At 62.5% G+C, this 49018-nt stretch carries 69 protein-coding genes, 1 tRNA gene and 1 other RNA gene (1 of these 71 running past the window's edge); 42 read left to right on the top strand and 29 right to left on the bottom strand.

Annotated elements, in window-relative coordinates:
• The 4 genes in view from ACVOLR_RS04665 to ACVOLR_RS04680 are tightly spaced (at most 34 nt apart) and all read left to right on the top strand, a layout consistent with a single transcriptional unit that may run on beyond the window.
• Positions 1-354: the final stretch of a protein adenylyltransferase SelO gene (locus tag ACVOLR_RS04665; protein ID WP_481535391.1), read on the top strand. The gene continues 1209 nt to the left of window position 1, outside the view; 354 of the gene's 1563 nt are visible here — the last part of the coding sequence; the start codon falls outside the window, past its left edge; the stop codon is at positions 352-354.
• 14 nt (positions 355-368) lie between these two features.
• Positions 369-911, top strand: a complete 543-nt coding sequence (locus ACVOLR_RS04670; RefSeq protein ID WP_481535392.1) for an adenine phosphoribosyltransferase — start codon at positions 369-371, stop codon at positions 909-911.
• Between the two features lie 34 nt (positions 912-945).
• A complete protein-coding gene (locus ACVOLR_RS04675) occupies positions 946-1728 on the top strand; it encodes a thioesterase family protein (protein WP_481535393.1) in 783 nt (260 codons plus the stop codon).
• On the top strand, positions 1728-2060 hold the full coding sequence (locus ACVOLR_RS04680; RefSeq protein WP_481535394.1) for a hypothetical protein: 333 nt from the start codon (positions 1728-1730) through the stop codon (positions 2058-2060). Before ACVOLR_RS04675 ends, ACVOLR_RS04680 begins: the two co-directional genes overlap by 1 nt.
• Positions 2061-2067: 7 nt before the next feature.
• On the opposite strand, the gene ACVOLR_RS04685 is transcribed toward ACVOLR_RS04680, so the two are convergent.
• The 8 genes from ACVOLR_RS04685 to ssrA all read right to left on the bottom strand — a co-directional run bounded on the left by ACVOLR_RS04685 (position 2068) and on the right by ssrA (position 10639).
• Entirely contained in the window at positions 2068-3465 is a 1398-nt protein-coding gene (locus ACVOLR_RS04685; protein ID WP_481535395.1) for an acyl-CoA thioesterase/bile acid-CoA:amino acid N-acyltransferase family protein, read from the bottom strand.
• A 54-nt stretch (positions 3466-3519) separates the two neighbouring features.
• Positions 3520-4227 (bottom strand): LytR/AlgR family response regulator transcription factor, encoded by a 708-nt coding sequence (locus ACVOLR_RS04690; RefSeq protein WP_481535396.1) that lies wholly within the window; start codon positions 4225-4227, stop codon positions 3520-3522.
• A complete protein-coding gene (locus ACVOLR_RS04695; protein ID WP_481535397.1) occupies positions 4224-5315 on the bottom strand; it encodes a sensor histidine kinase in 1092 nt (363 codons plus the stop codon). Before ACVOLR_RS04695 ends, ACVOLR_RS04690 begins: the two co-directional genes overlap by 4 nt.
• A 36-nt stretch (positions 5316-5351) precedes the next feature.
• Entirely contained in the window at positions 5352-6728 is a 1377-nt protein-coding gene (gene dbpA / locus ACVOLR_RS04700; RefSeq protein ID WP_481535398.1) for an ATP-dependent RNA helicase DbpA, read from the bottom strand.
• 87 nt (positions 6729-6815) lie between these two features.
• Positions 6816-7811 carry a C13 family peptidase gene (locus ACVOLR_RS04705; protein ID WP_481535399.1) on the bottom strand — a complete coding sequence of 332 codons (996 nt, stop codon included), beginning with the start codon at positions 7809-7811 and terminating at the stop codon, positions 6816-6818.
• Positions 7812-8011: 200 nt separating this feature from the next.
• A complete protein-coding gene (locus tag ACVOLR_RS04710) occupies positions 8012-8299 on the bottom strand; it encodes a hypothetical protein (protein ID WP_481535400.1) in 288 nt (95 codons plus the stop codon).
• Between the two features lie 248 nt (positions 8300-8547).
• A complete protein-coding gene (locus ACVOLR_RS04715; RefSeq protein ID WP_481535401.1) occupies positions 8548-8997 on the bottom strand; it encodes an N-acetyltransferase family protein in 450 nt (149 codons plus the stop codon).
• A 1288-nt stretch (positions 8998-10285) separates the two neighbouring features.
• Positions 10286-10639: a transfer-messenger RNA gene (gene ssrA, locus ACVOLR_RS04720) on the bottom strand.
• Positions 10640-10799: 160 nt separating this feature from the next.
• Here ssrA and ACVOLR_RS04725 point away from each other — a divergent pair.
• Positions 10800-12104 carry a hypothetical protein gene (locus ACVOLR_RS04725; RefSeq protein WP_481535402.1) on the top strand — a complete coding sequence of 435 codons (1305 nt, stop codon included), beginning with the start codon at positions 10800-10802 and terminating at the stop codon, positions 12102-12104.
• A gap of 22 nt (positions 12105-12126) precedes the next feature.
• Here ACVOLR_RS04725 and ACVOLR_RS04730 read toward each other — a convergent pair whose 3' ends face one another.
• The 19 genes from ACVOLR_RS04730 to ACVOLR_RS04820 all read right to left on the bottom strand — a co-directional run bounded on the left by ACVOLR_RS04730 (position 12127) and on the right by ACVOLR_RS04820 (position 21557).
• Positions 12127-13287 (bottom strand): Arm DNA-binding domain-containing protein, encoded by a 1161-nt coding sequence (locus ACVOLR_RS04730; RefSeq protein ID WP_481535403.1) that lies wholly within the window; start codon positions 13285-13287, stop codon positions 12127-12129.
• Positions 13227-13493: an excisionase gene (locus tag ACVOLR_RS04735; protein WP_481535404.1), complete on the bottom strand. Its 267-nt coding sequence runs from the start codon at positions 13491-13493 to the stop codon at positions 13227-13229. The genes ACVOLR_RS04730 and ACVOLR_RS04735 overlap by 61 nt, the downstream gene beginning before the upstream one ends.
• On the bottom strand, positions 13490-14173 hold the full coding sequence (locus ACVOLR_RS04740; RefSeq protein ID WP_481535405.1) for a phiTE_072 family protein: 684 nt from the start codon (positions 14171-14173) through the stop codon (positions 13490-13492). Before ACVOLR_RS04740 ends, ACVOLR_RS04735 begins: the two co-directional genes overlap by 4 nt.
• Positions 14166-14375 carry a hypothetical protein gene (locus ACVOLR_RS04745; protein WP_481535406.1) on the bottom strand — a complete coding sequence of 70 codons (210 nt, stop codon included), beginning with the start codon at positions 14373-14375 and terminating at the stop codon, positions 14166-14168. Before ACVOLR_RS04745 ends, ACVOLR_RS04740 begins: the two co-directional genes overlap by 8 nt.
• Positions 14372-15070, bottom strand: a complete 699-nt coding sequence (locus tag ACVOLR_RS04750) for a hypothetical protein (RefSeq protein WP_481535407.1) — start codon at positions 15068-15070, stop codon at positions 14372-14374. The genes ACVOLR_RS04745 and ACVOLR_RS04750 overlap by 4 nt, the downstream gene beginning before the upstream one ends.
• A complete protein-coding gene (locus ACVOLR_RS04755) occupies positions 15067-16098 on the bottom strand; it encodes an early set domain-containing protein (RefSeq protein WP_481535408.1) in 1032 nt (343 codons plus the stop codon). Before ACVOLR_RS04755 ends, ACVOLR_RS04750 begins: the two co-directional genes overlap by 4 nt.
• Entirely contained in the window at positions 16098-16349 is a 252-nt protein-coding gene (locus ACVOLR_RS04760; protein WP_481535409.1) for a hypothetical protein, read from the bottom strand. The genes ACVOLR_RS04755 and ACVOLR_RS04760 overlap by 1 nt, the downstream gene beginning before the upstream one ends.
• Positions 16330-17034, bottom strand: a complete 705-nt coding sequence (locus ACVOLR_RS04765; protein ID WP_481535410.1) for an HNH endonuclease family protein — start codon at positions 17032-17034, stop codon at positions 16330-16332. Before ACVOLR_RS04765 ends, ACVOLR_RS04760 begins: the two co-directional genes overlap by 20 nt.
• Positions 17009-17332: a DUF7694 domain-containing protein gene (locus ACVOLR_RS04770; protein ID WP_481535411.1), complete on the bottom strand. Its 324-nt coding sequence runs from the start codon at positions 17330-17332 to the stop codon at positions 17009-17011. Before ACVOLR_RS04770 ends, ACVOLR_RS04765 begins: the two co-directional genes overlap by 26 nt.
• A 104-nt stretch (positions 17333-17436) precedes the next feature.
• Positions 17437-17625 (bottom strand): carbon storage regulator CsrA, encoded by a 189-nt coding sequence (gene csrA, locus ACVOLR_RS04775; protein WP_481535412.1) that lies wholly within the window; start codon positions 17623-17625, stop codon positions 17437-17439.
• Between the two features lie 56 nt (positions 17626-17681).
• Positions 17682-17975, bottom strand: a complete 294-nt coding sequence (locus ACVOLR_RS04780; RefSeq protein ID WP_481535413.1) for a hypothetical protein — start codon at positions 17973-17975, stop codon at positions 17682-17684.
• Positions 17976-17986: 11 nt separating this feature from the next.
• Positions 17987-18568: a hypothetical protein gene (locus ACVOLR_RS04785; RefSeq protein ID WP_481535414.1), complete on the bottom strand. Its 582-nt coding sequence runs from the start codon at positions 18566-18568 to the stop codon at positions 17987-17989.
• A gap of 17 nt (positions 18569-18585) precedes the next feature.
• The gene (locus ACVOLR_RS04790; RefSeq protein ID WP_481535415.1) at positions 18586-19494 is read right to left on the bottom strand and encodes a recombination-associated protein RdgC; all 909 of its coding nucleotides are present in this window, start codon (positions 19492-19494) and stop codon (positions 18586-18588) included.
• Complete coding sequence (locus tag ACVOLR_RS04795; protein ID WP_481535416.1) at positions 19476-19652, bottom strand: hypothetical protein; 177 nt, start codon at positions 19650-19652, stop codon at positions 19476-19478. Before ACVOLR_RS04795 ends, ACVOLR_RS04790 begins: the two co-directional genes overlap by 19 nt.
• Positions 19649-19855, bottom strand: a complete 207-nt coding sequence (locus ACVOLR_RS04800) for a hypothetical protein (protein WP_481535417.1) — start codon at positions 19853-19855, stop codon at positions 19649-19651. Before ACVOLR_RS04800 ends, ACVOLR_RS04795 begins: the two co-directional genes overlap by 4 nt.
• 129 nt (positions 19856-19984) lie before the next feature.
• Positions 19985-20203, bottom strand: coding sequence for a hypothetical protein (locus ACVOLR_RS04805; protein ID WP_481535418.1), 219 nt, complete (start codon positions 20201-20203; stop codon positions 19985-19987).
• Entirely contained in the window at positions 20200-20511 is a 312-nt protein-coding gene (locus ACVOLR_RS04810; RefSeq protein WP_481535419.1) for a helix-turn-helix domain-containing protein, read from the bottom strand. The genes ACVOLR_RS04805 and ACVOLR_RS04810 overlap by 4 nt, the downstream gene beginning before the upstream one ends.
• A complete protein-coding gene (locus tag ACVOLR_RS04815; protein WP_481535420.1) occupies positions 20508-21035 on the bottom strand; it encodes a hypothetical protein in 528 nt (175 codons plus the stop codon). Before ACVOLR_RS04815 ends, ACVOLR_RS04810 begins: the two co-directional genes overlap by 4 nt.
• Before the next feature lie 69 nt (positions 21036-21104).
• Positions 21105-21557 (bottom strand): hypothetical protein, encoded by a 453-nt coding sequence (locus ACVOLR_RS04820; protein ID WP_481535421.1) that lies wholly within the window; start codon positions 21555-21557, stop codon positions 21105-21107.
• A gap of 461 nt (positions 21558-22018) precedes the next feature.
• Between ACVOLR_RS04820 and ACVOLR_RS04825 the strand changes: the two genes are divergently transcribed.
• Positions 22019-22306 (top strand): hypothetical protein, encoded by a 288-nt coding sequence (locus tag ACVOLR_RS04825; RefSeq protein WP_481535422.1) that lies wholly within the window; start codon positions 22019-22021, stop codon positions 22304-22306.
• Between the two features lie 87 nt (positions 22307-22393).
• Here the strand turns inward: ACVOLR_RS04825 and ACVOLR_RS04830 are convergent, their stop codons facing one another.
• Positions 22394-22723 (bottom strand): hypothetical protein, encoded by a 330-nt coding sequence (locus ACVOLR_RS04830; protein ID WP_481535423.1) that lies wholly within the window; start codon positions 22721-22723, stop codon positions 22394-22396.
• A 1375-nt stretch (positions 22724-24098) separates the two neighbouring features.
• On the opposite strand from ACVOLR_RS04830, the gene ACVOLR_RS04835 reads away from it, so the two are divergent.
• The 8 genes from ACVOLR_RS04835 to ACVOLR_RS04870 are packed head-to-tail and all read left to right on the top strand — an operon-like array spanning position 24099 to position 28049.
• Entirely contained in the window at positions 24099-24620 is a 522-nt protein-coding gene (locus tag ACVOLR_RS04835) for a phage regulatory CII family protein (RefSeq protein ID WP_481535424.1), read from the top strand.
• Positions 24621-24622: 2 nt separating this feature from the next.
• On the top strand, positions 24623-25561 hold the full coding sequence (locus ACVOLR_RS04840; RefSeq protein ID WP_481535425.1) for a helix-turn-helix domain-containing protein: 939 nt from the start codon (positions 24623-24625) through the stop codon (positions 25559-25561).
• The gene (locus ACVOLR_RS04845) at positions 25554-26159 is read left to right on the top strand and encodes a hypothetical protein (protein ID WP_481535426.1); all 606 of its coding nucleotides are present in this window, start codon (positions 25554-25556) and stop codon (positions 26157-26159) included. The genes ACVOLR_RS04840 and ACVOLR_RS04845 overlap by 8 nt, the downstream gene beginning before the upstream one ends.
• A complete protein-coding gene (locus ACVOLR_RS04850; protein ID WP_481535427.1) occupies positions 26156-26356 on the top strand; it encodes a hypothetical protein in 201 nt (66 codons plus the stop codon). The genes ACVOLR_RS04845 and ACVOLR_RS04850 overlap by 4 nt, the downstream gene beginning before the upstream one ends.
• Positions 26353-26847 carry a hypothetical protein gene (locus ACVOLR_RS04855; protein WP_481535428.1) on the top strand — a complete coding sequence of 165 codons (495 nt, stop codon included), beginning with the start codon at positions 26353-26355 and terminating at the stop codon, positions 26845-26847. The genes ACVOLR_RS04850 and ACVOLR_RS04855 overlap by 4 nt, the downstream gene beginning before the upstream one ends.
• Complete coding sequence (locus ACVOLR_RS04860) at positions 26844-27266, top strand: DUF1064 domain-containing protein (RefSeq protein ID WP_481535429.1); 423 nt, start codon at positions 26844-26846, stop codon at positions 27264-27266. Before ACVOLR_RS04855 ends, ACVOLR_RS04860 begins: the two co-directional genes overlap by 4 nt.
• A complete protein-coding gene (locus tag ACVOLR_RS04865) occupies positions 27263-27520 on the top strand; it encodes a hypothetical protein (protein WP_481535430.1) in 258 nt (85 codons plus the stop codon). The genes ACVOLR_RS04860 and ACVOLR_RS04865 overlap by 4 nt, the downstream gene beginning before the upstream one ends.
• Position 27521: 1 nt before the next feature.
• Positions 27522-28049: a hypothetical protein gene (locus ACVOLR_RS04870; RefSeq protein ID WP_481535431.1), complete on the top strand. Its 528-nt coding sequence runs from the start codon at positions 27522-27524 to the stop codon at positions 28047-28049.
• On the opposite strand, the gene ACVOLR_RS04875 is transcribed toward ACVOLR_RS04870, so the two are convergent.
• Positions 28043-28540, bottom strand: a complete 498-nt coding sequence (locus ACVOLR_RS04875; protein WP_481535432.1) for a hypothetical protein — start codon at positions 28538-28540, stop codon at positions 28043-28045. The genes ACVOLR_RS04870 and ACVOLR_RS04875 overlap by 7 nt on opposite strands.
• A 282-nt stretch (positions 28541-28822) precedes the next feature.
• Here ACVOLR_RS04875 and ACVOLR_RS04880 point away from each other — a divergent pair.
• From ACVOLR_RS04880 to ACVOLR_RS05015, 28 genes are all read left to right on the top strand, one after another.
• Positions 28823-28899 (top strand) — tRNA-Met (locus ACVOLR_RS04880).
• A gap of 147 nt (positions 28900-29046) precedes the next feature.
• Positions 29047-29433, top strand: a complete 387-nt coding sequence (locus ACVOLR_RS04885) for a M15 family metallopeptidase (RefSeq protein ID WP_481535433.1) — start codon at positions 29047-29049, stop codon at positions 29431-29433.
• A 13-nt stretch (positions 29434-29446) separates the two neighbouring features.
• Complete coding sequence (locus tag ACVOLR_RS04890; RefSeq protein ID WP_481535434.1) at positions 29447-29815, top strand: hypothetical protein; 369 nt, start codon at positions 29447-29449, stop codon at positions 29813-29815.
• Between the two features lie 2 nt (positions 29816-29817).
• Positions 29818-30102, top strand: a complete 285-nt coding sequence (locus ACVOLR_RS04895; RefSeq protein ID WP_481535435.1) for a hypothetical protein — start codon at positions 29818-29820, stop codon at positions 30100-30102.
• Positions 30103-30149: 47 nt separating this feature from the next.
• Positions 30150-30473, top strand: coding sequence for a hypothetical protein (locus tag ACVOLR_RS04900; RefSeq protein WP_481535436.1), 324 nt, complete (start codon positions 30150-30152; stop codon positions 30471-30473).
• Positions 30470-30616, top strand: a complete 147-nt coding sequence (locus ACVOLR_RS04905) for a hypothetical protein (RefSeq protein ID WP_481535437.1) — start codon at positions 30470-30472, stop codon at positions 30614-30616. The genes ACVOLR_RS04900 and ACVOLR_RS04905 overlap by 4 nt, the downstream gene beginning before the upstream one ends.
• Positions 30613-30948, top strand: a complete 336-nt coding sequence (locus ACVOLR_RS04910; RefSeq protein WP_481535438.1) for a Gp49 family protein — start codon at positions 30613-30615, stop codon at positions 30946-30948. Before ACVOLR_RS04905 ends, ACVOLR_RS04910 begins: the two co-directional genes overlap by 4 nt.
• Entirely contained in the window at positions 30945-31274 is a 330-nt protein-coding gene (locus ACVOLR_RS04915; protein ID WP_481535439.1) for a hypothetical protein, read from the top strand. The genes ACVOLR_RS04910 and ACVOLR_RS04915 overlap by 4 nt, the downstream gene beginning before the upstream one ends.
• 1 nt (position 31275) lies before the next feature.
• On the top strand, positions 31276-31575 hold the full coding sequence (locus ACVOLR_RS04920) for a hypothetical protein (RefSeq protein ID WP_481535440.1): 300 nt from the start codon (positions 31276-31278) through the stop codon (positions 31573-31575).
• Positions 31576-31607: 32 nt separating this feature from the next.
• Positions 31608-31898, top strand: a complete 291-nt coding sequence (locus ACVOLR_RS04925; RefSeq protein ID WP_481535441.1) for a hypothetical protein — start codon at positions 31608-31610, stop codon at positions 31896-31898.
• Between the two features lie 4 nt (positions 31899-31902).
• Positions 31903-32307 (top strand): hypothetical protein, encoded by a 405-nt coding sequence (locus ACVOLR_RS04930; RefSeq protein ID WP_481535442.1) that lies wholly within the window; start codon positions 31903-31905, stop codon positions 32305-32307.
• Positions 32307-32873: a hypothetical protein gene (locus tag ACVOLR_RS04935; protein WP_481535443.1), complete on the top strand. Its 567-nt coding sequence runs from the start codon at positions 32307-32309 to the stop codon at positions 32871-32873. The genes ACVOLR_RS04930 and ACVOLR_RS04935 overlap by 1 nt, the downstream gene beginning before the upstream one ends.
• 3 nt (positions 32874-32876) lie before the next feature.
• Entirely contained in the window at positions 32877-33470 is a 594-nt protein-coding gene (locus ACVOLR_RS04940; protein ID WP_481535444.1) for a hypothetical protein, read from the top strand.
• A gap of 1 nt (position 33471) precedes the next feature.
• Positions 33472-35526, top strand: a complete 2055-nt coding sequence (locus ACVOLR_RS04945; protein WP_481535445.1) for a tail fiber domain-containing protein — start codon at positions 33472-33474, stop codon at positions 35524-35526.
• Positions 35527-35528: 2 nt separating this feature from the next.
• Complete coding sequence (locus tag ACVOLR_RS04950; protein ID WP_481535446.1) at positions 35529-36131, top strand: terminase small subunit; 603 nt, start codon at positions 35529-35531, stop codon at positions 36129-36131.
• 3 nt (positions 36132-36134) lie between these two features.
• Positions 36135-37688: a DNA packaging protein gene (locus ACVOLR_RS04955; RefSeq protein ID WP_481535447.1), complete on the top strand. Its 1554-nt coding sequence runs from the start codon at positions 36135-36137 to the stop codon at positions 37686-37688.
• A complete protein-coding gene (locus ACVOLR_RS04960; protein ID WP_481535448.1) occupies positions 37685-37963 on the top strand; it encodes a hypothetical protein in 279 nt (92 codons plus the stop codon). Before ACVOLR_RS04955 ends, ACVOLR_RS04960 begins: the two co-directional genes overlap by 4 nt.
• On the top strand, positions 37963-38142 hold the full coding sequence (locus ACVOLR_RS04965; RefSeq protein WP_481535449.1) for a hypothetical protein: 180 nt from the start codon (positions 37963-37965) through the stop codon (positions 38140-38142). Before ACVOLR_RS04960 ends, ACVOLR_RS04965 begins: the two co-directional genes overlap by 1 nt.
• Positions 38139-38606: a hypothetical protein gene (locus ACVOLR_RS04970; RefSeq protein ID WP_481535450.1), complete on the top strand. Its 468-nt coding sequence runs from the start codon at positions 38139-38141 to the stop codon at positions 38604-38606. Before ACVOLR_RS04965 ends, ACVOLR_RS04970 begins: the two co-directional genes overlap by 4 nt.
• Positions 38606-40774, top strand: coding sequence for a portal protein (locus tag ACVOLR_RS04975; RefSeq protein WP_481535451.1), 2169 nt, complete (start codon positions 38606-38608; stop codon positions 40772-40774). Before ACVOLR_RS04970 ends, ACVOLR_RS04975 begins: the two co-directional genes overlap by 1 nt.
• The gene (locus ACVOLR_RS04980) at positions 40761-41750 is read left to right on the top strand and encodes a hypothetical protein (protein ID WP_481535452.1); all 990 of its coding nucleotides are present in this window, start codon (positions 40761-40763) and stop codon (positions 41748-41750) included. Before ACVOLR_RS04975 ends, ACVOLR_RS04980 begins: the two co-directional genes overlap by 14 nt.
• Positions 41751-42051: 301 nt before the next feature.
• On the top strand, positions 42052-43161 hold the full coding sequence (locus ACVOLR_RS04985; RefSeq protein WP_481535453.1) for a N4-gp56 family major capsid protein: 1110 nt from the start codon (positions 42052-42054) through the stop codon (positions 43159-43161).
• A gap of 65 nt (positions 43162-43226) precedes the next feature.
• Entirely contained in the window at positions 43227-43673 is a 447-nt protein-coding gene (locus tag ACVOLR_RS04990) for a hypothetical protein (RefSeq protein WP_481535454.1), read from the top strand.
• Positions 43674-43740: 67 nt separating this feature from the next.
• Positions 43741-44265: a hypothetical protein gene (locus tag ACVOLR_RS04995; protein ID WP_481535455.1), complete on the top strand. Its 525-nt coding sequence runs from the start codon at positions 43741-43743 to the stop codon at positions 44263-44265.
• A gap of 1 nt (position 44266) precedes the next feature.
• Complete coding sequence (locus ACVOLR_RS05000) at positions 44267-44950, top strand: phage adaptor protein (protein ID WP_481535456.1); 684 nt, start codon at positions 44267-44269, stop codon at positions 44948-44950.
• A 198-nt stretch (positions 44951-45148) separates the two neighbouring features.
• Positions 45149-46252, top strand: a complete 1104-nt coding sequence (locus ACVOLR_RS05005) for a hypothetical protein (RefSeq protein ID WP_481535457.1) — start codon at positions 45149-45151, stop codon at positions 46250-46252.
• A 173-nt stretch (positions 46253-46425) separates the two neighbouring features.
• Positions 46426-47040, top strand: a complete 615-nt coding sequence (locus ACVOLR_RS05010) for a hypothetical protein (RefSeq protein WP_481535458.1) — start codon at positions 46426-46428, stop codon at positions 47038-47040.
• Positions 47040-48923: a hypothetical protein gene (locus ACVOLR_RS05015; protein WP_481535459.1), complete on the top strand. Its 1884-nt coding sequence runs from the start codon at positions 47040-47042 to the stop codon at positions 48921-48923. Before ACVOLR_RS05010 ends, ACVOLR_RS05015 begins: the two co-directional genes overlap by 1 nt.
• The last annotated feature ends 95 nt before the right edge of the window (positions 48924-49018 follow it).

Below are 49018 nucleotides of genomic sequence, written 5' to 3' on the forward strand. Positions count from 1 at the left end.
GAGATCACGCCGCTGGAGGAGGCGTTCTACTCGCCGACCGCCCGCGAACAGGTGTTGCCGACGCTGACCGAGTGGCTGCAGCGCTACGCGGCACGCGTGCGTGCCGCAGGGCAGCCGCCGCAGCAGCGCTGTGATGTCATGCAGGCCGCAAATCCCAAGTACGTGCTGCGCAACTGGCTGGCCCAGCAGGCCATCGACCGTGCCGAACAAGGCGATCTGGCCGGAATCACGGACTTGCTGGACGTGATGCGGCATCCTTACGACGAACAACCCGGGCGCGAGGCATTTGCCGACAAGCGTCCGGAATGGGCGCGCAACCGCGCCGGCTGCTCGATGCTGTCGTGCAGCTCCTGAGCACCTCTCCACGAATGACTGATATGACTTCCTCTGCCTACCCCGAATGGTCGCGCCCGATCCGCGACATCGCCGACTTCCCCAAGCCCGGCATCCTGTTCAAGGACATCATCCCGCTGCTGGGTGATGGCACCTGCTTCCGTGCCGCTGTCCAGGCCATGGCCGAGCCGTGGCGTGACGCCGGCTTGCATGCGGTGCTGGGCGTGGAGGCACGCGGCTTCATTCTTGGTACCGCGCTGGCCTTGGAGCTGGGTGTGGGTTTCGTGCCGGTGCGCAAGCCGGGCAAGTTGCCGGGCGCGACGCTGAAGCAGGAATATGCGCTGGAGTACGGCACCGATCGCATCGAAGTCAGCGTCGGCGCAACCCCGCCGGGCGCGCGGGTGCTGCTGGTCGATGACGTACTGGCTACGGGCGGCACCTTGCTTGCTGCCCTGCAGCTGGCTGCGCAGCTTGAGGCGCAGGTTGTCGGCGGCGCGGTACTGGTCGAGCTGGATGGCTTGGGTGGCCGTGAGCGCTGGCCGGATGGTTTGCCGCTGACCGCTACACTGGTTTACTGAGTACCTGATCCACCCCCAATCTGCGGAGTTCCGAATGCCGACGTTGAGTGAGCTGCTGTCTTCCTTCGATGGTGAACAAGGGCTGCTGCTCCCTGACAGTTGGCGCCAGGGGCGTACTGCTTACGGCGGCGTGCTCAGTGCGCTGGGTGTGGCTGCGGCGATGCAGAGCCATGCAGAACAACTGCCGCCACTGCGCTCGATGCAGGTGACCTTCATCGGCCCTGCGGCTGGCCTGCTGCGCTTCGTGCCGGCGGTGCTGCGTGAGGGCAAGTCGGTGGTGAACGTCGGTGTGGATGTGTACTCCGACGACGCCTTGGCGGCGCGCTTGTCGCTGGTGTTCGGCCGCGCCCGCGAAAGCGCGATCGCGCATGATTTCGCGGGCGAGATGCCGGCCAAGGGGCCCGCCGCGTACCGTGATTTCGATATGGCGGCGATGCCTTTCGCACCGGCCTTTACCCAGAACTTCCAGATGCGTCCTGCCGGTGGTGCGATGCCGGTGTCCGCTGCGGAAGTGCCGGAGCTGCTGACCTGGATCCGCCATCGCGATGCCGGCCAGGTTGATCCGGCAGTGGCCTTGATCGCGATGGGCGATGCGATGCCGCCGGCAGCATTCACCAGCTTCAGTGCGCCTGCGCCGATCAGCTCCATCACCTGGAACGTAGAGCTGCTTGAGTCTGTACCGCAGGGCGAATGGTTCCTGCTGCGTTCCTTCAGCCAACACGCGCGTGATGGCTATTCGTCGCAGGACATGCAGGTCTGGGATGAGCAGGGTCGGGTGGTGATGCGCGGCCGCCAGAGCGTGGCGGTGTTTGCCTGATGCGCGCCGCGCGGTGGCTGGGTGGATTGGCGTTGCTGCTGGCGATGCTCGGCTGGAGCGCCTGGTTCGTCATCTGTAATGTGTATGAATTCTCGCCGGCCTTGGACCCGGTGGCGTTTGCCTGTGGCTGGCTGTTGAGTGTGGTGTTGCACTGGCGCGTATTTCGACGTGTTGCCTGGCCGTTGTTTGCTATGGCGATCTGCATTGGCGTGTACCTGCTGCTGATCCATCGCGGCATGGGCGAGACCGCCGCACTGGCGCTGTTTGTTGCGGCCAGCGTAGCGGTTGTTGCTGCGGCATTCCGGGCGACGCTGCGCGCTCGCGCTGCCTGAAGCAGGCTCAGCGGGTCAGCCGGATTTCCCCTTCGCTCAGCGCCTGCCGCAGGAATGCCAGCACTGCGGGGCCGCTTTCTCGGTCGGCGCGTGCATAGCCTTCGGCGGTGCCGCCGACCGGGATGTAAGGGCCGGTGTCGCTGCGGGAGGTGGTGGGTTGCAGGAAGGGTGTGATCAGGTGGCCGGCGTCCGAGTAATAGAGCAGTACGTCGGGCTGCGGTTCGCTGCGCTTCTGCAGGCGCTGCATCGCCAGCGCCGCCATCTCGCCGGAGACACCGAGCTGATCGTCACCGCCTGCGACCAGTAACAGTGGACCGTTGATGCGTTCGATCGGCAGCATCGCCTGCTCCAGTGCCGCTGCATGCGGACCGGGCTGATTCCAGTTCAGTTGTTCCACATAGGGCAGGAAGGGCAGGTCGCGGCCGCCAACACTCAAAGCGGGCTCATCAACCGCGCGGAAATCCGCAGGCGGCACATCACGGCGGATGCCACGGAACGGCGCGGGACTGCCCACCCACGACACCGCCGCCTGCAGGCGTGGATCATGCGCCGCAGCTGCCATTGCTACGATGCCGCCCCAAGACCCGCCCATCGCGCCGACCTTGCCGGCAAAGGGCTGGGTGCGCAGCCAATCGACCGTGCTGCTGACCGGATCGATCGGTACGCGGATCAGATCCTTGGGCAGTCCGGGCATCCGGTAATAGGCAACAGCCACGGCGACGAAACCGTTGGACGCTAACCAGGCGGCATACAGATTCGCGGTATCGATGCCGCCTTCGGCGCCGCCCAGGGTGATCACGACAGGATGTCGGCGGCCATCGTCCAGGGCTCCTGCAGGGTGATAGAGATTTCCCACCACGCCGTGCAGTTGCAATGGCGTGGCAATGACGTCCGCCGCGTTGATCCGCCGTAGCAATGTCTGTTCACCGATCCGTTTGCCATCGACGAAGGCCTCCAATTGCATCGTTGCTGGCGCATGGCGCAGGCCGTCGGCTTCATTGCGCATGGGCAGTGGCGTGGGTCGGCCCTTGCCCGATTCCGGCCGCATCGACCAGAACAATCCCATCGCATCGACACCCGCGTAGCTGCCGGCCTCGGCGCCAGCAGTGGCGGTATCGGCGATGCCGTTGTGATCGGCACGGTAGTTGGCGTGTGCAAGCCAGCGGTTGCCGCTGCTGTCCTGCATGGAGAGCTGCAGTTTCACCGCTTGGCTTGGCAGCAGGCCGGCAACACTGATCTGCACTGGTTGATCGGCTGGACCGTCCACGGGATGTACGCGTAGTTCGGCGGCAAGGGCGAGGGAGCTGCAGCCGAGCAGCAGCGGAAGCAGGAGATGCTTGAGCATGGGTGTGGTGAGCGAGGAGCGGCCTGCGATGTTGCCGCTGCCGCGACTGCGCCGGAACATGTTGATGCCGCCAATGGCGCAGGCCGTGCCGGGCTTGGCATGAACCGTGCGCGATCAGTTGCGCTGATGCATCTTTGCTTCAAATGCCTCGCGATGAATCCGGCTCAGCGGCAGCTGGGTGCCATCGAGCAATTCCAGCGTCGCATCACCATTGCGGCGTGGGAGCAGGCTGCGAACCCTTGCGCAATTGACGATAACCGCGCGCTGCACCTGCACGAAGCCGGCCGGCGCCAGCTGCTCGGCGAGGCGGCCGATGCTCTCACGCAACAGGTGCACCTGCTTGCCGACATGCAGGCAGGCATAGTGGCCGGCGCTATCGATGTAGTCGATGTCGGTCGGTGATACGTAGTCACTGCGGCTGCCATTGCGGATGCACAACGGTGCCAAAGGGTTGATGACGTCGCGCGCGAGGTGTCGCCGCAGGCGATCCAACGCCACTGCGAGCCGGTTGCCATCCAGTGGCTTGGGAAGATAGTCGATTGCGCCAAGCTCGTAGGAAGCCAGCGCGTGCTCGGCGTGGGCGGTGGTGAAGATGACGGCTGGCGCAGGCGTCGGTAGGCTGCGCGCCAGTTGCAGGCCATCTTCATCGGGCAGCTGGATGTCCAGCAGCAACAGCTCGACCGGTTCCTTAGCCAGTAGCAAACGAGCTTGGGCGATGCTGGGTGCTTCACCGACTATCTGGATATCCGCATGCGCGCCCAGCAGGTGGCGCAGCTTTTCGCGGGCCAGTGCGACGTCGTCGATCAGCAGGGTGCGGATCATGCGGTGGGCTCGCTGCTGGCAAGCGGTAGCCGGATGCTGACCTGGAAGTGCGCACCGTCGCGTTGCGCGTGCAGCGTGGCATGCTCGCCGTAGATTGCCTGCAGGCGTTCGCGGCTGGCTTGTAGGCCAATCCCCATGCCGGCGGCCGCGTCGCCAAGCGGGTTGCGGATCTGCAGCTGAAGCAGATCATCGCGCGATTCGAACTGCAGGCTGATCGTGGCGTCGTCCGTGTCCGAGGTGCTGGCGAAGCGCACGGCGTTCTCGATCAATGGCTGCAACAGCAGGCTGGGCACGCGCGCATCCCATGCATCGGCGCTGGCCTGCAGTTGCACCTGCACCGGCTGTTGCTGCAGGAGTCGCTGCAGTTCGATGAAGGTCATCGCCTGCGCCACTTCCTCGCGCAGGGCGACGAAGGGTTCGCTCTGCAGCAGGTTGCGTAACAACTCACCCAGCTGCGCCAAGGCAGCGTCAGCGCGCTCGGCATCGCGATAGCCAAGTGCGCCGATGGCGTTGAGTGCGTTGAACAGGAAATGGTGATTCAGGCGTGCTCGCAACGCTTGCTCGCGCGCCTGCGCCAGCAGCTCGCCACGGCGGCGATAGCGTCGGATATAGGTCAACGCTTGGCCGATGCCGATGACAGCAACATAGGTTGGGAGCGCGAACAGGCTGGTGGCGATAACCGCATGCAGCCAGTTGTCGGGCAGCGTGCGTGGCAGCGCCAGTTGCGAGAGGCAGTACCCAAACAGCCAGCCAATCAGCGACAGCGCAGGAATGATGCAGATGCCGGCGGCCAGCAGCTTGCCCGCCGCTTTGACGTCGCTGCCCATGCCTAGCGGCCAGCGCGCGCACAGCTGCCATAGCCACGGTGTCGCCAGCAGCCACAGGCTGTGGATGCCAAGCAGGAACAGCAGGGAACGCATCAGCTCGACAGGAGCCAGACTACCGGCTGCGGGTCCGGTCAGTTGCACCGCTGGCAAGGTGACCAAGGTCAGCAGCAGCCAACCCGAACACACCGCACGCCACGGAAATTCCGTGGCATGCGTATCACCCGCAATGCTGGACGAGCTGGAGTCGGGCAGGGATGACATGTGCGTGTTCAAGCGCCGGGCTGGGCCGGCGCCCGCTTACATCTTGCGAACGCGGAAACGCTTGCCCTTGATCTTGCCGGCTTCCAGGCGTGCCAATGCCTTGCCAACCTGCTCACGGGCGATGGCTACGTAGGAGCGGGTGGGAAAGATGTCGATCTTGCCGATCGCCTTGGCCGACAGCCCGGCATCGCCAGTCAGTGCACCGAGGATGTCGCCAGCACGCAGCTTGTCGGTCTTTCCGCCATCGATGCGCAGGGTGGTCATCGCCGCCTGCGGCAGCTCTGCCGGACGCGCGGTTGCCAGCGGGGTCTTCTGCCAGTTCAGCGGCTTGCCCTGCTGCGCTTCCAGTGCATCGGCACGGCTGCGCTCGCGGCCTGCAACCAGGCTCAGCGACAGACCATTGCGCCCGGCACGGCCAGTACGGCCAACGCGGTGCTGATAGGTGTCGATGTCGGTCGGCAGCTCGTAGTTGACCACCGCAGCCAGGTCTTCCACGTCCAGACCGCGCGCAGCCACGTCACTGGCGACCAGCACGTTGCAGCTGCGGTTGGAGAACTGCATCAACACTTCATCGCGGTCGCGCTGTTCCATGTCACCGTGCAGGGCCAGCGCCGAGAAGCCGAACTGACGCAGCGAGTTGGCGACTTCGTCGACGTCCTTGCGGGTGTTACAGAAGACCACGGCCGATTCCGGCGTGTACTTCAGCAGCAAGCCACCGAGTGCCTTCTGACGGTTGGCCGGCTCGGTTTCGAAGAACAGCTGCTGGATGGCCGGTGCTTCGGCCTGGCCATCGATGGTCACTTCGACCGGCTCGTTGAGCAGGGCGCGCGCCAGTTCGCGGATCGCCTCCGGGAAGGTGGCCGAGAACAGCAGGCTCTGGCGTTCCTTGTGGGTGCGGCCGGCGATCTCGCGGATCGGCTCTTCGAAACCCATGTCGAGCATGCGGTCGGCTTCGTCCAGCACGAAGGTGCGGACCTGGCCCAGGTTTAGCGCGCGCTTGCGCGCCAGTTCCTGCACGCGGCCGGGAGTGCCGACCACGACCTGCGGGTCATGCGCTTCCAATGAGACCAGCTGCGGGCCCAGCGGCATGCCGCCGGTGAGGATTAGCAGTTTCAGGTTGGGGATGCCGGTAGCCAGCTTGCGCAGCTGTTTGCCGACCTGGTCGGCCAGTTCGCGGGTAGGGCACAGCACCAGCGCCTGGGTGCGGCTGATCGACAGGTCGAGCCGGTTAAGCAGGCCCAGGCCGAAGGCGGCGGTCTTGCCGCTGCCGGTCGGGGCCTGCGCGATTACGTCGCGGCCTTCCAGGATCGGCGGCAGGGCCAGCGCCTGTACCGGCGTCATCGAGGTATAGCCCAGCGCGTCGATGCCAGGAGCGAGTGCCGGCGACAGCGGCAGGGTAGAGAAGTCAGTCATGCCATATTTTCGCAGAAGCCGGGCGACGGCGCTTGCCATCCTGAATGGGTAACACCGCCTGCTTCATCTAGCGCCTGCGGGACAGGCTCAACCCTTGCGATTGTTGGTGACGGGCTTGCTCTTGGGCGTGACGGTCTTGGCCCCGGATGGGCGCTGGTAAACGAAGGGATAGGGCACGGCAGGTGTTTCCGGCAAGCCCGCGCGCCATTGGTCGAGCGCTGCAGCTACGGTCTTGCCGTTCTTGAACTGCGGTTCGGAGGGGAGCTCACCTTGCTCCTTCTCGCGGCGCCGCACACTGCCTGCGGCCAGTGTGTAGGCGTGGGCGAAGTCATTGGTGGCGTTCAAGGCCTCAACCAGGAAGGCGCGGCCAAACCAGGTGGCGCTATCGGTATTGCCGCAGCCAAAGGATGGACGGTCCTTGCGCGCGGCGGTGATCACCATGCGCTGCGGAGACATCAGTGCCGGTACGAAGGCGCCCGAGAAACAGGCCGAGACCACGATCACCGCATTGCCGATCTGGGCTTGATCCAGCATCCGCGCGAGCTGTGCCGGTGCCAGATAGTCTTCCTGGTCGCGGCCGGTGTGCAGGTAGACGCTGTTGTCATGCAGGCCGTGGCTGGTCAGGTAGAGGAACAGCACATCTTCATTCGGGTCCAGCTTCTGCCCGAGTCCGTTCAGCGCGTGACGGATGCTGTCGGCGGTAGCAAGCACCTGCTGTACGCCGCCATTGCCTAGCGCCGGACGATTGACCAGGCTGATCATGCGGCCTTCGGCACCCCAGCGTTTGGCCGATAGCTCCCGCAAGTAGGCCACCTCATTGGAGAACACATCTTCATCGACATCGCCAGCCACGCCCAGTACGTAGACATCGGGCACGCCGGGGCGCTGGGCGGGTAGGCCTGCCAATGCAGCGTCCAGCATGGTGAGCTGGCTGCCTTCAAGCTTGGGCGTGGTTGCCTGTCGCTCTGTTTTTTCCGCCGCACCAGCGAATGCAGGCCAAGCCACACAGGCCGCCAGCAATACGCTTGCGATGGCTTTGATCAGCCGAGGAGGGGAATGCTGCGAGCTGCGTTGGGCTGCCATTGCCGTTATCCATGACGGTGGTTATGGCGGCAAGGTCATACCGACCGAGCTGCATCCAGTGGCTGCCTGCAGGCCGCCTTGATGGCTATGGTGCCGGAGTTGAAGCCTGGATGCGTAGTAGTCGGCTTGCGGATGTCTGCAGCGCGCGCTGCGACAGGGTAAATGCCGTCAGGGCAATTCCCTGTCGTTCGGATTGATGCTCAGTCCTCCTGCAATGACCAGCCATAGGCCAGTGCGGACTTCTTCCTGAGGTTTTCAAGCTGCTCGGCAGCATTGATTGCGCTGTTGGCGCGGTAGACAAGGTCTTCCAGCCTGCACAGGATGCTGGCCTGCTCATCATCGTCCGGCACCACTTCGACGATCCTGTCGACAAGCTGATGCATCTCCAGCAGCTTCTGTTTGCGCTCGTATTCGCCAAGCGAGGTTGCGTCCTGCACGACTTGCTGCGCCAGAACATCGAAGTGATCCCGCAATTTCTCGTAGTCCATACAGCACCTGCTGCGATGGCGGACAGCCAAGAGTCTGTAATGGTGCTGTCGGGAACGCCCTTACATCAATGAGGGATACACCTTACTGAGGCTAGGATTTATCTGACAAGGCCGTATGTCGAAGAGGGCTGGAAGGTTGTTCTGGGGCGCTTGAATCGCCAACCAGGCGTGCGCCGATATCGACGTGAGGGTCGCGTGGATGGGCTGATCTTGGGCGGCTTGTCTGATCGACCAAGATCGATGCTGTCTTACGGTGTGATCGCGTAGATGTAGAAGTCGTTGTCCCGCGCCCACCCGAGACCCTCATAGAGTCTTTGCGCTGGAACGTTGTCCTTTGCGGTCTGCAGCTCAATGCGTCCAGCGCCAAGTTCCTTTGCAACAGAAACGGCAGCAACCATCAGTTTTCTGGCTACACCCAGGCGGCGAGCGTCTGGAGATACAAACAGGTCGTAGAGAACGTAGCTCTTCGTAGCTCCAACGGAATCGAACAGCGGATAGAGTTGGGTGAAACCGAGAAGATGGCCTTCGGAACCAGCGGCAACCAGGATCAGGGAAGATCCCTCCCGCAGGCGGGCACCAATGAACTCGCGGGCCAGACCGGGATCGAAAGGTTGGTCATAGAACTGTCGGTATTGATCAAAGAGCGAGGCGACGGGCTCAATGTCAGCAGCAGTGGCTGGGCGAACGGAAATTCCCATTTTCTATTTCCTTGCGATTGATCCCAGGGGCTTCGAGCAGGGCTGATGTGGTTGGACTGGGTTGGTGACACAGCTGCTGCATAGCAATCGGACGATCATCAACATGAAGCAAGATCACTTCATGACGCGGCGCAATCCAGATTCCACCGGACTGTAGGTGTTGTAGACCATCGTCGATGGAGAGGGGCATTGGCTATGCCTGGTCATGGAGTGCCTGAGGTAACATCCCCATTCCACACCATAGGGGGTGACCAATGAAGTATGTGATTGCGGCACTATTGGCTGTTCTGCTTTGCACGGGAGCTTCACGTCTAGACAGGCTGCTTCTGCGAAACAAGGAGCCTGCGCTTGTCATGGACTCAAACAGGACGCCGGATGATTTCATTGGCTGCTTCAACCCCAAGTTGTACGAACTTCTTCCTTCCATCCAGACGGTTAGGGATGGTGATTCAACAATTCTCGTCGCTTCGACACTAGGAAATCCAACTGTCGCGGTAGAGATTTCGCCCAATGGCACGGGATCAAGGGTTACCTATCGACCTAGATTCAATATGGTGGGCTACGGAAAGTACAAAGAAGCCGTTGAATCTTGCCGCTAGTTAACAGCGCACAATAATGTCTGCCCCGCCTAGTGCGGGGCTCTTTACTGGGCGGGGCGTGACGCTTAAAGCGGGTCAGGACGCGCAGGTCACCATTGCGACGGACGTGAGTAGGCACGTCAGCGGCATGTACAGCGACAAAGACCGAACGCTAAGCAGCTTCTCCTTTCTTGCCACTGCCTTCCGGGTCATCTCAGGCTTTACGGGCATGGAGTGGCAGGATGGCTACCTTCGGATTTGGAAGTCCGCGGCACAGCTGGTCCTCTGCCACACCTGCGGTTTTGGAGATACGGTGATGTGGTGGGGCGCCAACGTGGGGGCCGCCAACTCGACCTAGGCCTGGGCGAGGGCGCGCGGTGCTACATCCTGGTAGACGCCCAAGGTCAACCGCTTTTCCTTGCCGTCGATCCGGTACTTCAGGACCAGTACCGGCTGTCCTTAGGGGAAGTCTCCATGTCCACCGCCGTCGAACTACTGCTGCGTGCGACTGGTGGGCTTGGCCTTCCGGATGGCCATATCGGTCAGTGGGGGCATGTGATTCGTCACTGGGGGCAGATGCCCCAAAATATGCCCCGACCGTCTCATGGCCTGCAGCGCAACGGCGCGGACTGCGACGGAAACAAAAAAGGCCGGAAACCCGTGTTGCTATTGGGTTTCCGGCCTGATCGGGACCTTGACGGCCCAACTAATGGTGGAGGTGGGCGGAATTGAACCGCCGTCCGAAGGCACTCCATCCCCGGCACTACATGCTTAGCTCACCGTTGGGTCTCGTCCTGTGGCAGTACGGTGTGCAAAGCGCACCCCAGGACCAGCCTGTTTTGGTTAAGCCATGACTGACAGGCAGCCGTCACAGCCGGTTCCGTGATAATGACCCTACATCCACGAGCACGGGCACAAGTGGGTTCGGGGCTTACGCCTTAAGCGGCGAGAGCGTAGTTGTCGTCGTTGGCAACTAGAGTTTTGCAGCTGGATTTACGAGGAAAGCTACCCCCTCGGCATGCGCCAAGCGACTTCACAACCCCCGTCGAAACCAGTGCACCCCCGGTTTAACGTTGATTTGTAACGACTTTTGGGTGAAACGTGACGAAAAGCTGCCAAAAGTCTCGCTGACGGGGTGGATGCTACACCGAAAAGCCTGAACAGTCACTTGCGGCGGCGCTACCTTGTCGAATCTCCTTCCTCAGGCGCGCGTAGTTCCTTAGCATGAACAGGGACAAGGACAAGGACAAGGACAAGGGACCCATGGAAATATCTCAGCAAGCTAAGGCCAGAATGGTAGACCTGCTACGGCCAATGCTGGCGAAGGCAATGGTTGATACCGATGGAGATCTTGACTTTGATTTCTATGAAGAATGCCAAGCCCTAGAGCGCATCCCGCCAGGGAAAGTTCAGAACCAGCTCAACGCTATGGCTGGTGAGCAACCCATCTCGCAGATTCTTTTTGACCAGATCGAACGCGAAATTGGAGAACGTTCGAGTGCAGAAGAGGAGGTGCCGCTTACCTCGCTCCCCGGTTTTGAAGATCCTGAGGCTGCAGCTGTTCGCTTGATTGAATCGCTAGCCAGTCTTCCGCGCTCGTACACGCTGACGGTGAGAATGCCAACGCAGCTGGGGATCCTTTTTGAAGACGACTCTGATGTCCTGGAATTGGCAGAGGGAGTTGTTCTTCGCCAGCTCGCTGGCACTAAGGATCACATTCGAGAGAGCGAACGTCGATTTGACCCGGAAGGCCCAGTTCTGGTGCAAGAAGTAGTAAAGGCGGCAAGACGACCGTCAAGGGATGTAGTGCTGGACATCGAACTCACGGGGTACGCCACGAGGTTCAATATGACTCCCGTAGTTGCAGATGCCCTAGAGGAGGCTCAAGCATTTGTTGGTAGCTTGGTGGCGCATCGACTTCTTCATGTCTCACCATTGGGGCAATTGTTTGAGACTGAGAGAGATCATAGTTTTCTTGTGACAGAGCGAAATGCTGGGGTGGAGCGTCTCGTGATGAAGGGCCGTCAAAGCATCGATTTCGCTCGACGATTTGCGGGTGGGGCGCGGTTGGCCAATCTGCGGCGAACGGATCGCTCTGATGATCGAGCGGAGGTGCGCGCTGACGCAGTTCGCCTAGCGAAGATGTTGGACAAGGAAAATGGTCATAGGCGACACGCGGGTTTAGTCCTTGGGGCGAAATGGCTCTTAGACAGCTACTTAGGGAATGATCGGATTCTCAGCTATGTTCAGGCCACGGTAGCGTTGGAGACGCTTTTAGGAGATAAGGCTGAAAGCGATGTAGTCGGTATCGGAGCTCTTCTGGCCAATCGTTGCGCCTATATGCTTGCAACCTCGGTTGTGGAGCGGCGTGAATTGCTGAGTTCAATCAAGGAGATCTACGACGTGCGATCAAAAATCGTGCATCAGGGTCAGAGCCGACTTGCAGCGTCTCAGCAGTATCGACTTAACCAGCTCCGAAGAATATGTGGTCGTGTAATTGAGCATGAGACAAAACTGATCGGGCCGTGATACGTCTGGGCTGAGTTTAGTATCAGCGCGCATTTTCCCAGACCGCGTTAAGCCTATGACCTGCGTCAGGGACTATAGAAGGAATCCATCGGGCGTACTTTTTCGCTGTTATCGTCCAGTCTCGGTGACCCATCTGCTTGGCCACCCACATCACGTTCTCGCCGGCACTCAATGCCTGGCTCGCGAAGGTGTGGCGCATCTGGTACGGGTAGCGGTACCGAATCCCGGCCTTCTTCAATGTCCGCTGCCAGCTGCCGGCACGAATGGTCTGGTCCGAGCCCCAGCGTGCGTTGGTCTTGGGGTCGTGGAAAACGAACTCGCCGGCCAACAGTGTATGCGCGCGCTGCGCCTTGAGGGCAGCCAACGCCGGCGCGACCAGGGAAACCTCACGTACGCCCGAGTCGGTCTTCGGCGCCTTCATCTTGCCCATGACCCAGGCGCGCCGGATTTTCACCGTGCCGCGGTTCCAATCGATGTCAGACCAGCAGAGGCCGATCATTTCCGATGTGCGCAAGCCGCTGGCAAAGTTGAACTGGCAGTAGTTGCGTACCTGCGGCTCGTCGCAGGCCGCCAAGATAGCCAGGACTTCCGAGGGGCTGAACGGATCCACCTCTTCGGGGGCATTGACCTTCGCTCTGCGGCGGACCTTGAAGCTGTCCATAGGGTTGGACTTGATCAGGTCGTCGTCGACGGCGTCATCAAGGGCCCCCCGAAGCGGCCCAAGCACGTTGTTGATCCGCTTGGCTGTCACCTCAGCCCCAAAGCTGGCAACCAGGTCACGGAGCTGGGCCCGGTCGAAGTCTCGCAGGGCGATGGTGCCGATGCGCGGAATCAGGATGTTCTTCACGATCCGGCTGTAGCCGATGATGGTGCTGTGCTCGAGCTCGTTTTGCTTGCTCGCCAGCCACCGATCCAGGACTGTTTTCAAGTCGTCCAGCGTCGCCGGCTTCTCGATGACCTGCCGGGCGCGCTTGCTTGTGGGGAAGTGCGCCGCATAGTCGAAAATGCCTTTTTCGATCTCGATCCGGATCTGGCCCAGCAGGTTCTCACAGAACCGAATATTGCGGGGGTTGGGCGGGAGCTTGATCCGCTCACGGCACCTGGCGCCGCGATAAGTAAAATCTATTTGGATGCTGCTCGGCGAAATTGCGCGGACACCGCTGCCCCGTTTTGGACCCACCATTCGTAACCCTCAATATCGATCAAAACACGGCCGTCAGGGGCCTTGATGTAGACAGCGCCCTCCAGCCAGTCGCCGCGCTTGATCTTGGATCTGGTCGCGTCGGGGGTGTAGCCGGTGAGCTCTTCGAATTTTTCGATGGTCACGAAGCGCAGCGGCCTCAGCAGTCCTCTTATCGAGGATTGTGAAAAAACCGGATTGGCGTTCATGGCTGTCCTGTCTTCCGTACGTCAAGGACCGGGTGGGTGGCGTTTAGTTGGGCGAGGAAGGCCGGCCACAGGGCTTCCCAGAATCCCTGCGCCTGCGGATTCGTTACGCTGCCAAATGGGCCGCCGCACTCCGTGAGGTGCCGGTGTAGCCAATCGCAGTCCAGCACCATTTGATGCCACTCGAACTCCGTGTTGACGTTCCAGAAGGCGTCAAACGCCTCGCGCGCATCCTCCTTCGACAGGTCCCGGTCGCGGCGCTCTCGGAGCAGTGCTGCTTTGGCCTGTTCCACAGCGTTATCGCCGCAGAACACGGTTGCCTCTGAACCCCACAGCTTGCCAATCAGGTATCCACGGTTGAGCTTGGCCAAGAAGCGCGCGGCTGGGCCACCCATACTCGACCAGTAGTGGCCGACGGTCCCGAAAGAGGTGTTGCACGTCAGCTCGCACCAATAATGCCGGCGGTCGCCTTCGCCCTCGACGCCCTCGCGCAGGTAGAACGAACCGAACTCGCCGTTGTTGCGCACTTGGATATGCAGCACCTCCGGCGCGGCGCGCAGTGCGGCGGTGATTGTTTCCACTGCGACGATCACCGGCACGACCTTTTCTTCGCCCATGAACTCGTAGGCGTTTCTAATTGCGTCTGCGGGCAGCAACTGTCGGGCGCGCTGCTGGTCATCCATTTGCGCCTTCCTTCTGCAGCTTTTTCAGCAGGCGGCACAGCTCGGTCACGGATTCCGGGTTGATCACGATGTGGCGGCCCTCCTGCTCCAGGATGACTTGCCCACCACCGTCAACTGAAGCCGCTATAGCCACCTCGGTGAAACCGTTGTCGTCGGTGGGCTGGTACAACACGTGAGCGTTGTCGAATAGGCGCGTGATCATTGGGACGCCCCTGGGTCGTTGGTGGCCGCCTGCATTGCGGTAGCCAGGGCCTCGCGCACATTGTCGGTGGGATGTTCATGCACAATGCGTCTCCCGCTGGGCGAGGACATGTCTTCCTCGATGACTCGCCAGCCCACATCGGCGTCGCCCATACCGGTTGGAAGATCCGTAGGCGCCACCTTCCATCGGTTGCGCTGTACGGCGTCTAGCAGGGCGGTGTCCTGCAATGCTGAGATCGCTGCTTGCAATGCGGCCCGCTCCAGCGTGAAGCGGGGCGCCTCATCGTTGCTGCTGGGGTAGTCATCGGCAAGTAAGTCGCGGAGAACTGCGGCCTGCTTTTCTCCGTCTGATCGATCGCTTTCAGTCATGGCGCGGGCGCCGAATAGGCGCGCGGGGACTCCCAGCGCCTGGTCAACCAGAAGCTGGGTCCTATAGCGGCATTCGTTGAAGCCCATACGCCAGGCTTGGCCGGGCTCTACATCATTAAATTGGTCGCCGATTTGCTCGCTCAGCCATTCGGGCAGCACGAGGCGGTGCAGGTCGAACGGCGTGGGCGCGAGGGCAAGTTCTCCCAGACGGTTCCACATGGTCACCTCTGTCTCCATGGCGGGCCGGCAGCTGTCATTTGCGAACACGACGATGTCGATGCCGGCGCGGCGCTCGATGGTGAAGTCCAGGGATAAGGGCGCGCTCACGGACGCACCTCGGCGCTGGTCGCTTTCATGCCCTCGTAGTCCACGCCGTCGTCTTCGGACTCGACGACGCGAACCTTGATGTTCGGCAGTCGGATGGCCTGTTGGATCTCCAACACGTCACCAGCCACGACTGCGCCGTTCGACCACTCCCTGCTGACCAGTTCGGTGATGGAGTCGAACGCCCTTTCTGAATCAGCATCGTTCCAGAACATGTTGGGCGCATCAGTGCCGCCCTTGGGGCTGGAGTCGATCAGGGCAAGCGGGCGAACGAAAACGGCGGCGGGGCCATCTTCGGTGTCGTGGACCATCACAAGGCGCCAGTGCTCGCCTGCCGGCGGCTCGGGCTTCCAGTTGGCCAGCCATGCGCAAGCATCGGGCTCATCTGCAACGTGGTCTTCGTCCGGGTATTCGCCATCGACCACAGCGAACGCGAAGCCCTGCGCCTTTACCAGCGGATCAAGGGCGCGCTCTTCGTCATCCGGGTTCGGCCACTGCGGCAGATCCGGATGGATCGCGCTCCATACCTTGACGCCATCCAGCTTGGGCATCAGTTCTGGGGCGTACAGGCCGCGCCACGGGTCGGCCGGGTCGATCCCCGGCGCCGCGGCGGGCCAGTCCAAACCCAGATAACGCGCGATCGCATAGGCGACTTCCAGTCGGCCATCTTCGTCAGGGGCTGCGTTGCCGGCGATTCGGTCGGCAAGACCGTGCATAACCGCGCGCTCGTCGATCTGAGCGGCAGCGAATGCTGCGTCCTTGGCAGTCACTGGATCGATTTCCTCGCCCGGAGCGAAGAAGGGCCCCGAAATGCGCACGGTCTTGTGGAAGTGTTCGGGATCCAGCCGCCCGTCGATCTCCATGGACCAGACGCCGTCAGCGTTGACCACCAATGGAACCGTGAAGCCCGGGCGCGCGCTGTCGCTGGCCAAGTAGATGCCCTGGCGCTGCAGCATGGTGCGCACCTCGGGCAGCAGCACGTCGATGACCTCGGCCTGGCCAATAAGGATGGGGTTGCGGGGGGTAGACATCAGCGGGCTCCAGGAAGGGCGGGGGTGCGCGGCTGCGGATCCACTGCGACGGTGGTGCGGCCGACTTCGTCGAAAAGCTTGATTGCGTCCAACTCGATCTTTACTGCGGAGATGTAGGTGACGGCGACCTGCGAGGTGGCTTTGGCCCGCTCAATCGTTTGGGCCATCTTCTCGGGCGTTGCACTGTCGTCGCCCAAGTTCTCGAGCATCGCGACCAGGTGGTCGCGGACGTCACTGACTTTGTTCTTCATCGCGCTGCTCCTTCGTGCGCTGATTGATCTTTCGGGTGATGCGGGCCTTCAGCAGCACGAGCTCGGCCAGCTCCTTCGGGTAGCGGGTGTGGAAGCTGTTGCGACGCATGTTCTCGGCGAGCGAGATCTGTTCCAGTCGGTCAGCGGTGATTTCGGTGGCCACCAAGGACTTCAGCCCAGGCTTGAACACCACGATGTGCCCGTCGGCTACTGGACCGTGGGCTGCTTCCCAGACCATCACGTGTACGGGTCGCCAGCGGTTGACCGGGAAGATGGACGGGTCGTCCGTGACCTTGCGCATCAGCACCCTGCGCTTCGGGCAGATCTTCTCGGTACCGATCGCCACATAGTTGCGGGCTTCATGGGCTGGCCGCCCCTTCTTGAACTGGGTCTCCCTCATCCGGCCGGCGTGCCAACCTGGGCGACGCAGCCCCTTGTTTGGCGGGATCCGGCCGGGCTGAAAGCGCGAAGCAACACTCTCGGGGGCGAGCGTTCCGTTCCAGAGGTGCGCAAGAGGGTGCGTCTCGAAATCTTCGGACTTTTTGAGCCCAAGCAGCTCGGCACGGCGATACACGGCCGACCGCGGCCGGCCCAGCACATGGGCGATCAGGAACGCTGGGAAATTCGGATAGTTGAGGCGCAAGGTCTCGTCCTCGTCGTCAGTCCACGGAGCGCGAAACTTCATTGCGCCTCCAAGCGAACTCGGGAGCATCGTCGAGCAGCCAGACATGGCGCACGTTGGCCACGTCCACCAGGTCGCGCGCTGCAGGAAAGATTTCCACAGCCCAACGGTCGCCGTAGCCGGCTTGGGCTTTGAGGTTCTGGATCTCGTCCCACGTGATTCCATCTGCCCAGCGGCCGTTGGCCAACATGCGCAGACGATTGATGGACAAACGCGGCGGCGCGCCATTTTCGACGTACTGCTGCACCAGAAAGGCACGGTTGCGCCAGACCCGCTCAGGCGGCCGCTGCAGGCCGGCCATGGCCGTTGGCCACAGGTGCCTTGGTACTTCGACCAATGCCTCTGGAAGCCCTCGGTGTTTGGCGGCCAATGCCCGTCGCTCGGCTCGATTGAATCTGCGCTCAGTCATGCCTGCGCGGCCTCCCGGTGGCTGGCCAGCTCATCCGGCGTGAGCAGCTCCTCGCGCGCAACATTCACAGCGCGCGGCGCCGTGATTCCGATGCGCACCTGGTTGCCCTTGATGCCAAGGACGGTGACGGCGACGTTGTCGCCGATGTGCATTACTTCGCCTTCGCGGCGGGTGAGAACGAGCATTGGTGTCTCCTGTTTCCATGGAGCCCGGCCGTGGGGGCGCGGCCGGGACGGGGTGATCAGTGGTTGCGGTTGAAGGGCACTAGCCCGTTGGAGCGGTTGAGCGTTCCGACGGCAATCTGCCGGCAGCGGCGCTGGCGTTCGCGATTGCCACCGCCATTCGGGGCCCAGCGAATCAGCCAGCGGCGGCGATCAGTGAGGAAGCCGCTCCAGCGTTCCGAGCGAGCGACGCGGCGGGTCTTCTTGATTTCAGGTTTCGGGGCCGGCTGCGGTGGACGGATCGGCTGGCTGCCTGCGAGCTTCGAGCCCAAGGCAAGCGCGACACCGAGCAGAAGGCGAGGGCGGTGGAACATGCGTAGACCTCCTACGGCGCCAATGCGCTGGTGGTGGGGGTTGGGGTGAGGTCGACGGAACGGTGCTTCGAATACGTAGGACCCTCGACAAGCGGAATGCCCGCCCAGGTCATGGCGCATGCCTCGACGTAAGCCGGCTTCACGCGCTTGCCGCGGACGCCTTCGGCCTTGCGGCGTTCGTTCTCGGAGCGGGCCACTGCGCGGGCGTCTGCACGAATGCGCGCGTTGATGCTACGGAGCAGGTAGGTGAAGTCCGCAGGACTGAGGCTGATCCGCTCGGGACACTTGCCGGCCAGTCGGAAGTAGTCGGCCAGTTCTTTCACCCGGCCGCGCAGCACCTCGAACTTCTGCTGCTTGCCGGTCGGGGAAACTGGGCGTTCGGGCTCAGCGCGCAAGCAGATCGTTGTGCTTGCGGCAGCACTCGGCTCGGGCAGATCCAGCGGTTCGTACCTGAGAAACGTTGCGGCCGCCTTGATGGCGTTCTGCCAGGCGTCTACCTGCTTGCTATCGACGTCGTACAGGGCCAGCAGACCGCCTTGGCCGGTCTTCCGGACGGATCCGCCACCACGGATGATGGTGACCACGTCGGACATCTTGGTGAGCCTCATGGTCAGCCCCCCGCCTTTGAGATCTTGAAGACGCGCTCCAAAAGCAGGAACAAGCGGCGGATCTCACCGCTCTGCAGCGCAAAGCGGGCGTCCAGCTCCGCGCGGCGGCTGTCTTCCTCGACCTGGTCCAGCTTGTCGAGCGCGCCGTCCAGGAACTTCAGCTTGCGAACGACCATGTCCTCGCCGAGCACGAACGACAGGTTGTCTTCGAGCACCAGCGCCAAGCGGGTGACCTGCTTGCCGGCGTCCAGATGCTTGTCGATCTCGTCGCAGCGCAGTTCCTGGTACTGGCACTTCACGACCGCGCCGCCCTGCGCGGGATCCTGCAGCTGGCACTCTTCGCCCAGGCTCAGGCCATCGGGCAGCGACTCGCCAGCAATCCAGTTGGTCAGGATCGAGCGTGGCGCCGCTTCGGTGTTGAGCGGCATCGCGGGGAAGCTCCCCAACATGCCGCGGATGTCGCTCATCACGTTCTCGCCGGTCTTGCGGCTGGACGTGTCGACGACGGCATAGCCGTGCTGCAGGTCCAGCAGCACATCGGTGCGGCCACTGGTGGTCAGCGCGCGCGGCAGCAGTTCGTGCAGCAAGTCATCCTTCAGGCGCTTGCGTTCGCGCCCGCCGGGCTTGCGACCCTCGTTCTGTTCGATCTGCTCCAGCTTCCGGCCCAGAGCGTCGTTCACCGCCGTGTTGGGCAGGATCTTCGACTCGGTACCGACGGTCAGCCACAGCGCGTCGCCGATGCGGTGCGAGAGGATCTCTTTCTCTTCGCGGCCGAAGGGGGAGATGAAGCCGCGGGACACCATCTCGAGCGCGCCAACTGGCTTGAGCTGGACCTGTGGCAACAGCGTGGCGATCTCCGAGAAGTCGGTCGACGCCGGGAAGCGGAACATGGTCAGGTTGCGGAAGAACATGAAGCGTCTCCAGGTGACTCGGAAGTGATGGACGTGCCGGCGGGCAGTTCGGTCATGCCCCAGGCGTAGATGGCATCTGCGGCCGCGCCATCCTCGTCCTCGGCCAGCACCTCATGCGGGCGGGCAATGCCCGGCGCGTAGACGAAGAACAGCTTCATGAGCGCCCCAATGCCGCGACCATGCGGCTGATCAGCTTCAGGTTCGGGCGCTTGCCGTCCTTCCATGCCGCACGTAGCGAGGCTCCGATCTGCTCGCGAAGTGCCAGCTGGCGGTGCGGATAGGCCACCGAAGCTGCGTAGTAGCGCTTCATCCGCTCCTCGGCGGTGCGCTCCCGCGAGTTCCGGAAAACAACGGCGTTCAACCCGTACTTCAGACACCCAATCTCTTGATTCACTGGAGGGGCTCCATGCGAGGAGGCTGAGCAGCAGCACCGGCAGAGCGGCGGCGATGCAGGCACCAACCAAAGTGCTGAGCAATGCTCGGCAGGCGATCAGGCACACGGCGGGCAGCTGGCATCCGACGCCAGGCCTTCTGGTGTGTGGTGCTTCCAGTGGTGGAAGTCGGCCCCTTCGTAGCCGCAGTGGCTGCAGATGCCGTCTTCAGTGAACTGGTGGTCGAGCGGTACCGGCTTGGCGATCTCCGGCAGCAGATTGCGGCCGAAAATGGCTTCGAACTGAGCGTCGACGCCGGACAGGGAAGGTGCGCTCATGCCTCGCCGCCCGTGGTCAGCCGATAGCCCACCTTCCAGACCACCAAGATCTTGTGCTCAGCACCGGCATCGGCAAGCTTCTTGCGCAGGCGGCTGACGATGACCTGCAGCGAGTTGGACTTCGGAGGATCGGCAGCGCCATACAGTGCTGCGTGCAGAATTGCCTGAGTAACGAATTGGCCAAGGTCCGCGTTGAGTTTCTCGTAGACCTTGTACTCGGCGACCGTGAGCCAGACGATCTTGCCAGCAGCACCACCCACCACCAGCGCGCGCTGCTCGGGCATCAGCTCGACGGTAGGCGCGCTCACGGGCGCACCTCTACGAAGGCCAGGTCATAGATGACGCATTGCGCCCGGGCTGCCGCAGGGGGTACGGCTTCCGGTGGGGAGTCCGGCACGATCGACAGGGGGATGATCGTGTTGGCCCGGGCGCAAGCGTCGGGGGAAACGGAATAGTCACCGCTGATCACGGCGTCGACGGCGTCGAGCGCCAGCTGCCAGCGGGGCCATGAGAAATCTTTGGCCATGAGGGCGGTGAGCCGCGTGCTGCAGTCGGGCACTGCGCCACCATCGCGAAAGCGGTTGAGGGCGGTGTTGGCCACGGTGGTGCGCAGCCCCCAATCGTTGGCGTCGGCCAAGTCGTAGACCGCCACCGCTGCACAGATACGCGGATGGGTGATAACCAGCTTCGCCGGCACGTGAGGTGCGCGGGTCGCTTCAGCCGATAGAGGCGGAGTCGTGGCGGGGGTGGGTTGCGGTGCAGCCCAGATGCCAGCAATGGCCGCGGCACCAGCGCCGAGGGCGAGGTAAAGCGAGGAAGACAGAAGCGTCATGCGATAGCCATCCCTGTGAGATGGCTCGCAAAATATTGCTTGAAACTTCAGGTGTCAAGCAAAAGTTTGCTATTGAGGTGCGCCGATATGCTTTGCACCGAGGTTGACGGCGCACTTCTGCATAAGATCCAAGAGGATATCGTCCACCAAATCCTCCTCCGGTGTGAACCCGGCCAGTTGAGCAAGTAGTGGGTTTGGGACAGGTTCGGTGAGCTTGGCATCCATGAAACCGCGGTTGATCGAGCGGTCCCAGAAGCTATAGTCGCTGTAGGGAATTGCATCAACCAAAGGAGCAGCAAAGGCGTAGTGTTCGGATTGATCTACCTTGAAAGCGCTGAAGTCAGAGGTGGAGATGCACCACACTCTGTACTCGTAGATGGCTCGACCGTGGAGATCACGGGCTTGCTGAAATGCTGTCAGTACGCCACAGCGCATCGCCTCGGGGTCCCTGTGCTTCCCGAAAAGTAGCCCGGCCAGATAGTTCACTTGTTCTGAGGGCTTAATGCCAGGAAGGGCGTTCACGCGTGCCTTATCCGGCCTTGCGCCCAACCGTCCCGGTCGTCGCAGTGAACCTAACTTCCGCGGAAGCGATCCGCGCGATGCTGGCTCGACCTTCATCGGAAGCAGCTACGAAGTCATGGAGAAGGCTGCCAAGCCGTTCGTCGGTCATAAGGTTGACGGGTATGCCTGGCAGGAACAGCACCCACGACGGCACCCTGAAGGCTGCAGCGATGCCATCCACTGTTCGTACGGTCGGGGAGGTGGAGTGTGTTGTGCCATAGGTGACTACATTGCCCACATTGCGTTGGGACAACCCCCCTCGCTTGGCAACTTTGACCTGAGAGTCGCCCGTCGCCTCCATGAGGCGGCGCACGTTTTCTGCTAGGACGAGATTTGAATCACTGCTCATGTGAGCAGAATATTGTTAGGGGCTCGCAAAGTATTTCTTCCGATGTGAGCAAAAGTTTGCTATATCTGCAGGCATGGACGCCGACACCCTTCTGCAGAAAACCGTGGGACGCCTTCGCGCACACGAAGGCCAATACGCGGAAATCGCCCGTCAGAACGAGCACATCAGCTACTCGTGGCTGACGAAACTGGCTCATGGCCAGATCACGAACCCAACCGTCTCGAGCCTCCAGCAGCTGATTGATGCCCTGGACCAGCACGAAGGTGTTGTGCGCGCTGCGCCGGCAGCGGCAACCGCGGACGTCACGCCCGAACAGGAAGACCCCGACCAGCGGCGCATCGTCCCCGTGGAGGAAGCCTGATGGTCACCTCCGCCAATGGCCCGCTGAAGGTGGACGGTGAGGACCTGATCGAGGCTTGCCTGGATCAGCTTGGCCGTCCGAAAGGCGTCAGTTCTTCCGCGGAATCGGCAGTTTCCCGAAGCGGGATGTCGGCCATTCCTCAATCTGAAACTCGAGGCCTTCTGCTGACCGGGTTTCCCCGCAGAGCACAGCTCTGGGAACTACGGTCTGTACCGTTAGATCCACGAGTCCCATCGCCCCGTGCTGGAAGGCCAGTCCTTCGAGGCGAATGGCTCGCTCTGGCGTTTGCAGCCCTTCGTCAGGCCATTCGAGCCAAAAGGGAACCAGCCAATGCTCGAGGGGGCCGAGCTTGAGCACATCAATCTTCGAAATGCCGTCTCCGGTGCTGACGTACGCCGTCAGGTATTCCACTTCCATGCCTTCCTCCGGTAGCGATCTGGTTGGGTTGGACCTCCAATCCTACTGGCAGGTGGGCGCCCTCTGTTTCAGTCGTATGGAGCAATCCTGATGGTCACCAAGAACCTCGGCAATCCTCGGGATGGGGCAGGGCAAGGCAAGGCGCCCTGGTGGGCGCTGCCTGATCGGTGGAACCCAAGAGTGTGGGTTCGCGATTGGCTCAACAAGGCAACCCGATGCGAGCTGTTGGCTATCGAAGCGAAGCGCGCCGAATACGCCGCCGAGCACATCGCGTTGCAGACAGAGATTGCCTCCCGGGCTGCTGCACGGGTGAGTTTTAACTTTCTTGGGGAGACCGAGAGTGATCTGCCTGAGCCCGCTTTGCCCTTGCACGGTCCACACGAGTCAGTAGCTGATCGAACGTCCCTCGGAAGCTTATCGCCATCGCCGCGGACGCCGGCTGGGCAGTCTCCTCAAGGCTCTGCCGAGCAGTCCTCAGGTTGGTCTCCAAGCGATCCAGGTCTGGACTCATCCCCATGAGTACCTGCACAGCGATGTTGTTAGCCAGAAGGCCGCCGGTTAGTTCGTCGAGCTTGGCGTCAAGAGCTTGTATCTGCCGTCGCTGCAGGTTTGTGATGTTGCGGAGCTCGATTTCCGTTGGCGATTCCATGGTGTTCTCCGTGGTGGGTGTGTTTGGCTCGCACCTGCAAGCCTACCCGGAGAACACCACCTATTCACGGGTGGCTGCCGCATGAGCAAGCCACCCTTGGACATCAAGAACCCCACGCTGGCGGCCGCGATTCTTCGCCGCCTCGGCGCTCTGGAGCGTGCCCACCTATCTCATGCGCGGCGGACCGCAGAGCTGGAGCGTCAGGTAGTTGGCCTCCAGCAGGAGGTATCCAAGTTGCGCCGGAGGGAGCTCAGTCGCGCTCCCGCTCTGGTGTTCGGTCCGGAGCACCTCGAACTGTCCCTCGCGATTGAGGGTCGTCCTTTTGTGCCCGAGCACGCTCTGCAAGCGCTCGAGCGCGCTGCAGGCGCACCAGCAGTACATGGAGTTCGGCTAGACATTCCCGCGCGTGAGCCTTTTCTGCAGCGCTGGCGTCGGCGGATCGGACTATACGCTCGAGCCTCTCAGCGTGCTCCTTCAGCGCCCGCAGCAGCACTGCGGGTTGCGGATGACTGTCAATGAGCAGGGGGAACAGCGCCCGCACGAGCCCAAGGCGCGCGACGGCATCGATGTGGATCTCGTCGCTCGCATCTGTCACACGGGCATCCCTGCAGTTTGTATCGCTTCCCATTTTTTCATCGCGCGCTGTGGTCGGTCTGTCCGGCAGCGCCCGACCCGCAGTAGGGCAACGCCTGACCAGGCGCCCCACAATCAACCACGGACTCCAAAATGACCTGGACAACAGAAGCGTGGCTGCGTGAGGCGCTGGGCGCCCTTAAACGCACCCTCGACGTCGACGCGCGCACCAAGAACGAGATGGTGCAATTCCTGCTGGATGAGGGCTTCTGGGACAAAGAGAAGCTGTCGACGTGGGAAAGCGCGATCGCGAAGTTCAACAGCTGCTTGAACCCCAACAAGTCGGAGTTCTTCAAGGTCGGCGAGCTGTGGGCGCTGTCCAAGCGCTTCGGCCGGCATGACCTGTTCCTGGCGATGGCCGCTGACCTTGGCTATGAGGTGCGCCGCCTGCCTACGGAGGAGCGCCAGCAGGAGCTGCTCGAGCAGCTCGCGCACCTGCAGACCCAGCACGGCGAAGCCCTTGAGCGGATCAGCACGCAGCTCACTCAGCTTCAGGCTGCACCACCTGCGCCGCCGGCGCTGCCGATCATTCCTGGTCAGCGGCAGCACTTCAGTAAGCAGGAATGGCCATACGGCGCCGGCTCGTCCGTGGTTGCTCGGGATGGGTGCCCGTAGTCATGTCGACAATCATCATGTCCCAATGCTGGATGCTGCAGGGACTGAGCGTTACCCAGAAAGCTGTACTGATCTCACTGGCTGACCAAGCCAGCGACGATGGCGTGTGCTGGCCTGCGGTCGGCACGGTGGCCAGGCGCTGCTGCATGTCCGAGCGCGCAGTGCGCAGTGCAATGGACCACCTCGAGCAAGTGGGGCTTGTTGCGCGTGAGCGCAGGTTCAACAGCAGCTCGGTCTACAAAGTGACGCCTGCAGCGTATCGCCCTGCCACCGAAGCGGGGACGGGTAGACGCAAGTCTGCAAACACCCGACCCCCTGCACCTGACGCAGGAGGTGCGCCCCGTGCAGGGGATGCACCGGGCGCAGGGGATGCAGGAAATGCAGGGGGTGAACCAGATGCCGGAGGGGCTGCGCCCGCTGCCGGTCTGGGGCTGCACGGGGCGCCGGACCCCCTGCACCAGGTGCCGCCTAACCATCAACTAACCATCATTGAACCGTCAGGAGAACCGCAAGTTGCGCCGCCGGCGGCGCCGCGCACCAAGGCGGAGATCAAGGCCGAACAAGAGGCAGAGCTGCAAGCTGCCTGCAAAGCGACTTGGGCTGCCTACCGACAGGCCTACTCCCAGCGATACGGCGTGCCACCGGTTCGAAACGAGAAGGTCAGCTCGCAGATGAAGGAGTTTGTGCGGCGTATTGGCCGCGGCGAAGCTCCCGAGGTGGCGGCCTGGTACGTGCAAGCGATCAACGAAGCGTGGGTGGTCAAGGCGTGCCATGACGTCGGCTCGCTGCTCAGTCGCGCCGAGGCATACCGCACCCAATGGGCCACCGGCCGGGCGATTACTTCGACCGAGGCAACGCACGCCGACAAGACGCAGTCCAACGCAACGGCTGCCGATCAGGCCATCGCCATTCTGCGACAGAAGGATGCTGCCAATGCTTAATCAGGCGGAGCAGGAAGAGCTGGCCCGGCAGCTGGTGGCAACGGCTGAGGTGATGGGGGACGAAGCACGGCCCAACGTGGTTGCCTTGATGGTCAGGGAGCTGGCTGCTCATCCCTTGGCTGCGCTGGACAAAGCTCTGGCCACCTGCAGGCGCGAGCTGAAGGGGCGTTTGTCGCTCGCATCAATCTTGGAGCGGATCGACGACGGCCACCCCGCGCCCAATGAGGCCTGGGCGATCGCGCTTCCGGCGGCGGACGAGCGGAATACGGTCATCTGGACAGCTGAGATCCAATCAGCGTGGGCTGCATGCCTGCCGCTGGTGCAGGCGGGCGACAAGATTGCCGGCCGCCTGGCGTTCATAGAGGCCTATACCCGCCAGTTGAAAGAGGCGCGCGCGCAGAGCCGCCGCGGGTTATTCCAGCCGTCAATGGGTTTCGACCTCGATGGGCGTAGTGCCGCGATCGAGCATGCCCAGGCGCTGGGCCTGTTGTCGGCTGAAGCAGCACAACCTCACCTGCAGCTGCCCTCGGCCTCCCCGCAGGTCCTGGCGCGAATTGAAGAGCTCAAGCAAGAGCTCGGTACCGAGGCTGCACCATGAGCCGCGCGCTGCCCCGCATTGTGTTGGAGCTGAAGCCTGTCTCGGTACCGCCCGTCGAAGCCGGTTGGCATGTCTGCTACGGCTACGGGATGAAACCGCTGGTGCTCTATGCCTCAAAGGGCCAAACCGTATGGCGGGAAGGTGCGCGGCGAATCCCCATCACGCATTACGCCGGGCCGCTTCCGGAGGGCAAATGATCAATCAAGATGAGCTGAGGCAGTACCACCGGCATGCCACCATGTATGTGCTGCAGTCGAGCCAGGGCATGACTGCGGCCGAGGCACATGAAGCTGTCACCGGCTTGGCGTTGGCCAAGGGGCATCCGAAGGAATGCGCGTCTATCAGCCCAGCTGGCGTGGCGGGGATTCTGCGTACCCTGCAGAACGAAGGGGCTGCCGAGCGCGGTTCTGCACGTCCAAACACGCGGCACGGGCGAAGCGAGCCGACGTGGAGGTTGCAGGCTGGCTCGCCACCGATCCAGTCGCCCAGTGCACCTGGTGGGAGATCGGGCGCCAGCGCCGGTGCTTCTGGTGGTCAGGATCCACTGGCACACCTATCGCGCGACCAGCTGATGGCCATGATTCTGGTGGGCGACGAGCTGTCTGCTGCTACGGCACGATTCCAAGCGGAAGTCGAAGGTATCAAGGACCGCGCACGGGTGATTCTCGCGGGCGGAGTGCTGTCTTGAGCAATCGCAGTCTCCGATTTAGCAGCGTTGCAGACATGCCAGCAGGCATGCGCGCGCTGTTTGAAGGCAAGGGCGCCCAACGTCCTGTTGAAGTGGATCCAGCTCCGTCGGCTCCACCGAAGCGGGCGAAGTACGGCAACAAAATCACCTTGGTCGACGGCATCCGATTCGATTCGAAGAAGGAAGCGACCTACTACGAGCAGCTGAAGCTGCGGCAGCGCGGCGGTGAAGTGCACTTCTGGCTCCGTCAGGTGCCGGTGCATCTGCCGGGCGGTACCAAGTACGTCCTGGACTTCGTCGTGTTCCTGAAGAGCGGTGAAGTGCAGTTCGTCGACGTGAAGGGACGCGAGACCAAGGAGTTCAGGATCAAGAAGCGTGAGGTCGAGCATCACTATCCCTTCCGGATCCTGCTTGCATGAGCGCCGTCGACCTGACCCAGATTCCTCTCGAGCAGCTGCTGCAGGAGCTAGCCCGCCGCGCTGGCGGAGCGTATCAGCCGGCAGGCAAGGCAGGCATGCGCCACGAAACGAAGGAGGCGTGGGCAGCGGCACAGGCGGCTAAGTACCTGAAGAAGCACGACGCTGAGTTTGACCCCAGTGTGCGTGCGTCGCTCTTGGGCGAAGTTGCGAAATACAAGCGCCTCGAGGCGCGCTACAAGCTGCAGAGGATCTGACATGGCACGCAACAAGATCAAAGCCGAGCCATGGGCGGACGAGGGCAGGGATCCGCTCGAGCTTATCGCTCGACTGTTGGTGGGCGGCTGCTACCGCATCCCGATTGAGGGGCGCGGTACCACCGCGCCGCTCGGTAGCGCCGACATCGCTGGGGCTGTCGCGTTCATGTCTGATCCACTGGAGAAGCACACTGCGCTCGCCGTGGCCACACGGGCCGAGGGTGCTGCGCTGGCTCGGCTGTCGTTGATGGCTTACTCGCGCATAGCCGTGGTGGTGAATGATGCCAGGCCGCGGCCTCTGGATCTGTCTGTGGCTTCCGATCGGTGGCGCTTACGCCTGGTGATCTACGACGCCACCCATGAGTTGGTATGGCCGGAGCACCGGCAGCCGTGGGCGGTGTTGGCGAAGGCGGCCAAGATGCGTAGGACGAACTATTGCGACGCCCATCGCTGCGCTACTTCAGTGCTGCAAGCCGCCCTCAATGACGGACGGCGTGAGTTTCATGGGCGGCTGTTTGCTCGTCAGTGACGTAGAGAGAGAAAGGGTGAAACCAATCGGGTCACCTTTCCGAGAGCATTTGCTAGGTTCTCCTGGTTTCTCAGGATATCCCTGCGAAGATGCATTCGTTCAGAAGGATTGTCGGCGTGCGTCAGGTCGATCAGCTGACTTGAGACTGTCCGGGCCAGCTTAGCTACTTCAATATGGACGAATTGGGCCGTCGCTTCCTCAAAAAGCCAGGCCATCTCGCGACCAATTCGATCTATCTCCAAATAATCCGTTGTTCCGAAGTTGCTAACCTCGTCCATGTCGACGAGGAGAACAGCGGTCAACTTGTGGACGTGCTCAACGAGCTCGCGGTATGCGCCGAATCGGCGGTCGAATAAGTCGGCTTTCAGTTTCTTACGCGCGGTCTGCCACTGCTGGTAAGCGATGTAGCCAACCATTGCGGCCATTCCGACCTGTGCAATGGCCGTGAACAGTTTGATCTGCAAGTCGGTCATGCCGAGTACGGTTTCCATTCCTGTTTCCCCTGTTGTCCTGATGCGATGGTAGCTGCGGTTGTTAAGGTTTGTTAGGGGGTCGCAGGTTTTGAGAATGGGAGAGGCGTTTTGTTACTTTGTATCCGCAGTTGTTCCGCATGAGGAAGAAAATCTCCTCATGAGGAACCGCAGTTGCAACGGGACCGATTGAGCCCTCATATTCCCCAACGTGGGCGCAGGTGTGAGCAGGGCGCCCAAACACATTGAGGCCGCTGGTTGACCGGGATTGGAGTCCGCGGTTGGCCCGCGGCCTCAACCGTTTGCGGGGTAGAGCAGTCCGGCAGCTCGGCGGTCTCATAAGCCGCAGGTCGCGCGTTCGAATCGCGCCCCCGCTACCACTACGCCGGTTATCACATCCAACAGCACCAGCTGCAGGCGAAAGCCTGTAGGCCTGCCGTGAGGCACGCTGCTGGTTCCCGTCGAAGCACGAGCCTTGGGGGCTCGGTCGGGCTGGTGGGTGTGCCGGCACCACAAGAGGCAGTGACATGGCATTCGTGCTGAGCAAGCGCAGCTTGCAGCGGCTGGAAGGCGTGCACCCGGATCTGGTCAAGGTCGTGAAGCGCGCAATCCAGCTGACGCCGGTGGACTTCACTGTCCTGGAAGGCCTGCGTGCCTTGGAGCGGCAGAAGCAGCTGGTTGCTGCCGGAGCTTCCAAGACCATGAACTCCCGTCACCTGACCGGCCACGCCGTTGATCTCGGCGCGTACGTCGCCGGCGAAGTGCGCTGGGACTGGCCGCTCTATCACCAGGTTGCAGCGGCAGTGAAGCTAGCAGCAGCCGAGCTCAAGGTACCGATCGAATGGGGCGGCGATTGGCGCACGTTCAAGGACGGCCCGCACTTTCAGTTGCCGTTTGCCAGCTACCCGAAGTGACCGAGGACAGGGGATGAAACTCGAATCTGCAGCTGCAGCCGCAAAGGTGCTGGCGACTGGCGGCGCATCCGCAGGCCTGTTTGGTTTGACGCCGTGGGGTTGGGCCGCAGCGCTGATCGGCGCTGCGATGTCCTACTACTTCGAGCCGGAGCAAACGCCGGACAAGGCGTTGAAGATCGCGTTCGGCATCTTCGCAATGGCGTTCTTCGCCGGCACAGCCGCGGTGCTGTTGCCACATGTGCCTTGGTTCGGCATCGGTGAAGCCGCAGCCAAAGCACCACCTGAAGCGCTGGCCGGTGCACTTGGCCTGTCGATCCGGTTTCTGTGGGAACAGGGTCGGCGCTGGCTGGGCTCAGCCAAGAAGCCGGCGGCTGGGAGCTGATCATGCAGATCCTGCTGGTGTCGCTGTTCGTACTTGGCGCTGCTGCAACGATTCTGGCCACCTTGGCCAGCAGCATCATGAGCGTAAGGCCCCGCTGCATTTGCGGGCATGCGCGGCAGGTGGCCAGGCTCTGCGTTGTTGCCGCTTGCGCGCTCGCCATTGCCAGGGCTTTGACAGCACCCGCCACGGTCGTCGGTGACCAGGTCCTGTTGGTGCTGGCCTTGGCAGCAATCATGGGCCTGCGTGCGAGATCTGAAGCACACCGCCAAAACGGCAGGCCCTGCTGATGGCCTTCGCCGATCGTTGGGCTGCCTGGTGGGCAGCGTGGAAGTGGGTGCTGCTGCTGGCCGTGTTCCTGGTCATGTCGGTTTGGCTGAACGTCCATCAGTACGGCAGCAAGCGTGAAGCCGCGGCCGATGCTCGGGCCAAGGCTTTCGCGCAAGCGCTGACAGCCACCGGCGAGGTGGCCAAGCAAGCAACCAAGGACAGCGACCAGCTGCTCGACAGGCTGGAACAGATCGCCCAGCGCGGTGAAAGGACGCGGGTTGTCTACCGCGATGCAGCTGCAGCGCAGCCGCTCGCTGAGAACTGTGCCCCGGGTCAGGCCCGGGTCGATGCCATCAATGAGGGCCTTGGGCCCCAAAGCGAGAAGCGATGAATCAGGAACAGCACGAGAGGTTCGGCGAAGCGCAGATTGAGCAGGCCCAGGCCTACACCTTCTCCGAGCGCTGCAAGGCACTCATGTACGTTGCGTTTGGCCTGACGGCAATTGCATTCGGCACCGTGGCGGTGCTGTCGTGAGCCGTTGTCTGACGCTGGCGGATCTCGAGGCTGAGATCGCCAGCAAGTTCTTCTTTAACGCCAACCACGGTGTGCTCGGATCACGGCCTGGCTTTGAATCGCCGGGCCAGCTCCCGGATATCCCGGAGGGATTTTCCCGCCTGACCTTTTGCGTGCTGACGCTGCACAACGGTCACCGCGAGATTGGTGTCAACTACGGCCCGGTTGATCCTGCTGGCTTCAGCGAGGCAGATGCGCAGCGTTATGCCTACGAAGACGCCATCGGCAAACTGTGGAACCCGCTGGGTTTCCGGCTGCGCGATGAACTGCACCGCGCAGGGAGTGTCGTATGAGCGGCGGGGTCTCCCTTGGCAGGATTGTGCATTACGTCCTGAGCCAGGAGGACGCCTTCAAGATCAACGGTCGGCGTACCAACGGTGCGGCGATCCAGGACAGGATCCTCGAGGACAGGTGGCCGATTGGCGCGCAGGCGCATATCGGCAACAGGGTCGCTCCCGGCGACGTGCTGCCAGCCGTGGTCGTGAGGGTTCTGCCCGGCGAGCAGGCGAACCTGCAGGTGTTCCTGGACGGCAATGACGTGTTCTGGGCGACCACAAGGGCGGAAGCTGCGCCTGGTCGCACCGAGCCGGGCCGCTGGCACTGGCCGGTGCGCGGCTGACATGCGCCTGGCCGTTCTATCCGTTGTGCTGCTCCTCCTGACAGGGTGGGGCAGCTGCAGCACGAAGCCCGAGTCGGTACCCGCACTGTGCGATGCGCAGTGCTTCCGGCCGTGCGTGAGTGAGGGCGAGGACACCGGCGTTCGTGTTTTCGGCGATCCAGCAGCGGCGAGCACGTGGGACGAGATCGGCGGCGATGTGAACCAGCAGCTGGCTAACCGGCTGCGCCAGTGCGATGTGCGCCGTAAGGCCTGCGAGCAGTGCCTGCAGCGGCTAGACAAGCAAGACGTCATTCAACTTTGAGCGCCAAGGGCGCATATCAGGAGAACCGAACGATGAATCACAATTCCACGGCAGGCCTCGCGGATCCCAAGGCGGCCAGCAAGGTTGATCAGGCAATTATCGACATCGACAACCTTTCCGCCGAGTTGAACAGCATGGCCGGTCTGTTCGAGCGCGAACTTCAGCCGATTCTGACGTCCGCAGCGCCGGAGGCTGGTGCAACTGGCATCGAAGCCAACCACGAGTCCGAGACCGAGTTGCTGACCAAGCTTCACGCACAGCGCCGCCGCTTGGACGCTCTGCTGAGCCGGTTCCGCCAGCTGCGGGCGCGCGTGAGCATCTGATGCAATGAGCAGGACACCGGCCAGTTTCAACCTCCAGGTGGTGCGCGGCGCCACCTGGGAGGATGACTTCCAGTACCAGGACGACAGCGGGGTGCCGTTTGACCTTACGGGGTACGAGGCCCGCATGCAGGTGCGGACACTGGATGGTCGGTACGGGCTGACGGATGCCGAGACGCTGGTGCTCGAGCTGTCCACCACCGGTGGAGGTCTGTCGGTACCGGAGCCCACCGAAGGCCGGGTGGTACTGCTGGTGGAGGCGGCCAATACCGTCGTGCTCAACCCCGACAACCTGAAGAAGAACAAGCTGGCCTACAGCTTGGAGCTTTATAGGCCGGGTGGACCCGGGCTGGAGTACGTGATCCCGCTGGTCGAAGGGTCGATCAGCGTACGCGGCGAGGTCACGCGCTGATGCCGGTGATCGTGTCGAATGGTGGCGCACCGCGCGTGGTCGTCGTGGCGAAGCGCTCGATCGCGGGAATCAGTGCGGCGAGCACCGACGCGGTGGTGGTCGATAGGCCGGTGCCGGTGGCAACGACCAAGGCTGACACCCGTGCGGTGGAGATTGTCGGCAAGGGTGGGCAAGGCCCGGCCGGGCCCATTGGACCGCCCGGTCCAGCAGGTGGCGACGTTGTTGTGCTGCCGGCGGCGGCTGACCTTGGCGGTCACCGCGTGGTGCGTAGCACTGGCGGCTTCGTCGGCTATGCCGATGCCTACGACCAAGACCACGGCGACGACGTGCTTGGCGTCACCCTGGGTGCGGCTACAGCTGGCGACGATGTGCAGGTACAGCTCGCCGGCGTGATCAATGAGCCGTCTTGGGCATGGACCCCCGAAGAGCCGATCTTCGCTGGCACCGACGGCATCCCCACACAGTCACCGCCCACCGACGCGGCATTCTTGCTGGTGATCGGGTTCGCGATCACCAGCACCAGCATGCGCGTGCGCATCGAATCCCCCATCTACACGGACAACTGAACCATGGCCGCTCCCCGTTTCCTCGCAAACATTCTTGGGCGCAATAGGATGGTCGCCACCGTCGCCGCGTCCGGCGGCGCTGCCGATGCGGAGAAGGTGCCGTCGACCAATGCCAGCGGCGTACTGGATCCTTCGCTGCTCAACGCCGCGACCAGTGGCGCAAACAAGATCCCGATTCTGGGCGCAGACGGACGCTTGGATCCAACGACCATGCCTGCCGGCATCGGCCAGGACGCGAAGACCCTGCAGGCGTCTGAGGCGTTGGCCGCGGGCAATATCGTCAGCGTCTGGAACGATGCCGGTACCGCCAAGGCGCGCAAGGCTGACGCGACGGCCGAGGGCAAGGAAGGCGTGGGCTTTGTACTGGCTGCTGTCACCAGTGCGGCCAATGCGACCGTGTTCTTTGAAGGGCGCATCACTGGCCTGTCCGGTCTGACCGGTGGCGCGCGCTACTATCTGTCGGCAGCAACACCAGGCGCCTTGGTGCTGGCCGCGAACCTGCCGACGGGAGCCGGCAGCGTGATCCAGTACATCGGCACGGCGGTATCGGCGACCGAGCTGGACTTCGAGCCCGGCGAGCCGGTGACGGTTGCCTGAGATGGCGGTTCGTCGTCCGCTCGTCCTGATAGCGGGTCGAAAGAAGGAGATTCCGGTAGGCGACACGATCTCTTGGTCGCTGCTTTCGGACGTGCCGCAGTACACGGACGCTTGGGGGGCTATCAGCCCGACATCCAAGGCCGATACGGCGAGCTCGTTCCTCCTGCGTGGCATCATTCCGGCGTCGGTAGACCTCAATACCTACACTGATACAGGGATCTTCCATCAACCCTCCAACGCCAATGCGGCGAGCGGGTCGAACTACCCCGTATCGCTCGCGGGCGAGCTGACGGTCTATACCGAAGGGGCGATGACCTACCAGACCTATCGCCGCTACGGCGCGGTGCTGGCGATATTCCATCGCAATTTCTACAACGGGACGTGGTATCCCTGGTCGAACGACTGGAACAGCGCCAACTTCGACCCGGCCGGCAAGGCCAGCGTTGTTCATGGCCACGCGATCAGTGAGGTAGGTGGGCTACAGACTTCTCTGGATGGGAAGATCGCCGCTGGCACGACCTTCGCGGATGCCTTCTCTTCACTCCCAACGTACTACCCGCCCAACAGTAGCTTCGACGCAAACAGTCTGATGCCGGGCCAAAAGGCACTGGTTTCAACCACGGGCAACACGAACTTGCCGGTGGTTTCGGGGATTATCTTCTGGTACATCGAGTGCAAGAACACCTACCAGGCAGGCGGTCCCCAGCGATTCCAGATCGCTCACTCGTACAGCAACGCCCCGGCCATGTGCATTCGCAATCTCCAGGGCGGGAACTGGCAGCCATGGCGTCGTCTGGCGACTGAAAATGACCTGAGCAACATCCCGACTCAAACCGGTGACCTGCTGGTCAGCAAGACCAGCTCGATCATCGGTGTTGGAATCTCTGGTGGACGGAATGGCGGTATTGCGAACTTTGCCAATGACGGTATCGGCGACGTTGCCCTTTTCTCTGAGCATGCGGGTGGCCGCGTCCGTCTGCGCCCCGATGGTCGCCTGAGTCCCACAGGGGAGCTTCAGTGCACAACCACCGGTTTCACCTGGAACGGCAATGTGGGGTACCACGCGGCCAACCACGGAACCGCAGGAGATCCGCATCCCCAGTACGCAACGAAGGGGGATGGCTCCAAGTCAGGGTTCTTGAGATCAGATGGAACCTATACCAACGAGCTGGAGAACAACGGCGACCAGCGATTCATCATGCGTGCGGCCTCGGAAACACTTGTTCCCAACTTCACCGGGCAGCGAGCGCGCGGAACAATCATCGCTCCATCCGCAGTGGTCGCCACGGACACGTTGATGCTGTTTGTTGCGGGGGGCTGGAATGGCGCTGAATACAAGGTCAGTGCTCGCGTTCGCATGCGGGCCGAAGAGGCCTATACCACCAGCGTCTCTGGATCGGGACTTGTGTTCGAAGCAACTCCAATTGGATCGAACGTTGTAGTTGTTCGAGGCCGGTACGATGGGTTCGGTCACTTCCTCCCCGGCGCTGACAATACGCAGAACGCGGGCGCTGCGTCGGCGCGCTTCAAAGAGTTCTTCGGGGGCACAAGCCCAATCAACACATCCGACGCGCGGTTCAAGACGCCGGTTCGAGCGATGACCGACCAGGAGATCGCAGCGGCCATTGCATTGGGCGCTGAGCTCGGTGTGTACCAGTGGTTGGACGCTATTGAAGAGAAAGGCGAGGGCGATGCGCGTCTACACCCGGGCCTGACCGTGCAGAGGGCCATCGAGGTGATGGCATCCCACGGGCTCGACCCGATGCGCTATGGCTTCATCTGCTACGACGAGTGGCCGGAGCTCCCGGAGATACTGAACTGCTGGCCCTTCCAGCCACGTGTGGTGGATGACTTCGGTGACCTGGTGCGCGAGCAGGTGGATGCAGGTGTGGAGGTGGTGCAGGAGTACCGCGCCGCCGGCGACCTCTATAGCTTCCGCATGGCGCTGCTGCTGGCTTTCATTGCCGCCGGCGAGCGTGCCGCAAGGTTGGTAGCACAGGCGAACATTGAATCGCGTCTGGCCGCGGCAGAGCAGGCGCTGGGGCTCGGGGCGTAAGAGTGGCGAAGATAGATACCGAGACCGGCCTGCTGGACCAGCAGCGCCGATTCGCCGACGAGTACCTGCTCGACTTCAACGGCCGGGCAGCCTATGAGCGTGCTGGATACAAAGCCCGCGGCGCGTCGGCGGATGCGGCTGCAGCCAGGCTGCTTTGCAACACGAAGCTTCAGGCCTATCTGGCCAGGCGAAAGGAAGCCCTGATCGCATCAACCAAAGTGGATCAGGAGGCGGTCCTGCAACGCCTGGCGTACATGGCACTGGGGGACATCCGGTGCCTGTTCAACGCCCAAGGCAACCTCAAGCCTATGTCTGAGCTGACCGCTGAGGAGGCGAGTTTGCTGCAGGGTGTCGAGATCTTCGAGGAGTTCGAGGGGCGCGGGGAGGATCGGGAGCAGGTCGGCTTCACCAAGAAGGTCAAGTTTGTGAGTCGGCTGGACGCGGTGAAGACCCTCGGCCAGCACTTCGGCATGTTCTCGAAGAAGGTGGAGCACAGCGGGCCGGGTGGCGGTCCCATCCCTGTACACCAGCAGTTGGGCAATTTGCTCGAGGCAATGGATGGATCCGACACCGGTACAGGTCCTGCCAGCTCTCGGGGACGGTAACCGGTGACCGAGCTGACGGATCAGGAAGCGAGCCGCTTCCTCGAGAAACTGTCTGACCGCTGGTGGCGCCTCAACAACCTGTACTACATCACCGACAAGTACGGTCGGAAGGTGCTGTTCAAGGTGAACGAGGTGCAGGCCGACCTCGACGACAACCTGCACACGCTCAACCTGGTGCTGAAGTCTAGACAGCACGGCATCACCACCTGGGCATGCATACGCGCCCTGGACATGGCGCTGTTCAAGAAGAACACGCAGGCCGGCGTGGTAGCTCACACGGCTGGCGACGCGGCCAAGTTCTTTCGAAAGAAGGTGCTGTATGCCTACGACAACCTGCCGGACTGGTTGAAGGCTGTTCGACCAGCTGTTCGCCGCGACATGCGCGACGGTGTGCTGGAGCTTGCCAACGGGTCGAGCATCGAAGTGTCGGTGTCGCATCGTGGCGGTACGCTGACCTTCCTGCACATCTCCGAGTACGGCCCGCTGTGTGCACAGCGGCCAGAGGCAGCGCAGGAAGTGTCGTCCGGCGCATTGAACGCGATCGCGCCTGGCAACATCGTGATCATCGAATCGACCGCCTATGGTGCGTCGGGCGATTTCTACGATCGTTGCCAGACAGCGATGGAGCTGGACAGACAGGTTCGCGCCGGCACCGCGAAGCTCACGGTGATGGACTACAAGTTCCATTTCTATCCGTGGTTCAGGGATCCGATCAACGAACTGGACCCTGAGGGGGTTCAGCTCGGTGCGGAAGACGAGCTCTACTTCGCCAAGGTAGAGGCGGAGATGAACTACAAGCTCTCTGACCGTCAGAAGGCTTGGTACGTCAAGAAGGCCGGTGATCAGCGCGACAAGATGAAGCGCGAGCACCCGTCGACACCGGAGGAGGCCTTCGAGGCGTCAACCGAGGGCGCTTACTACGGTAAGGAGATGGCCGCGGCGACAAACGAAGGGCGGATCACCTCGCTGCCGATCAACCCGGCAGTGCCGATCCACACTTTCTGGGACATCGGCCGCAGCGACACAACGGTCATCTGGTTCATGCAGGAAAACGGCCCGTGGCTGGACTTCGTCGACTACTACGAAAACTCGGGCTTTGGTGTCTCGCACTACGCCAAGGTGTTGAAGGAGCGCGGCTACCTGTACGGCAAGCACTACTGGCCACACGATGGCGCCAATGAAGACTGGTCGGCCAACGAGAACCGGGTCCAGGTGGCAAACAAACTGGGCATCAAGCCAATCATCGTGGTGCCGCGGATTGATGACATCACCGAGGGCATCGACATGGTGCGCAACATGCTGCCTCGGTGTCGCTTCGACAAGACGCGCTGCGGCCCGCCCAAGGCAGGGAACGGGCGAGGTGGCCTCGAGGGCCTGCGCCGGTACCACAAGGCATGGAACGACAAGACCGAGACCTTCTCGGACATGCCCAAGCATGACTGGGCATCGAATCCGGCCGACGGCTTCCGTCAGGCCGCCCAGGGATACGTCAGCAGCACGGGGCGCCGAGTTGGCGAGAGCCGAGCGCTGAACAACGACAACTGGAGAACCGCATGACCGTTTCAGCGCGCGAGCGTAATCACCCCACCAAAGAGGAGCTCGAGGAGCTGCTCGGCATGCTGCTGGCCGCAGCCGAAGAGGGCCAGCTTGTAAGCCTGACTTTCATGTTGAGGCGCGGACCGGATGAAACGATGGTCGATTACCGCGGCTGCCAAGAGTTCACCGAGCTGGCCACGCGCACGGTGCGGGAACGGATCGCCCAGGAGGTTCGTTTCACCGACCCGTTGATCGCGCAGCGGATCCAAGCGGACCTCATGCGGGAGCGCCACTGATGCAGGACGAGCAGATCACCCTGCATATCCAGCAGGCGCGGTCGTACGCCCGCTACCTGCCCGGTGGGGAAAAGCACGGCACCGTGGTCGAGGACCATGTGCTGTCGGTCGACGAGGCTGCTGCGGCAGTCCGTGAAGAGCTCGACGCTGCCCTGCAGCTGCTTGGTGCGCGTGCATGAGCCTGCAGCTGGCTCCTGAGGGGTTCGTCTGGTGCGGCAAGAAGGGCGACCTCACGCTTTACCTTACCCACATCACCCGCGACGGGGATGACGACGCAGCGTTGTACATCCGCAACGAGAACCGCCGCATCGCCACCGAGGACCCCATCACAGGAGGTCCCGCCACCGGTTGCCCGGCTTATGTGGTGCCGTTCAGGGACTTCTGGGTGTTCCGACCCGAGGACCGTGATCGCGGGGGCATGCACCGGATCGAAGACATGACCTCGCGCCTGGCCAACGCTGCGGCTGCGCTCTATGGCATCGATGCCGCTCCCTATCGGCACCGGATTCACGACGCGATCCTTGAGTTCTGCGACGACGTGAAGAACCTGCGTCCGCCGGACGAGAAGACCCGCGAGCAGTGGCTGGCCGAGATGAGCCGGCTCGGCATGACCGTCAAGATCAACGGACAGGCGGTGAACTGATGCAGACCATCGAAAACGTCCGCAGCCAGCCGGCGCATGTGCCGGGCATGGTCGACTTTGCCTCGGAAGCGCCGCCAGAGGCGCCTGAGCACTATCTCGATTCGCGCGAGTCGCGGCGGATCCACGCCAAGGTGCTGGACTACTACTACTCGGCGCTGGATGCGCACCTGGACAACCGGCTCGAGCAGATGCTCGACTACGATTTCTATGACCACATCCAATGGTCTGACGCCGATCGGCAGGTTCTGGCCGCGCGCCACCAGGCGCCGCTGACCTACAACAAGATCAAGATGGCCCTGGACTGGGTTATCGGTACCGAGCGTCGGACCCGCATCGATGGGGTGGTGCACCCGCGCTCGGAGGACGACGTCGAGCTGGCCACCGTCAAGGGCGAGCTGCTCAAGTACCTGAGCGACACCAACCGCGTGCCGTGGGAGCGATCGTTGGCGTTCAAGGACGCTGCGATCGCTGGTTGTGGCTGGACTGAAGAGTCGATCCGCACCGACCGCTCAGACGAGCCGGTGATGGTCAACCACGTGCCGTGGCGCCAGATGCGCCGTGATCCGTGCAGCCGTGCGCTGGATCTGAAGGATTGCAGGTTCGTAATCCGTGAGAAGTTTGCGGACCTCGACTACGCCGAGGCGATGTTCCCGGAGCGGGTCGCGATCGTGAACCGGGCGGCGCGCGATCATTTCGATGGCGACGACGCGGGGTGGGAAGACGAGATCGATCTGCCGCAGGTCTTTCGTCGATACGACAGCCGTGGCCATGAAGTCAGTGGGCGAAGGATTACCGGCCGCACCTCACTGGATACGCGCAGTCGCTTGCGCGTGCGGCTGCTTGAATGCTGGTTCCGCAAGCCCGTCACGCACAGGCGGATCTGGGGGGGCGACTTTCGAGGGGAGCGGTTCGACCCTGCCAACCAGCAGCACGCCGATGCCCAAGCTGAGATGGCCGCCTCGAGCTCGGAAATCTACTCGATCACGGACGCAGTGGTCGAAGAAATGTGGTGCGCCATCTTCACGGAAGAGGGTCTCCTGCAGCTCAAGCGCAGCCCCTTCGCGCACGGCAACTTCCCGTACACCCCGTACTGGTGCTATCGCCGCAATCGCGATGGTATGGAGTACGGCTTGGTCCGGGGCGTCCGTGACTCGCAGGAAGATCTGAACAAGCGCATGAGCAAGCTCCTGTGGGCGCTCAGCACCAATCAGCTGTTCTACGAGGCAGGCTCGATCGACGAGGATCGTATCGAAGAGGTGAAGCGCGAGCTGGCCAAGCCGAACGGCGTGATTCCGCTGCAGTCCGGCGGCCTGCAGCGAATCAAAGTCGAGCGCAACCTGGATGTCGCCGAGGCCCAGATCCAGCTGCTGGAGCTCGACGCAGCCCACATCCATGACGGCATGGGCGTCAATCGGGAAATGCTGGGCCGAGAGACCAACGCCGCTAGCGGCCGGGCCATCTTGGCCAAGCAGCAAGAAGGCGCGGTTTCGACGGCCGAGCTGTTCGATAACTATCGTCTGGGTATCCAGATCAGCGGCGAGAAGCAGCTGTCGCTGACCGAGCAGTTCATGACCGAGGAGCGGCAGTTCCGCATTGTGGGCGAGCAGAAGGGCGTGGACTGGAGGGCGATCAACCAGGTGCGCTTGGACACGCTGAACAACGTCTGGGTGGTCGACAACGACATCAGCCGCAATCACGCCGACTTCGTTGTCGACCAGCAGGACTTCCGCGAGACGATGCGTCAGGCCTTCGCCGAGCAGTTCTTCGACATGCTGGGCAAGCTGCCGCCGGATATGTCCATCCAGCTGCTCGACTTGGCTTTCGACATGATCGATATGCCGGGTAAGGACGAGGTGGTCAAGCGGATCCGCAAGATCACCGGCCAGGGCGAGGACGAGATCGACCCGAACAGCCCGGAAGCCATGGCTCGCAACCAGGCCGAGCAGCAAGAGCGGGACGTAGCGCTGCGCGAGCGCATGGCCAAGGTTGGCCTGGACGAAGCCAAGCGCGAGGAAATCATGGCCAAGGTCAAGAACCTGCAGCTCAAGTCGAAGGGCGACGCGCTCAATCTCGCTGAGCTCCTCGAAGTTTTACTCCCACTTGCTCCAGCGGCTGACCGCTTGATGAGCACCCAATCCCAAGAGGAAAACGCGCATGTCGCAGCCTGATCAGAACGCGGCTTTGGCCGCAAACGAGTTTGAGCCTACCGACGCCGAGCGCCAGTTGCTCGATGAGGCTGCAGCTGCTGCAGCTGCCGAAGCTGCGCAGGGCGCAACCGGTAGCGTGCCGGCGGTTGCTGAGGGTGCGGCGGCCGCCGCCGGCGCCGTTGACACTGCTGGCACTGCTGGCGCCGCGCCGACCGATGGCAGTGCAGCTGCCGCCGATCCAGCAGCCGCTGCAGCAGCCGCTGCTGCTGCAGCAAACCCAGAGCCGGCGGCTGTGCAGTCGCCGCCGGCCGCTGCGGCGGCGCCGGCCCACTTCGTTCCGACCTACACCCCGGAATCGCGCGATTTCAAGACCGAGATCTCTGGTATCAACCAGCAGCTGGTTGAGCTCAAAGCGAAGTACAAGGCTGGCGACGTCGAGGACGACCAGTACGAAGATCTGTATGAGCAGCTACGCGATCAGCGGAGCGTGCTCGAGCGCGCCCAGGATCGTGCCGAAATCACGGCCCAGCTGAACCAGCAGAACTCGGATCAGTCCTGGGCGTACTTGCAGCGCCAGTTCCTCAGCGATCCCCAGAACGCGGTGATCGCCGCCAGTCCGCTGCTGTTCTCCGCGTGGGCAACCGCCATGGAGGTGGTAGTGAACGATGCGGCGGTGGCCAACGTCCAGCTGACGGACTGGGATGTCCTGACGAAGGCGCGCGAAGAGCTGGTAAAGGCGGGGATGTTGGGTGTGGCAGCTGCGGCGAATCAGCCGGCGGCACCGGTGCCCGACAAGCCCAATCGCGCCGCACCGATCCATCAGGTACCGCAGACGCTGAGCTCGGTACCGGCCGCTGCCGATCCGTCTTCCCGTGCCACTGTCGATGCTGCCGCTGAGCAGAGCATCGAGGACCTCGAGGCGTATCTGGCCAGCAAGCCAGAAGCGGAGCGCGACCGGATCCTGAAGGATCTGCCGGGCCAGTTCGCGGACGACTGAGGCGCCAATGCCCAAGCTGCACACCACGCTCGAGCCAGGTGACGTCCTGCTGATACCAGCAGGATCCGGGGCCGCCATTACCTTCATCGAGAAGAGCGGACGGCGGTCGCGTGTGATCGTCGAATCGAACGAGCCGGTGACCGTGACGAGAGCCAGCAACGCTCCAGCGCAGCAGTCACCAGAGCGGCTGGTGCCAAGACGACCTATGCCCAACAGGGCCTGAAATTTCTGAATACCTGCGCAGCAGTGCGGGTCAACGACGAAGGCGCAGAAGTGCCGTGATCTCCCAAGGAGAAGCAACATGGCACAGACGATTGTGGGTCTGAACGACCCGAAAGCCCGGAAGTTGTGGTCCGCAGACCTGATGGTTTCGGTTTCCAAGAGCTCCTACTGGACTCGCAAGATGATGGGCAAGGGGTCGGAGACCTCGTTGCCGGTCATGCTGCAGACCGATCTGGAGCAGGAAGCCGGCGACACCATCAGCTACGACCTGTCGGTCCAGCTGTCCGGCGGTGTGATCGAAGGCGACGCGAAGGCGGAGGGCAAGGGCGAGAAGCTCGACTTCTTCACCGACAAGGTCTTCATTGACCAGGCGCGTAAGCCCGTGAGCTGCGGCGGCCGCATGAGTCGCAAGCGCACCGTCCACGACCTGCGTAAGGTCGGCCGCAACCGCCTCACCGAGTTCTGGGCGCGCTTCTACGACGAGCTGTTCTTCATGTACGGCTCTGGCTCCCGCGGCATCAATGAGGACTACAACGTCCCGTTGAACTACGCCGGGCGTGCGTTCAACAGCTTCGAGGCGCCCGATAGCGATCACATCCTGTTTGGCGACGGCAGCAGCAAGGCCTCGCTGACCAGCGCGGGCAAGATGAGCCGCGTGTTGATCGAGCGTGCCAACACCAAGGCCGCGTCGCAGGGCGGTGGTTCCACGCAGGTGGCGGAGATCCAGCCGATCACCATCGCCGGCGGTGAGCACTTCGTGGTGGTAATGCACCCGTTCCAGGCGCATGACCTGAAGACGTCCACGGACGCGGGCAACTGGCTCGACATCCAGAAGGCTGCAGCCGCGGCTGAAGGTGCGAGCAACCCGATTTTCAAGGACAACTTGGGCATGATCGGTAACACGATCCTGCACAAGCACAAGTCGGTGGTGCGCTTCAACGACTTCGGTGCGGGCAACAACGTGGCAGCGGCCCGTGCGCTGTTCTTGGGTCGCCAGGCGTTGGTGCTGGCGTTTGGCTCGCCCGGCAACGGCCTGCGTTTCGACTGGTCCGAGGTGCCGTTGGATCACGGCAACGACATCGAGATCTGCGCCGGCGCGATCTTTGGCATCAAGAAGACCCGCTTCAACGGCAAGGACTTCGGGACGATCGCCCTGGATACCGCCGCGGCGAACCCGAACCCGGTCTAACCCCCTTTCCATTCGCTGCCCACGGACGGGCGGCGGTGGATCCTGTTCTCTGAAGGAGAAGCAACATGGCAACGAAACTCGCGATTGGCCGCAACAGCGGTGCGGCTGCGCCGGCCGCCGGCCTGCTGGTGGTCAACGACTTCAGCTGGCCGGTCGAAGCTGGCGCGAACAATGACCTGGTCCTTGTCGGCGAGCTGCCGGCCTTCCACAAACTCCATACCCAGGGCAGCGGCCTGTTCGCCAAGCTGGATGCCGGCGGCAAGCTGGCAGCGCAGAACGTCAGCATCTACGTCCCGGATGCTCCCGATGGTGCGGCAACCGCCGACAACACCATCCTCGCTGCTACCGCAGTCGTGGCGGACACTGCCGCGTTCGTACCGCTGACCAGCCATCTGGTGAGCGAGGCGATCGGTTCCCGCCCGGTCAACCGTCCGGTCTACATCAAGCTGGGCACCGCGCCGGCAACTGGCCAGGGCGAGTTGATCGTGCGCCTGGCCACGTTCACCGGCTGATAGCACCGTCCGCCAACCCACAGAAGGGCCCGCACTCGCGGGCCCTTCTGCTTTCGGAGTACCAACAATGTTGATCGCATGCCGTTTCAAGCGCCCCAACGCCCCTGTCGACTTGGGCGACAAGGTCTATTTCTTCAAGCCCGTGGATCCGGCAAACGCCGATTCCGAGCACGTCTCGGTGGTGGAGGACAACAACCACATTCAGCGCCTCCTGCAGATTCCCGAGGCGTACTACATCGCCGTGACCGAGCTGCCGCCGACCGTGGCCAAGCCCGTGGCGCCGGCGCCCGCGTCGACGCCGGTCCAGACGGATGCAGGTGCAGGCACCGCCAGCGTGCCGCCGGCAAACGACTTGACCGGTGAGAAAATCGGCGAGGGCGAGGGTAGCAGCCAGAACCGTCTTCCCAAGGAGCTGCAGGAGCAGGGCGAAGCGCTCAACGGCTTGAGCTGGCAGGCGCTGCAGGCCCAGCTCAAGAAGGGCGGTATCGAGAAGGCTGTCATCAAGGTGGCCTTGGACATCGAGCTGGCCAAGCCGGAAGCCGATCAGCGCGGAACCACCTTGAAGTTCCTCACAGCGGCGCTCGAGGACTGATATGGAAGCTCGCACGCTTCGGCAGCTGATCGAGGATTGCCGCGAGGACCTCGACGACAAAGTCGGGCCTTTCCTCTGGTCCGATGAGCTTCTGACCAAGCACCTCAACGAGGCGGTCGAGGAAGCGTGCATCAGGGCCCGGCTGCTTGTGGAGAGCAGTCGGGCTGATATTTGCCGGATTACACTGCAACCGGGTCGGGCCGAATACCCTCTGCACCCCTCGATAATCGTCGTCCGGCGGGCAGTGCTTGTTGCCGACGGGCAGGCCAGGCCGCTGGCGCGCACGACATCTGCCGCGCTCGACGGCCATTGCCGAGACTGGCGCGAGGAGCAAGGGCGGCCCGAGTACCTGGTGCGCGACCGCCAAACCCGATCGATTGCTCTTTCGCCCATCCCCCGCGAGCCTTCGGAGCTGCTGCTTACCGTGTGGCGCACACCCACCGCCGACGAAGTGATGGAGGGGGATGACGACGAGCCGGTCATCGATTCGATCCATCACCGCAAGCTGATTCATTGGGCTTGCGCCCGGGCCTTTATGAAGAAGGACGCGGAAAGGTCCAGCCCACAAGAGGCTGCGATGCAGATGGGCGTGTTTGAAGAGTATTTCGGCCCGCGCCCGACAGCCCGCGCGCTGCAGGAGCTGTCGATCGATCCCGTCACCGGCACACAGCCGAACTGGTTCTGACCAATGAACATTCGCGAGGAAGACCTGCCAAAGGCTGGGCCTTGGCCAAGTGGCATCAACAATCTAGCCCCCGAGGGCAGTCTCCCTGCAGACGAGAACGGCCGCCCAATAGCGTTCCGTGAGGCAGACAACGTTGACCTAACCAAGGAGGGTCGCGTAAGTCGTCGACAGGGATATGAGGCTTGCTACGCAGGCAGTTTGGTCCATTCACTGTGGAGCGATGATGCGCTGGGCTTCGCTCTGTTCGTCGATCGGGGCCAGCTACATTCGATGGATACTGATGAGCGCGCGACCAGTCTTGGGGTGGAAATTGGCGACCTCCCGCTGAGCTATAGCCTCGTCGGGGACAAGGTGTTTTTCAGCAACCGCAGCGCATGTGGAATGCTCACGGTGTTGGATCGTGAGGTGCATGAATGGGGTGCGCCGGCCACACCAGCGGTTCCGCCGTTCGACGTACTCGATGGGTACGGCCTTCCTGCAGGGCTCTATCAGGTGGTCATCACCATGACCGATGCGCTGGGGCGCGAATCTGGTGCTGAGCGCGCCGTGCAGGTACAGCTTTCCGACATGCAGGGACTTCTGCTCAGCGGACTGCCGATCACTGCCTCAGTCAACGTCTACCTGAGTGGTCCGAACGACCAGGTACTGCGCCTTGCTGTTCGATTGCCCAAAGGCACACCGTCTTACCTTCTGGCCGGGCCAGCAGACGGCATCAGGTTGGCCACTGCGTTACTCGACCCTATGCCGCCGGGCCAGCTCACCCGATTGGCTGGGGGCCGGCACTGGGTCGCCGATGGCCGCACGCTGCGCTGGTCGCCCCCATTTCGCTTTGGAATGACGGATCTAGCCCATAACCTGATCCGCTTCGACAACACCATCGACCTTCTGGAGATCGTTGGTGATGCTGGTCAAGGAGCCGGGGTCTATGTCGCCGCCGGCAAGCGCACATATTTTCTGAATGGTTTCGATCCAGCCAGCTTCAGCCCCGTGTCCGCTCACTCCGCAGGCGCAGTGCCGGGCACGAGCGTGGTGGTGCCAGGGCAGTCGATCGGGATGGAAAGGGATGTCGACTACACCATCTGGCTGTCGCGGAAGGGTAGCTACGTTATCGGCCTACCAGGGGGGGCGATCACTGCGATCAATGCTGGTCAGGCAGCGGTCGACGACGCGGCGCACGGCGCGTCATTGTTCGCGCAGCGTGGCGGCAATCAGCAGGTCATAACAACGCTGCGCGGCCCTCGTACGCAAGGTCTAGCTATCAAAGACAGGGCGGTGGCGCATGTCATCCACGTTGATCGTTGAAGGCGAGCGTGCGCAAGCGCGCATGAAGATCTGCCAAGCATGCCCATTCGCCGTGGGCGGCAAGACCAAGAAGTTCATCTGCTCCAAGTGCGGCTGCGTGCTTGCGGGCAAAACACGACTCGCCGGGGCGCAGTGTCCCGAGGGCAAATGGTAACCACCTGGAGCAAGCGACTATGACCCCCGTAAACAGAGCACTGGCCAGCGACGCTATGCGTGCCCTGGCCAATCGCAAAGCCGAAATCACTGAGTCGGGGCTGTTCATCCCTGGCGCGAACATGATTGCTTTCGGCCACTTCTCAGCCGCCTACGCCCCACCGGGTGAGGACTTCGGTCCGCGCACCATTGGCGCCAATCGAGTGGTGAACGAGGGCCTGATCCATGCCCTGAACCTGATCGGCAACCACATTGCGCCGGTGGGGCATTATCTGGCTCCGTTCACCGGCGACGTGGCCGTTTCCCCCAACTGGAAGGGCAGCACGTTCGCTACATCGGCCACCGAGTTCACCGCTTACACCAACGCTACCCGCGTTCCGTGGACCACGGTACAAGCAAGTGGTGCTGCACAGCTGAGCAATGCAGCAGCTTTGGCTGCAGCGACCATCACCTTCAGCGCGGGTGGTCCGTACACCATCCGAGGTATTGGCCTGCTTACCAGTTCGGGCAAGGGCAGCACCACAGGCGGTCTCTTCGCCGCAAGCCGCTTTGCGGATGACCTAGCCGGCATGACGGGTGGGGGCAAGTTGTCCTTGCAGTACGACCTGTCGGCCGTGGACGAAGGCGACGTCTAATGGCGGGTCGGTATGTCGGCGAGATGCAGGTTCGTGTCGCTGGCGATCGTGACTCGGCGCCTGCGTACCTGCCAGCGGCCCGTCTGTTGATGGGGAGCGTGCTGGAGCAGGCAAGGGTCAACAACCTGGGGACGCATCTCCTGCGCCAGCAGCTCGACGATGGAGCGGTCCTGTTGGCCGAGAAGGTCGGCGGCATCAATCGCGTGACGATCACCCCGCCCCCGCGAGGGGGCAGGGATCGACCTGTGCGCGTGTTCGACGACATCGTGGCAACAGCTGGCGTTGCCGAATGGTCTGGGGGCGTAATGGCGTTTCCGCCAGTAATCCTGTCGCATGACGCCGATTTGCGGTGGAAGCCTTACTTCGCTTCATCAAGTGCGAGGGGATATTACGATGGGGCTGGCACGTACAAGGATGCGTTCACCCTGGCGAAAGAGAATGCGGACAGCTTGCGTGTAGGCAATACGGCTTACGCAAACCCAGATGGCGTTGTAGTCACATGGGTCAGCAGCTCGCCGTTCTTGACGGAGCCGTCGCGCAACCCGAACGCCGCGTTCGGCAATACGGTGTTCTGCGTAGGGAAAGCGTTGCTGTATGTGCGTGACGACAAGGCCCAGCAGGTAGGCGACTATCTGCATATCCTGTCGGCGGCTATCGACGACGGCCAACTGCTTGTGCTCGTCGCTAACTTGGAGCCGATGGTCTTCGACCCGCGGCCAGCAACGCCGGAACGGAACTACGATGCTTGGGCATCCCCTATCTACAGCGACATCGCGCATGAAACGGCGCTGTTCCGCTTCAAGCTGACCGTCGAAACTGACGCCGTCACCTTCCAGAGCTACTACCGCACCGACTACGAATCAGAGGAACGTCTTTGGTCCGGCAGTCTGGTCCGTGGGTATAACCGTTGGACGTTCGATCCGGCGACCAAGGCCTTCGTGAGCGTCCAACTGCCGGAGAATCCAACGCTCGTCTACAGGAATACGTCGCTGGGCGACTTCGGCCCTGCCGAACCGCTGAGCAGTGCCGAGCAGATTTTCCGGGTGTCGTCGACAGGCCTCACCACTTCCCCGGCAGGCGAGGTGGTGTTTGAGGCTGCTGGGCTGCAGATGCGGCTTGAGATGAGCGGTGCGCAAGGTGACTACGTGGTGCCGTCCCGGCGCATCCCGGCGCTGCGCCGGTCGCACGATGCCATCAGCGATACGCGCACATATAACGTGGTCATGCACGCCGACCTGGCCAATGACCGCTACGTGCTGTGCAAGCGTGAGTTTGTCGCGGCCGTGGACGGCCCTTCGGTGCGGTACACCGAAACCTGCCGCTACTCGGTGATTGATGCCGGCGTGGAGGAAGAGTTCGGTGACACGTTCACTGCCGAGGCAAGAGTTGGCGACCTAGCGAACTACACCGAGGCCATCAGCGTCTACCTCGCTGACGTGGTGGCAAGCGGCTCGGGCATCGCCCGTCTGTGTCACTCAGCGTGCGGACACGTCGGCGGCATGGTGATGATGGTGCTGGACAATCCGATGTCCACGTTGTGGCACAGCGGCTACACGGTCTACGGCGTGCGTGCGGGCGCAATGGGCTACACCGACATCAGCCGCGACGTTATGGACGAGCCGCCCGAGTGGGACTTTACCGCCTACTTCGGAATCGGCGAAGACTCGGGGCCGCAGGTGGACTACGGCCTGGTCACCGTCTACGTCAATCAAACGGCGACCAGCTCCGAATACTCCCTTTCCGCGCACTCGTCTGTCGCGGGGAGCTACCTAACGTCTGGGAGTATTCCAGCGCTGCTGAACGGCGCATTCGATATCCACATGTTCTACCTGGCCCCGCTTGGGAAACCACTCATGACACAGAAGCGAGAGCGCCCCGCATGACCACGCTCTACTCCACAGGTTTTGTTGAGCGCCGCAATATGGGAGCGGCATTCGCTGACCTCTTCAAGTTCGGCACCATCGAGATCTACACCGGG

The sequence above is a fragment of the Stenotrophomonas sp. STEN030 genome (assembly GCF_056759995.1).

Excerpts from the sequence above, each read along its gene's own strand:
- ACVOLR_RS04670 (WP_481535392.1), top strand. The coding sequence starts at position 369 with ATGACTGATATGACTTCCTCTGCCTACCCCGAATGGTCGCGCCCGATC.
- ACVOLR_RS04675 (WP_481535393.1), top strand. The coding sequence starts at position 946 with ATGCCGACGTTGAGTGAGCTGCTGTCTTCCTTCGATGGTGAACAAGGG.
- ACVOLR_RS04680 (WP_481535394.1), top strand. The coding sequence starts at position 1,728 with ATGCGCGCCGCGCGGTGGCTGGGTGGATTGGCGTTGCTGCTGGCGATG.
- ACVOLR_RS04685 (WP_481535395.1), bottom strand. The coding sequence starts at position 3,465 with ATGTTCCGGCGCAGTCGCGGCAGCGGCAACATCGCAGGCCGCTCCTCG.
- ACVOLR_RS04690 (WP_481535396.1), bottom strand. The coding sequence starts at position 4,227 with ATGATCCGCACCCTGCTGATCGACGACGTCGCACTGGCCCGCGAAAAG.
- ACVOLR_RS04695 (WP_481535397.1), bottom strand. The coding sequence starts at position 5,315 with ATGTCATCCCTGCCCGACTCCAGCTCGTCCAGCATTGCGGGTGATACG.
- dbpA (WP_481535398.1), bottom strand. The coding sequence starts at position 6,728 with ATGACTGACTTCTCTACCCTGCCGCTGTCGCCGGCACTCGCTCCTGGC.
- ACVOLR_RS04705 (WP_481535399.1), bottom strand. The coding sequence starts at position 7,811 with ATGGCAGCCCAACGCAGCTCGCAGCATTCCCCTCCTCGGCTGATCAAA.
- ACVOLR_RS04710 (WP_481535400.1), bottom strand. The coding sequence starts at position 8,299 with ATGGACTACGAGAAATTGCGGGATCACTTCGATGTTCTGGCGCAGCAA.
- ACVOLR_RS04715 (WP_481535401.1), bottom strand. The coding sequence starts at position 8,997 with ATGGGAATTTCCGTTCGCCCAGCCACTGCTGCTGACATTGAGCCCGTC.
- ACVOLR_RS04725 (WP_481535402.1), top strand. The coding sequence starts at position 10,800 with ATGAACAGGGACAAGGACAAGGACAAGGACAAGGGACCCATGGAAATA.
- ACVOLR_RS04730 (WP_481535403.1), bottom strand. The coding sequence starts at position 13,287 with ATGGTGGGTCCAAAACGGGGCAGCGGTGTCCGCGCAATTTCGCCGAGC.
- ACVOLR_RS04735 (WP_481535404.1), bottom strand. The coding sequence starts at position 13,493 with ATGAACGCCAATCCGGTTTTTTCACAATCCTCGATAAGAGGACTGCTG.
- ACVOLR_RS04740 (WP_481535405.1), bottom strand. The coding sequence starts at position 14,173 with ATGGATGACCAGCAGCGCGCCCGACAGTTGCTGCCCGCAGACGCAATT.
- ACVOLR_RS04745 (WP_481535406.1), bottom strand. The coding sequence starts at position 14,375 with ATGATCACGCGCCTATTCGACAACGCTCACGTGTTGTACCAGCCCACC.
- ACVOLR_RS04755 (WP_481535408.1), bottom strand. The coding sequence starts at position 16,098 with ATGTCTACCCCCCGCAACCCCATCCTTATTGGCCAGGCCGAGGTCATC.
- ACVOLR_RS04760 (WP_481535409.1), bottom strand. The coding sequence starts at position 16,349 with ATGAAGAACAAAGTCAGTGACGTCCGCGACCACCTGGTCGCGATGCTC.
- ACVOLR_RS04765 (WP_481535410.1), bottom strand. The coding sequence starts at position 17,034 with ATGAAGTTTCGCGCTCCGTGGACTGACGACGAGGACGAGACCTTGCGC.
- ACVOLR_RS04770 (WP_481535411.1), bottom strand. The coding sequence starts at position 17,332 with ATGGCCGGCCTGCAGCGGCCGCCTGAGCGGGTCTGGCGCAACCGTGCC.
- csrA (WP_481535412.1), bottom strand. The coding sequence starts at position 17,625 with ATGCTCGTTCTCACCCGCCGCGAAGGCGAAGTAATGCACATCGGCGAC.
- ACVOLR_RS04780 (WP_481535413.1), bottom strand. The coding sequence starts at position 17,975 with ATGTTCCACCGCCCTCGCCTTCTGCTCGGTGTCGCGCTTGCCTTGGGC.
- ACVOLR_RS04785 (WP_481535414.1), bottom strand. The coding sequence starts at position 18,568 with ATGTCCGACGTGGTCACCATCATCCGTGGTGGCGGATCCGTCCGGAAG.
- ACVOLR_RS04790 (WP_481535415.1), bottom strand. The coding sequence starts at position 19,494 with ATGTTCTTCCGCAACCTGACCATGTTCCGCTTCCCGGCGTCGACCGAC.
- ACVOLR_RS04795 (WP_481535416.1), bottom strand. The coding sequence starts at position 19,652 with ATGAAGCTGTTCTTCGTCTACGCGCCGGGCATTGCCCGCCCGCATGAG.
- ACVOLR_RS04805 (WP_481535418.1), bottom strand. The coding sequence starts at position 20,203 with ATGAGCGCACCTTCCCTGTCCGGCGTCGACGCTCAGTTCGAAGCCATT.
- ACVOLR_RS04815 (WP_481535420.1), bottom strand. The coding sequence starts at position 21,035 with ATGACGCTTCTGTCTTCCTCGCTTTACCTCGCCCTCGGCGCTGGTGCC.
- ACVOLR_RS04825 (WP_481535422.1), top strand. The coding sequence starts at position 22,019 with ATGGACGCCGACACCCTTCTGCAGAAAACCGTGGGACGCCTTCGCGCA.
- ACVOLR_RS04830 (WP_481535423.1), bottom strand. The coding sequence starts at position 22,723 with ATGGAAGTGGAATACCTGACGGCGTACGTCAGCACCGGAGACGGCATT.
- ACVOLR_RS04835 (WP_481535424.1), top strand. The coding sequence starts at position 24,099 with ATGACCTGGACAACAGAAGCGTGGCTGCGTGAGGCGCTGGGCGCCCTT.
- ACVOLR_RS04840 (WP_481535425.1), top strand. The coding sequence starts at position 24,623 with ATGTCGACAATCATCATGTCCCAATGCTGGATGCTGCAGGGACTGAGC.
- ACVOLR_RS04845 (WP_481535426.1), top strand. The coding sequence starts at position 25,554 with ATGCTTAATCAGGCGGAGCAGGAAGAGCTGGCCCGGCAGCTGGTGGCA.
- ACVOLR_RS04850 (WP_481535427.1), top strand. The coding sequence starts at position 26,156 with ATGAGCCGCGCGCTGCCCCGCATTGTGTTGGAGCTGAAGCCTGTCTCG.
- ACVOLR_RS04855 (WP_481535428.1), top strand. The coding sequence starts at position 26,353 with ATGATCAATCAAGATGAGCTGAGGCAGTACCACCGGCATGCCACCATG.
- ACVOLR_RS04865 (WP_481535430.1), top strand. The coding sequence starts at position 27,263 with ATGAGCGCCGTCGACCTGACCCAGATTCCTCTCGAGCAGCTGCTGCAG.
- ACVOLR_RS04870 (WP_481535431.1), top strand. The coding sequence starts at position 27,522 with ATGGCACGCAACAAGATCAAAGCCGAGCCATGGGCGGACGAGGGCAGG.
- ACVOLR_RS04875 (WP_481535432.1), bottom strand. The coding sequence starts at position 28,540 with ATGGAAACCGTACTCGGCATGACCGACTTGCAGATCAAACTGTTCACG.
- ACVOLR_RS04885 (WP_481535433.1), top strand. The coding sequence starts at position 29,047 with ATGGCATTCGTGCTGAGCAAGCGCAGCTTGCAGCGGCTGGAAGGCGTG.
- ACVOLR_RS04890 (WP_481535434.1), top strand. The coding sequence starts at position 29,447 with ATGAAACTCGAATCTGCAGCTGCAGCCGCAAAGGTGCTGGCGACTGGC.
- ACVOLR_RS04895 (WP_481535435.1), top strand. The coding sequence starts at position 29,818 with ATGCAGATCCTGCTGGTGTCGCTGTTCGTACTTGGCGCTGCTGCAACG.
- ACVOLR_RS04905 (WP_481535437.1), top strand. The coding sequence starts at position 30,470 with ATGAATCAGGAACAGCACGAGAGGTTCGGCGAAGCGCAGATTGAGCAG.
- ACVOLR_RS04915 (WP_481535439.1), top strand. The coding sequence starts at position 30,945 with ATGAGCGGCGGGGTCTCCCTTGGCAGGATTGTGCATTACGTCCTGAGC.
- ACVOLR_RS04920 (WP_481535440.1), top strand. The coding sequence starts at position 31,276 with ATGCGCCTGGCCGTTCTATCCGTTGTGCTGCTCCTCCTGACAGGGTGG.
- ACVOLR_RS04925 (WP_481535441.1), top strand. The coding sequence starts at position 31,608 with ATGAATCACAATTCCACGGCAGGCCTCGCGGATCCCAAGGCGGCCAGC.
- ACVOLR_RS04930 (WP_481535442.1), top strand. The coding sequence starts at position 31,903 with ATGAGCAGGACACCGGCCAGTTTCAACCTCCAGGTGGTGCGCGGCGCC.
- ACVOLR_RS04935 (WP_481535443.1), top strand. The coding sequence starts at position 32,307 with ATGCCGGTGATCGTGTCGAATGGTGGCGCACCGCGCGTGGTCGTCGTG.
- ACVOLR_RS04940 (WP_481535444.1), top strand. The coding sequence starts at position 32,877 with ATGGCCGCTCCCCGTTTCCTCGCAAACATTCTTGGGCGCAATAGGATG.
- ACVOLR_RS04945 (WP_481535445.1), top strand. The coding sequence starts at position 33,472 with ATGGCGGTTCGTCGTCCGCTCGTCCTGATAGCGGGTCGAAAGAAGGAG.
- ACVOLR_RS04960 (WP_481535448.1), top strand. The coding sequence starts at position 37,685 with ATGACCGTTTCAGCGCGCGAGCGTAATCACCCCACCAAAGAGGAGCTC.
- ACVOLR_RS04965 (WP_481535449.1), top strand. The coding sequence starts at position 37,963 with ATGCAGGACGAGCAGATCACCCTGCATATCCAGCAGGCGCGGTCGTAC.
- ACVOLR_RS04970 (WP_481535450.1), top strand. The coding sequence starts at position 38,139 with ATGAGCCTGCAGCTGGCTCCTGAGGGGTTCGTCTGGTGCGGCAAGAAG.
- ACVOLR_RS04975 (WP_481535451.1), top strand. The coding sequence starts at position 38,606 with ATGCAGACCATCGAAAACGTCCGCAGCCAGCCGGCGCATGTGCCGGGC.
- ACVOLR_RS04980 (WP_481535452.1), top strand. The coding sequence starts at position 40,761 with ATGTCGCAGCCTGATCAGAACGCGGCTTTGGCCGCAAACGAGTTTGAG.
- ACVOLR_RS04985 (WP_481535453.1), top strand. The coding sequence starts at position 42,052 with ATGGCACAGACGATTGTGGGTCTGAACGACCCGAAAGCCCGGAAGTTG.
- ACVOLR_RS04990 (WP_481535454.1), top strand. The coding sequence starts at position 43,227 with ATGGCAACGAAACTCGCGATTGGCCGCAACAGCGGTGCGGCTGCGCCG.
- ACVOLR_RS04995 (WP_481535455.1), top strand. The coding sequence starts at position 43,741 with ATGTTGATCGCATGCCGTTTCAAGCGCCCCAACGCCCCTGTCGACTTG.
- ACVOLR_RS05000 (WP_481535456.1), top strand. The coding sequence starts at position 44,267 with ATGGAAGCTCGCACGCTTCGGCAGCTGATCGAGGATTGCCGCGAGGAC.
- ACVOLR_RS05010 (WP_481535458.1), top strand. The coding sequence starts at position 46,426 with ATGACCCCCGTAAACAGAGCACTGGCCAGCGACGCTATGCGTGCCCTG.
- ACVOLR_RS05015 (WP_481535459.1), top strand. The coding sequence starts at position 47,040 with ATGGCGGGTCGGTATGTCGGCGAGATGCAGGTTCGTGTCGCTGGCGAT.